At 70.0% G+C, this 57383-nt stretch carries 53 protein-coding genes and 1 tRNA gene (1 of these 54 running past the window's edge); 20 read left to right on the plus strand and 34 right to left on the minus strand.

From position 1 onward, the window contains the following. Positions 1-438: 438 nt before the first annotated feature. Positions 439-4026 (minus strand): transcription-repair coupling factor, encoded by a 3588-nt coding sequence (mfd, locus tag FHS07_RS12170; RefSeq protein WP_183420177.1) that lies wholly within the window; start codon positions 4024-4026, stop codon positions 439-441. An 82-nt stretch (positions 4027-4108) separates the two neighbouring features. On the opposite strand from mfd, the gene FHS07_RS12175 reads away from it, so the two are divergent. Beyond that, complete coding sequence (locus tag FHS07_RS12175) at positions 4109-4594, plus strand: hypothetical protein (RefSeq protein ID WP_183420178.1); 486 nt, start codon at positions 4109-4111, stop codon at positions 4592-4594. Positions 4595-4746: 152 nt separating this feature from the next. After that, the gene (locus FHS07_RS12180) at positions 4747-5244 is read left to right on the plus strand and encodes a hypothetical protein (RefSeq protein WP_183420179.1); all 498 of its coding nucleotides are present in this window, start codon (positions 4747-4749) and stop codon (positions 5242-5244) included. A gap of 237 nt (positions 5245-5481) precedes the next feature. Here FHS07_RS12180 and pth read toward each other — a convergent pair whose 3' ends face one another. Both pth and FHS07_RS12190 read right to left on the minus strand, forming a co-directional pair. After that, positions 5482-6066 (minus strand): aminoacyl-tRNA hydrolase, encoded by a 585-nt coding sequence (gene pth / locus FHS07_RS12185; protein ID WP_183420180.1) that lies wholly within the window; start codon positions 6064-6066, stop codon positions 5482-5484. Between the two features lie 129 nt (positions 6067-6195). After that, a complete protein-coding gene (locus tag FHS07_RS12190; protein WP_183420181.1) occupies positions 6196-6822 on the minus strand; it encodes a 50S ribosomal protein L25/general stress protein Ctc in 627 nt (208 codons plus the stop codon). 423 nt (positions 6823-7245) lie between these two features. Here FHS07_RS12190 and FHS07_RS16695 point away from each other — a divergent pair, with 423 nt between their 5' ends. Further along, on the plus strand, positions 7246-7371 hold the full coding sequence (locus tag FHS07_RS16695) for a hypothetical protein (protein WP_281369420.1): 126 nt from the start codon (positions 7246-7248) through the stop codon (positions 7369-7371). A gap of 132 nt (positions 7372-7503) precedes the next feature. Here FHS07_RS16695 and FHS07_RS12195 read toward each other — a convergent pair whose 3' ends face one another. The 4 genes from FHS07_RS12195 to FHS07_RS12210 form a co-directional block, all read right to left on the minus strand. Continuing rightward, positions 7504-8241: a fumarylacetoacetate hydrolase family protein gene (locus FHS07_RS12195; RefSeq protein WP_183420182.1), complete on the minus strand. Its 738-nt coding sequence runs from the start codon at positions 8239-8241 to the stop codon at positions 7504-7506. Positions 8242-8311: 70 nt separating this feature from the next. Next, the gene (locus FHS07_RS12200; RefSeq protein WP_183420183.1) at positions 8312-9727 is read right to left on the minus strand and encodes an MFS transporter; all 1416 of its coding nucleotides are present in this window, start codon (positions 9725-9727) and stop codon (positions 8312-8314) included. Between the two features lie 198 nt (positions 9728-9925). Beyond that, positions 9926-10723, minus strand: coding sequence for an IclR family transcriptional regulator (locus FHS07_RS12205; RefSeq protein WP_183420184.1), 798 nt, complete (start codon positions 10721-10723; stop codon positions 9926-9928). Between the two features lie 37 nt (positions 10724-10760). Then, positions 10761-11816 carry a D-2-hydroxyacid dehydrogenase gene (locus FHS07_RS12210; protein WP_183420185.1) on the minus strand — a complete coding sequence of 352 codons (1056 nt, stop codon included), beginning with the start codon at positions 11814-11816 and terminating at the stop codon, positions 10761-10763. Positions 11817-11928: 112 nt separating this feature from the next. Between FHS07_RS12210 and FHS07_RS12215 the strand changes: the two genes are divergently transcribed. After that, complete coding sequence (locus FHS07_RS12215) at positions 11929-12873, plus strand: NAD(P)-dependent oxidoreductase (protein ID WP_183420186.1); 945 nt, start codon at positions 11929-11931, stop codon at positions 12871-12873. A 99-nt stretch (positions 12874-12972) separates the two neighbouring features. Here FHS07_RS12215 and FHS07_RS12220 read toward each other — a convergent pair whose 3' ends face one another. The 3 genes from FHS07_RS12220 to FHS07_RS12230 are packed head-to-tail and all read right to left on the minus strand — an operon-like array spanning position 12973 to position 16156. Next, positions 12973-13974, minus strand: a complete 1002-nt coding sequence (locus FHS07_RS12220; protein ID WP_183420187.1) for a zinc-binding dehydrogenase — start codon at positions 13972-13974, stop codon at positions 12973-12975. A 17-nt stretch (positions 13975-13991) separates the two neighbouring features. Further along, a complete protein-coding gene (locus FHS07_RS12225; protein ID WP_183420188.1) occupies positions 13992-14771 on the minus strand; it encodes an SDR family oxidoreductase in 780 nt (259 codons plus the stop codon). Continuing rightward, positions 14768-16156, minus strand: a complete 1389-nt coding sequence (locus tag FHS07_RS12230; RefSeq protein WP_183420189.1) for a GntP family permease — start codon at positions 16154-16156, stop codon at positions 14768-14770. The genes FHS07_RS12225 and FHS07_RS12230 overlap by 4 nt, the downstream gene beginning before the upstream one ends. Before the next feature lie 143 nt (positions 16157-16299). On the opposite strand from FHS07_RS12230, the gene FHS07_RS12235 reads away from it, so the two are divergent. From FHS07_RS12235 to FHS07_RS12270, 8 genes are all read left to right on the plus strand, one after another. Further along, entirely contained in the window at positions 16300-16995 is a 696-nt protein-coding gene (locus FHS07_RS12235; RefSeq protein ID WP_183420190.1) for a FadR/GntR family transcriptional regulator, read from the plus strand. Positions 16996-17043: 48 nt separating this feature from the next. Beyond that, entirely contained in the window at positions 17044-17556 is a 513-nt protein-coding gene (locus FHS07_RS12240; protein WP_183420191.1) for a gluconokinase, read from the plus strand. 88 nt (positions 17557-17644) lie between these two features. Further along, positions 17645-19240, plus strand: coding sequence for an NADP-dependent phosphogluconate dehydrogenase (gndA, locus tag FHS07_RS12245; RefSeq protein WP_183420192.1), 1596 nt, complete (start codon positions 17645-17647; stop codon positions 19238-19240). A gap of 50 nt (positions 19241-19290) precedes the next feature. Then, positions 19291-19716, plus strand: a complete 426-nt coding sequence (locus FHS07_RS12250) for a VanZ family protein (protein WP_281369421.1) — start codon at positions 19291-19293, stop codon at positions 19714-19716. Between the two features lie 4 nt (positions 19717-19720). Next, the gene (locus FHS07_RS12255) at positions 19721-20455 is read left to right on the plus strand and encodes a response regulator transcription factor (protein ID WP_183420194.1); all 735 of its coding nucleotides are present in this window, start codon (positions 19721-19723) and stop codon (positions 20453-20455) included. Between the two features lie 56 nt (positions 20456-20511). Beyond that, positions 20512-21990, plus strand: coding sequence for a sensor histidine kinase (locus FHS07_RS12260; RefSeq protein ID WP_183420195.1), 1479 nt, complete (start codon positions 20512-20514; stop codon positions 21988-21990). 153 nt (positions 21991-22143) lie between these two features. Beyond that, positions 22144-22956 carry a hypothetical protein gene (locus FHS07_RS12265; RefSeq protein ID WP_183420196.1) on the plus strand — a complete coding sequence of 271 codons (813 nt, stop codon included), beginning with the start codon at positions 22144-22146 and terminating at the stop codon, positions 22954-22956. A gap of 31 nt (positions 22957-22987) precedes the next feature. Beyond that, positions 22988-23365, plus strand: coding sequence for a VOC family protein (locus FHS07_RS12270; protein ID WP_183420197.1), 378 nt, complete (start codon positions 22988-22990; stop codon positions 23363-23365). A gap of 21 nt (positions 23366-23386) precedes the next feature. On the opposite strand, the gene FHS07_RS12275 is transcribed toward FHS07_RS12270, so the two are convergent. From FHS07_RS12275 to FHS07_RS12305, 7 genes are all read right to left on the minus strand, one after another. Next, positions 23387-23986 (minus strand): hypothetical protein, encoded by a 600-nt coding sequence (locus FHS07_RS12275; RefSeq protein ID WP_183420198.1) that lies wholly within the window; start codon positions 23984-23986, stop codon positions 23387-23389. Positions 23987-24030: 44 nt separating this feature from the next. Further along, on the minus strand, positions 24031-25584 hold the full coding sequence (locus tag FHS07_RS12280; RefSeq protein ID WP_183420199.1) for an FAD-dependent oxidoreductase: 1554 nt from the start codon (positions 25582-25584) through the stop codon (positions 24031-24033). Further along, a complete protein-coding gene (locus FHS07_RS12285) occupies positions 25581-26459 on the minus strand; it encodes an FAD:protein FMN transferase (protein WP_183420200.1) in 879 nt (292 codons plus the stop codon). The genes FHS07_RS12280 and FHS07_RS12285 overlap by 4 nt, the downstream gene beginning before the upstream one ends. 5 nt (positions 26460-26464) lie before the next feature. Further along, positions 26465-26965 (minus strand): FMN-binding protein, encoded by a 501-nt coding sequence (locus FHS07_RS12290; protein WP_183420201.1) that lies wholly within the window; start codon positions 26963-26965, stop codon positions 26465-26467. Between the two features lie 298 nt (positions 26966-27263). Beyond that, complete coding sequence (locus FHS07_RS12295) at positions 27264-28298, minus strand: ribose-phosphate diphosphokinase (RefSeq protein WP_183420202.1); 1035 nt, start codon at positions 28296-28298, stop codon at positions 27264-27266. Further along, a complete protein-coding gene (gene glmU, locus FHS07_RS12300; RefSeq protein WP_183420203.1) occupies positions 28288-29736 on the minus strand; it encodes a bifunctional UDP-N-acetylglucosamine diphosphorylase/glucosamine-1-phosphate N-acetyltransferase GlmU in 1449 nt (482 codons plus the stop codon). Before glmU ends, FHS07_RS12295 begins: the two co-directional genes overlap by 11 nt. Position 29737: 1 nt before the next feature. Further along, a tRNA-Gln gene (locus FHS07_RS12305) sits at positions 29738-29809 on the minus strand. 84 nt (positions 29810-29893) lie between these two features. On the opposite strand from FHS07_RS12305, the gene FHS07_RS12310 reads away from it, so the two are divergent. Both FHS07_RS12310 and FHS07_RS12315 read left to right on the plus strand, forming a co-directional pair. Continuing rightward, positions 29894-30391 (plus strand): MarR family transcriptional regulator, encoded by a 498-nt coding sequence (locus FHS07_RS12310; protein ID WP_183420204.1) that lies wholly within the window; start codon positions 29894-29896, stop codon positions 30389-30391. Then, a complete protein-coding gene (locus FHS07_RS12315; RefSeq protein ID WP_183420205.1) occupies positions 30388-30900 on the plus strand; it encodes a hypothetical protein in 513 nt (170 codons plus the stop codon). The genes FHS07_RS12310 and FHS07_RS12315 overlap by 4 nt, the downstream gene beginning before the upstream one ends. Before the next feature lie 131 nt (positions 30901-31031). Here the strand turns inward: FHS07_RS12315 and FHS07_RS12320 are convergent, their stop codons facing one another. From FHS07_RS12320 to FHS07_RS12350, 7 genes are all read right to left on the minus strand, one after another. Continuing rightward, the gene (locus tag FHS07_RS12320; RefSeq protein WP_183420206.1) at positions 31032-32825 is read right to left on the minus strand and encodes an ABC-F family ATP-binding cassette domain-containing protein; all 1794 of its coding nucleotides are present in this window, start codon (positions 32823-32825) and stop codon (positions 31032-31034) included. A gap of 266 nt (positions 32826-33091) precedes the next feature. Continuing rightward, the gene (locus tag FHS07_RS12325) at positions 33092-34027 is read right to left on the minus strand and encodes an ABC transporter substrate-binding protein (RefSeq protein ID WP_183420207.1); all 936 of its coding nucleotides are present in this window, start codon (positions 34025-34027) and stop codon (positions 33092-33094) included. Further along, complete coding sequence (locus FHS07_RS12330) at positions 34024-34806, minus strand: ABC transporter permease subunit (RefSeq protein WP_183420208.1); 783 nt, start codon at positions 34804-34806, stop codon at positions 34024-34026. Before FHS07_RS12330 ends, FHS07_RS12325 begins: the two co-directional genes overlap by 4 nt. Beyond that, positions 34803-35546, minus strand: a complete 744-nt coding sequence (locus tag FHS07_RS12335) for an ABC transporter permease subunit (protein ID WP_183420209.1) — start codon at positions 35544-35546, stop codon at positions 34803-34805. Before FHS07_RS12335 ends, FHS07_RS12330 begins: the two co-directional genes overlap by 4 nt. Further along, positions 35543-36367: an ABC transporter ATP-binding protein gene (locus tag FHS07_RS12340; RefSeq protein ID WP_183420210.1), complete on the minus strand. Its 825-nt coding sequence runs from the start codon at positions 36365-36367 to the stop codon at positions 35543-35545. The genes FHS07_RS12335 and FHS07_RS12340 overlap by 4 nt, the downstream gene beginning before the upstream one ends. A gap of 14 nt (positions 36368-36381) precedes the next feature. Then, positions 36382-36684, minus strand: coding sequence for a DUF427 domain-containing protein (locus FHS07_RS12345; protein ID WP_183420211.1), 303 nt, complete (start codon positions 36682-36684; stop codon positions 36382-36384). Positions 36685-36950: 266 nt separating this feature from the next. Next, positions 36951-37883, minus strand: a complete 933-nt coding sequence (locus FHS07_RS12350; protein ID WP_183420212.1) for a 4-(cytidine 5'-diphospho)-2-C-methyl-D-erythritol kinase — start codon at positions 37881-37883, stop codon at positions 36951-36953. A 240-nt stretch (positions 37884-38123) separates the two neighbouring features. On the opposite strand from FHS07_RS12350, the gene FHS07_RS12355 reads away from it, so the two are divergent. Continuing rightward, positions 38124-39704: a stealth family protein gene (locus FHS07_RS12355; RefSeq protein WP_183420213.1), complete on the plus strand. Its 1581-nt coding sequence runs from the start codon at positions 38124-38126 to the stop codon at positions 39702-39704. Here the strand turns inward: FHS07_RS12355 and FHS07_RS12360 are convergent. Further along, positions 39655-40590: a phosphodiesterase gene (locus tag FHS07_RS12360; RefSeq protein ID WP_183420214.1), complete on the minus strand. Its 936-nt coding sequence runs from the start codon at positions 40588-40590 to the stop codon at positions 39655-39657. The genes FHS07_RS12355 and FHS07_RS12360 overlap by 50 nt on opposite strands. Positions 40591-40873: 283 nt before the next feature. After that, positions 40874-41713, minus strand: a complete 840-nt coding sequence (gene rsmA / locus FHS07_RS12365) for a 16S rRNA (adenine(1518)-N(6)/adenine(1519)-N(6))-dimethyltransferase RsmA (protein WP_183420215.1) — start codon at positions 41711-41713, stop codon at positions 40874-40876. A 66-nt stretch (positions 41714-41779) separates the two neighbouring features. Between rsmA and FHS07_RS12370 the strand changes: the two genes are divergently transcribed. After that, on the plus strand, positions 41780-43234 hold the full coding sequence (locus FHS07_RS12370; RefSeq protein WP_183420216.1) for a sugar porter family MFS transporter: 1455 nt from the start codon (positions 41780-41782) through the stop codon (positions 43232-43234). 232 nt (positions 43235-43466) lie between these two features. Here the strand turns inward: FHS07_RS12370 and FHS07_RS12375 are convergent, their stop codons facing one another. From FHS07_RS12375 to rsmI, 3 genes are all read right to left on the minus strand, one after another. Further along, positions 43467-44351 carry a TatD family hydrolase gene (locus FHS07_RS12375; protein WP_183420771.1) on the minus strand — a complete coding sequence of 295 codons (885 nt, stop codon included), beginning with the start codon at positions 44349-44351 and terminating at the stop codon, positions 43467-43469. Between the two features lie 173 nt (positions 44352-44524). Then, the gene (metG, locus tag FHS07_RS12380) at positions 44525-46099 is read right to left on the minus strand and encodes a methionine--tRNA ligase (RefSeq protein ID WP_183420217.1); all 1575 of its coding nucleotides are present in this window, start codon (positions 46097-46099) and stop codon (positions 44525-44527) included. Positions 46100-46268: 169 nt separating this feature from the next. After that, positions 46269-47087 (minus strand): 16S rRNA (cytidine(1402)-2'-O)-methyltransferase, encoded by an 819-nt coding sequence (rsmI, locus tag FHS07_RS12385; RefSeq protein ID WP_183420219.1) that lies wholly within the window; start codon positions 47085-47087, stop codon positions 46269-46271. A 23-nt stretch (positions 47088-47110) separates the two neighbouring features. On the opposite strand from rsmI, the gene FHS07_RS12390 reads away from it, so the two are divergent. Both FHS07_RS12390 and FHS07_RS12395 read left to right on the plus strand, forming a co-directional pair. After that, positions 47111-48682 carry a dolichyl-phosphate-mannose--protein mannosyltransferase gene (locus FHS07_RS12390; protein WP_343054713.1) on the plus strand — a complete coding sequence of 524 codons (1572 nt, stop codon included), beginning with the start codon at positions 47111-47113 and terminating at the stop codon, positions 48680-48682. A gap of 1 nt (position 48683) precedes the next feature. Then, the gene (locus tag FHS07_RS12395) at positions 48684-49445 is read left to right on the plus strand and encodes an AAA family ATPase (RefSeq protein ID WP_183420222.1); all 762 of its coding nucleotides are present in this window, start codon (positions 48684-48686) and stop codon (positions 49443-49445) included. 186 nt (positions 49446-49631) lie between these two features. On the opposite strand, the gene FHS07_RS12400 is transcribed toward FHS07_RS12395, so the two are convergent. The 5 genes from FHS07_RS12400 to FHS07_RS12420 form a co-directional block, all read right to left on the minus strand. Then, on the minus strand, positions 49632-50588 hold the full coding sequence (locus tag FHS07_RS12400; RefSeq protein ID WP_183420224.1) for an NAD-dependent epimerase/dehydratase family protein: 957 nt from the start codon (positions 50586-50588) through the stop codon (positions 49632-49634). After that, positions 50585-51607 carry a GDP-mannose 4,6-dehydratase gene (locus FHS07_RS12405; RefSeq protein WP_183420226.1) on the minus strand — a complete coding sequence of 341 codons (1023 nt, stop codon included), beginning with the start codon at positions 51605-51607 and terminating at the stop codon, positions 50585-50587. Before FHS07_RS12405 ends, FHS07_RS12400 begins: the two co-directional genes overlap by 4 nt. 244 nt (positions 51608-51851) lie before the next feature. Beyond that, complete coding sequence (locus FHS07_RS12410; RefSeq protein ID WP_183420227.1) at positions 51852-53669, minus strand: thioredoxin domain-containing protein; 1818 nt, start codon at positions 53667-53669, stop codon at positions 51852-51854. Positions 53670-53678: 9 nt separating this feature from the next. After that, the gene (locus FHS07_RS12415) at positions 53679-54515 is read right to left on the minus strand and encodes an aldo/keto reductase (RefSeq protein ID WP_183420228.1); all 837 of its coding nucleotides are present in this window, start codon (positions 54513-54515) and stop codon (positions 53679-53681) included. A gap of 51 nt (positions 54516-54566) precedes the next feature. Next, positions 54567-55952, minus strand: a complete 1386-nt coding sequence (locus FHS07_RS12420) for an aminotransferase class I/II-fold pyridoxal phosphate-dependent enzyme (RefSeq protein ID WP_183420230.1) — start codon at positions 55950-55952, stop codon at positions 54567-54569. 128 nt (positions 55953-56080) lie between these two features. Here FHS07_RS12420 and FHS07_RS12425 point away from each other — a divergent pair, with 128 nt between their 5' ends. Both FHS07_RS12425 and hydA read left to right on the plus strand, forming a co-directional pair. Then, the gene (locus FHS07_RS12425) at positions 56081-56929 is read left to right on the plus strand and encodes a nitrilase-related carbon-nitrogen hydrolase (protein ID WP_183420232.1); all 849 of its coding nucleotides are present in this window, start codon (positions 56081-56083) and stop codon (positions 56927-56929) included. Between the two features lies 1 nt (position 56930). Next, on the plus strand, positions 56931-57383 hold the start of the coding sequence (gene hydA, locus FHS07_RS12430; protein WP_183420233.1) for a dihydropyrimidinase. Its footprint extends 1011 nt past the window's final position; the window shows 453 of its 1464 coding nt (coding positions 1-453); the start codon lies at positions 56931-56933; its stop codon lies off the right edge, out of view.

Raw genomic sequence — 57383 nt, forward strand, 5'->3', positions numbered from 1 at the left:
TAAAATTGGCATTTGACAAGTGCACGCTGTTGAGTTCTCAAGGAACGGACGCACCCACGAAAACAGTCTTCCGACCTACCCGTGAGGCAGTTCACTTCAATTGACCAGCCGCCCAGCGCACGATTCCACAGTGGGACCTCACGAAGAGATCGACCTCGGGAACCGGCCGAACGACCAGAACCAAAACCATACACCATCCGGTGAGGTTTCGGGCGGTTCACCACTTGAGAGGACGCGGGGCCTTTCGGCCGCTCCGCTCTCCCCTGTGGGGCGAACAAGGAATAAGTTACGCGGGAACTGCCACTCCGTCGAATCCGGGCCCTCCCCGGGCGTGTCGCGGCGCACGCCCCCGGAAAACCGCGGAGAACGAACGCGGACCCGACCGACACGGAGGTCGATCGGGTCCACGAAGCGCCCGTCCTTTCGGAGGACACGAGCTCAGGCGTTCGCCGTCTCCGCAGACTTGTCGACGGGCAACGGCCACAGGGCGTCCAGCAGCTGACGCACCCACGCGATCAGGTTCGCATCGCCGGCGTCCGACGGAAGCGGCACCACCATGGCATCCCCGCCCGCAACGAGCTTCGCCTTCGGGTATAGGCGCTGCAGGCGTACGCGCATGGACTCGGCGAGGTGGGCCGGGGCGATGCGCAGGTTCGATCCCATCGCCACGACATCCGCGAGTCCCGCCTGCGCAGCACGTCGGCGCAGACGCGCCACCGCGATGAGCCCCTCGACCTCGGCGGGCGGTTCGCCGTATCGGTCTCGGAGTTCGTCGATCACGAGGTCGATGGCGTCGTTCTTCGCGCCGGCGGAGGCTGCAGCCGAGAGCTTCTGGTACGCCTCGAGGCGCAGGCGCTCGCTGTCGATGTAGAACTCGGGCAGGCGCGCGTCGACCGGCAGTTCCAACCGCAGTTCGCTGGGGCCGTCGACATCTTCGCCGCGGAAGGTCGACACGGCCTCGCCGATCATGCGCAGATACAGGTCGAAGCCGACACCGGCGATGTGTCCGGCCTGTTCGGCGCCGAGGAGGTTGCCGGCCCCGCGCAGTTCGAGGTCTTTCAGCGCCACCTGCATACCGCTGCCGAGGTCGTTGTTGACGGCGATCGTCTCGAGGCGGTCCGCCGCCGTTTCGGACAGAGGTTTCATCTCGTCGTACAGGAAGTACGCGTAGGCGCGGTCGCGCCCACGGCCCACGCGGCCGCGCAACTGGTGCAGCTGCGACAGGCCGTACTTGTCGGCGCGGTCGATGATGATCGTGTTGGAGTTCGAGATGTCGAGACCGGTCTCGATGATAGTCGTCGATACGAGCACGTCGGCCCGACGCTCCCAGAAATCGTCGACGACCTGCTCGAGGGCGTGCTCGCCCATCTGTCCGTGAGCGACGACGATGCGCGCCTCGGGGACCAGCTCGGCGAGGTGCGCGGCGACGCGTTGGATCGACGAGACGCGATTGTGCACGTAGAACACCTGGCCCTCGCGCAGCAGCTCGCGCCGGATCGCGGCGGCGATCTGCTTGTCGTTGCGGGGTCCCACGTACGAGAGGATCGGATGCCGGTCCTCGGGCGGAGTCGCCAGCGTCGACATCTCACGAATTCCGGTGACCGCCATCTCGAGCGTGCGCGGAATGGGCGTGGCGCTCATCGCCAGGATGTCGACATTCGTCTTGAGCTTCTTCAACGCGTCTTTGTGCTCGACGCCGAAACGCTGTTCCTCGTCGATGATCATCAGCCCGAGGTCCTTGAAGATCACCTTCTCGGTGAGGATGCGGTGAGTACCGATCACCATGTCGACGGTGCCGTCGGTGAGGCCGGCCAGGGTCGCCTTCGCCTCTTTGTCGGACTGGAAGCGCGAGAGCGGACGCACCGTGACGGGGAAACCGGCGTACCGCTCGGCGAACGTCTCGAGGTGCTGCTTGACCAAGAGGGTCGTCGGCACGAGCATGGCGACCTGCTTGCCCTCTTGGATGGCCTTGAACGCCGCGCGCACGGCCACCTCGGTCTTACCGAAACCGACGTCTCCCGAAAGGAGGCGATCCATCGGGATCGGCTTCTCCATGTCGGCCTTGATCTCGTCGATCGTCTGCAGCTGATCGAGGGTCTCTGCGAACGGGAAGGCCTCTTCGAGCTCCCGCTGCCAAGGTGTGTCGGGCCCGAAGGCGTAGCCCTTCGACGCCATGCGCGCCGAATACAGCTTCACCAGTTCCACCGCGATGTCGCGCACGGCCTTGCGCGCGCGGCCCTTGGCCGCGGCCCAGTCGCTCCCGCCCATCTTGGACAGGGTGGGAGCTTCTCCGCCGACGTACTTCGACAGCAGGTCGAGTTGGTCGGTGGGCACATAGAGCTTGTCGCCCGGGTACCCGCGTTTCGCGGGGGCGTACTCGAGGACCAAGTACTCTTTCGTGGTCTTGACGGCGTTGCGTCCACCGCTGGAGACCTCACGCTGCGTGAGCTCGAGGAATCTGCCGATGCCGTGCGTGGCGTGAACGACGACGTCGCCGGGCTTGAGCTGCATCGGATCGACGACGTTGCGCCGCCGCGACGCGAGCTTCTTGACCCCTCGGTTGTCGCCGCTGACGGACCGACCGTAGAACTCGGTCTCGGTGATGACGGCGAACTTCGCCTCGGTGAGCTGGAATCCACGCTCCAACGGTGCGCACACCACGTGCGCGACACCGGGCTCCGGTGCCGTGCGGACGTCGTCGACGCGGCGCGCCGCGATACCGCGCTCGGCGAGCACATCACGGGCACGGTCGACCATTCCGGGTCCGGATGCCGTGACCACCACCGACCAGCCGTCGGCGAGCAACTGACCGACGTGCGCCGTGGCTCCCTCGACGTTGCCCTGGAACGACGGCACCGGATCGGCCTTGACGCGGTGCGCCGATTCGTCGCCCACGACGAGACCTTCGTCTTCGGCATCTGCGGCGCCCGAGTCGAAGGCGCTGAGCTGCCACCAGACGCCGCCACGGCCCGTGGCCTTCTCGTGCAGATCGTCGAGCGTCACGAAGTCGCCGGAGTCGAGGTCGACGGGGGTGTCGGCCCCCGCAGTCGCCGCCGACCACGCGGCCTCGAGGAACTCGCGGTTCGTGTCGCCGAGCGTCGTCGCCCGCGCGAGCGAGCGCTCGGGGTCGACGAGCGCGACGGCGCTGCCCCCGGGCAGGTAGTCGACGAGAGTGATGAGGTCGTCGATCAGCACGGGGATGAGCGACTCCATGCCCTCTGCGGGGATGCCCTCCGCCATCTTCTCGAGCAATTGCCGAAGACCCGGATACGCATCGCGCAGCTCGGCGGCACGGGCGCGCACCTCGGTGCTGAGCAGCAGTTCACGGCTGGGAACCAGCGTCACGTCGGCGACTTCGCCCGGAAGCGATCGCTGATCGGCGACGGAGAACGCGCGGATCTGGTCGACCTCGTCGCCGAAGAACTCCACGCGGTACGGATGGTCGGCCACGGGCGGGAAGACATCGAGGATGCCGCCGCGCACGGCGAATTCGCCGCGCCGCGACACCATGTCGACGCGGTGGTAGGCCAGCTCGACCAGCCGCGTCGTCACGGTCTCGAGCTGGTGCCCGCGACCGCCGACGACGAGCTGCACCGGCTCGACGTCGCCGAGACCGGGGGCGAGCGGCTGCAGGGCACTGCGCACGGACGCGGTGACGACCAACGGCACCTCTCCGTCCCACGCGGCGATCCGGCGCAGGACGTCGAGGCGACGGCCGACCGTCTCGGGGCTCGGGCTGAGGCGCTCGTGCGGCAGGGTCTCCCACGCGGGGAAGTGCAGCACGTGGGCGCCGGGGAGGACGGCATCCAGTGCCGGGCCCAGGGACTCCGCACGACGCCCGGTGGGGGCGATCACGAGCACTGCGCCGGGGCCGCCCGCCGCGCGGCGACGCTCGACGAGCCCCGCGATCACGGGTGCATCGAGGCCATCGACAAGGGAGAGAGACAGGTCGGCGGATGCCGCGGAAGCGGCCTCACGGTACGACTCAGCCTGCTCGAGGGCGCGAACGATCCCGGGAACTGTCACTCGGATGAGTCTACGCGGGGGGTCCGACATCGGGCCGGGTGGGCCCGCGCCCTTGACCGACGAGGTCTCGTAGAGTGACGGCATGAGCACCCCCGGCGTCCCGAACGGTCCGGTCTTCGCCGCGCCGCACGTCGCGCCGCCGGTCGGAACACTCCTCGCTCCCCCGCCATCCAGGCGCCGCTCGCGCCCCCTGGGGATCTGGGCGCTGCTGCTGTCGATCGCAGCCACCGTCCTGGCACCCGCCGTCGGAGGCTTCGCCGCGTTCCGCACCGCCCGAGGCGCCGGGCCGGGACTCGAGACGCTCACGTCGTCGACCCTCGAGTGGCGTGTGCTGTCGCCTGTGCGCGACGTCGTGCTCGTCGGCGAGGTCTCGTTCTGGGCGGGGACCGTCGTGGGGGTCACCGCGCTCGTGCTCGGAATCGTGGCCACCGCGGTCGGATCGGGGCGCGGGGCGGGCATCACGGCGATCGTCCTCTCAGTGCTGGGGCCCCTGGTATTCGGCGGCCTCGTCGCCGTCGGCCTCGTGGCGGGGCTCGCGACCATGTCGGGCGGGCTCACCCCGGTGTGATCGGAGTCCTCGGTGCGATACCGCGCCGAGAGGGGTGCGTCCAGCCCTTCGGGCCCTCGCCGGGGGCTCGCCTACACTCGCGGCAACGGGCGTCGTGTCCGTCATCCGCCGAGCGGGCGCGTCCTGCCCGTCGACGACCAAGGGAGCAACTCGTGAGCACCACACCGCCGCCGCCGGAGCCGTACAACCCGCCCCCCACGCGCAGCGAGGCGCACGCCGCGCCGGGTGGCTATGCCGCGCCCGCCTACGCGCCCGAGCACCGGGCACCGGTGTCGAAGAAGCTCGGCATCATCGCGTTCGTCGCCTCTGTCCTCGCCGTCGTCATCGGCGCGATCCTCGCCTTCGTGGCGGGCGTGCAGACCGGGAGCCTCGGGCAGTACGTCGACTCCTCGACCGGTCAGGTCGACCCGGAATCCCTGCCGCCCGGGGCCGAGCAGTCGGCGATCGCGGTCGCCGCACTGTCGATCGCGGCATTCGTCGTGTACGGGATCCTGGGACTCTGGGGCTTCATCCAGGGCATCATCGCCGCGGTGAAGAATCGCGGCCGTGGGTGGGGAATAGCTGCGATCATCATCGCCGTGCTCGGCGGGATCGTCGTCATCACCGCCCTCGGCGTCGGTGCCGCCGCCGGTCTCGGCTCTACCATGTGACACGCACGTCGCGAACGACCCCGGCCATCGCGGCCGGGGTCGTTCGTCGTTACGGCTCGAACGATGCCGTTTCGGCCGATCGAGCGGGGGCAGCGTGGACGGTGTCGGCCGCGATGACGGATGCGGGGGGGTGAGCAGCCGGATACAGGCGTGAAGACGGATGCCGAGTGGCGGCGTCGGACGCACTCCCGGAGACGCGACGGATGCCGGGCGCGGGAGGGGAACGGCAGGCAGTGGTCAGGCGCGGGGGGCGTGGAAACGCTGCTGAGCCGAGACCAAGCCCTCATCGGCGAGTAGCTCGACGGCATCCGCGGCATCCGACACGAGGATCGGCAACGTCCGGCGCTCGGTCGCACTGAACGGATCGAGCACCCAGTCGGCGGGGTCCTGACGGCCCACGGGACGACCGATACCCACCCGCACGCGCGGGAAGTCGGCGGTGCCGAGAGCTTTGGCGATGTCGCGCACGCCATTGTGGCCGCCGTGGCCGCCACCGGTCTTGAGCTTGATCGTGTCGTAGGGGATGTCGAGCTCGTCGTGGACGACGATGACGTGATCCGCCTCGATGCCGTAGAAGCGGGCGAGCCCGGCGACCGGACCGCCGGAGACGTTCATGAAGGAATTGAGCTTGGCGAGCACGAGCTTCGCAGCACCGGGCCGGAGCCAGGTCTCGACGACGCGCGCGTTGGCCTTGTGGGCGCGGAACGCCTCGCGGCGGCGGCCGGCGAGCTCGTCCATGACCATCTGGCCGATGTTGTGCCGGGTGAGCTCGTACCGTGGGCCGGGGTTGCCGAGACCGACGATGAGCCAGGTGTCTGCCATGGCATCCATCCTTCCGCAGGCGCGAGCCCCGTCCACGCGCGTGAACCGGGCGAGGGAGAACCGGACAAAGAGAACGAGGGGGCGCGAGTCGCGCCCCCTCGTGGTCGGCGGGCCGGAGCCCGCCCGTGATTACTTGTCGTCGCCCTCGGCCTCTTCGGACTGCTCTTCGGCGACCTCGGCGTCGGCCTCGGCGATCTCCTCGTCGGCGGCGATCGTGTCGAGCGGCACCGAGACACCGATGATGAGGGTCTCGGGGTCGGTCACCAGCACGGCACCGGCGGGCAGCTTCAGGTCGGCGGCGGTGATCTGCGTGCCGTCCTCGGCACCCTCGACCGAGACCTCGACGTTCTGCGGAATGTGGGTGGCCTCGACCTCGAGCGACACGGTCGTGTTCTCGAGGTTGGCGATGGTGCCGGGGAAGGGCTCGCCGACGACCGTGACGGGAACGTCGACCTGGACCTTCTCGCCCTTGCGCACGACGATGAGGTCGATGTGCTCGATGATCTGGCGCACGGGGTCCTTCTGCACGTCCTTCACCAGGACGAGCTGGCCCTTGCCCGCGATGTCGAGGTCGAGCAGCGCGTTGGCGCGACGGATGAGCAGCGCGACCTGGTGACCGGGCAGCGCGACGTGCTGGGGCTCGGTGCCGTGACCGTAGATGACGGCGGGGATCTTGCCTGCGGCGCGCAGGCGACGGGCGAAGCCCTTACCGAAGTTCTCGCGGAGTTCCGCGACGACCTTGTTGTCTTCCGACATGATGTTCTCCTCGCGGGCGCTCGGCCCGCAGCTTGTGAGCGGACGTGGCCCGCACCTGTATGGTCTGGATTCGACTCGAACGCGAGCGCGTGAGGAAAGCCGGGGAGCCTGCTTCACTGCGTCGATCACGGATGCCACCTGCACCGTCCGGTGCGCGGCAGTCCCTCGCCGAAGTTCCCCGGAAGTCTACCAGTGCCCCGGCGTCGGCACGACCCGCATCGACGCGACCGCCCCGCCACCCGCGGGCGCGCGCTGCGCCGACGCCGGTCGCCGCGACGATCGCCACCTGCTGAGATGTCGGCGGCGTCCCCCGGCGATGCCAGCGGGACGCCGGCCCGCGTCGGCGGGGCGGGGCGGGCCGCGACGCGACGTTCACACGCGCGACGGTAGGATCGAACAGCCACACCGACCCGGAGGATCATCATGGACAGCGGCTTCTTCTCTCACGTCGTGCTCTGGGTCATCGGCGGTATCGCCACGATCGGTGCCATCGGCACGGTCGGCGCCCTCTTCACGATGGGGCGCAACGCGGGCTATAAGAAGCACTGACGCGAACCTGCGCGCGGGCGCACGGTGATCACGTGGCCCCAACGACGCCGCCGGTGGCGGTGAAGACGGCCGCAGCGGCGTCCCGGGCAGACCGCTCGCACCACCGTTCGACGACCGGGCCCTCGGCGCCCTTCAGGACGTCGGGGTCGACAGACGTAGATCGCCGATGACGACCTCCACCCTCTCGCCGGCGCGGATCGGTGACTGCGAGTGGGGCGCGCCCATCATGACGACGTCACCGGGGCCGAGGGTGGTCCATCCCGCGACGTACGCGAGGCACTCGCGCGGCGTCATCGGCAGCCGGCCGGCAGACGTCTCAGCCCGGGCGACTCCATCGGCGAGCAGTGCCATCGACAGGTCAGCGTCGAGCGAGAGGGCGGTGTCGATCCACGGCCCGAGCGGGGTGTAGCCCGCCCCCGACTTCGACTCGAAATTGCGCGGATCGACGGCTGCCCGGTCGGGACTGGACAGATCGTTCACCGCCGTCACCCCGAGGACGTACTCGTGGGCGTTCTCGGCCGTCAGCCCGGTCGTGTCGCGCCCGATCACGACGGCCACCTCGGCCTCGGCCACCGTCCGGCCGGCATCACGGCGCAGTCGCACGCAGACACCGGGGCCCGTGACGGTACGAGGACTCTTCAACCACGCCTGCACCGGCGACGCGTGGCCCGGTCCGTTCTGCGCGATCCCGACGAGCACCGTCGGTGTGCACGGCGCGACCAGTTCACCGTCGACCGGGTCAGCGGCGTCCCGAGGTTCCTCACCCACCGCGAGGGCGGCATACGGGTCGGAGATGGGGATGAATCGGCCGTCGTCGTCGACGCGCACGGTCGTGACGCCCTGCGGCACGCTCACTCGAGCGATGCGCATCAGACCACCTCGACGACGCGGCTGGAGCCGGCGTCCGGGACGAGCCGACCGGTGAGCTCGAACGCGGCGCTCATCGGATGGTCCGGACGGTGACGGTCGTGGCATCCACGCCCTCGCCGGCCTCTTCGCGCGACACCTTGATGGCGTCGTCGGTGCGGGTGAGATCGCGGCGCAGGGTCTCGGGGACGAGGAACGTCGACGCGGTGGTGATGAGCGCGAGAGTCGCCATGTAGATCGCCAGCAGCAGCCAGTTCGCATCGCTCACGGCGATGATGTACGCGCCCAGGACGCCCGCGAGGCCGCCCGCGAGCACGGCCGACAGCTCGCGCGCCATCGCGACGCCGAGGTAGCGGTGACGGTTGCCGAACAGCTCGGGGAGCATGGCGCACTGCGGTCCGAGCATGGAGTTCACGGCGATGCCGATGCCGATCGCGATGACGGTGATGGTGATGGGATAGCTGCCGAGCGACATGAGCCACCAGGCGGGGAACGTGAATACCAGCATGAACAGCGCGCCCGCGCGGTAGACGGTGCGGCGGCCCATGCGGTCCGACAGCGCACCGGTCAGCGGCACCGAGAAGATCCCGATGAGGGAGCCGAGCGTGACACCCCACGTCAGCAGACTGCGGTCGGCCTGGCCGCCCACGGTGGCGACGAAGAAGGTGAGCGCGAGGGTGTTGAACATGTAGGAGCCGCCGTTCTCGGCCATGCGCAGGCCGATGCCGACGATGACACCCGGCAGACCCCGGGTGAAGATGTCACGGATGGGACGCTCGGCGATCTGCTCGCTCTTCTCGAGCTCGATGAAGGTCGGCGTCTCGCGCAGACGCATGCGGATGAACAGCGCGAGCAGGATGAGCACGAACGAGGCGAGGAACGGCACGCGCCAGCCCCAGCTGAGCAGCTGGTCTTCGGGCAGCAGCGAAATCAGGCTGAAGACGACGGCGGCGAGCAGGGTACCGGCCTGGATGCCGATGAAGGGCAGCGCCGAGAAGAAGCCGCGGCGCTTCACGGGCGCGTACTCGGCCATGAGCACGGTGGCACCGGCCTGCTCGGCGCCGGCGCCGAAGCCCTGCAGCAGGCGCATGAACACGAGCAGGATGGGAGCCAGGATGCCGACGGCCTCGTACGTGGGCAGGAGCCCGATCGCCGTGGACGCACCGCCCATCAGCAGGATCGTGATGACGAGCACCCACTTGCGGCCGAGCTTGTCGCCGAGGACGCCGAAGAAGAGCCCTCCGAAGGGGCGGGCGAGGAACCCGACGCCGTAGGTCGCGAAGGCGGCCACCGTGGCGAGGGCGGGGTCGTCCTGCGAGAAGAACAGGACGTTGAAGATCAGCGCCGTCGAGAGGCCGTAGAGCGCGAAGTCGAAGTACTCCAGCGCGCTGCCGATGCTCGAGGCGAGGGTGGCGCGGCGGAGGTTCGCGGCGTATTCGGGGTCATCCGTCGGCTGCGGCGTCGGTGTGGATGCAGTGGTCACGGCCATCTCCTTCGATCGGCTGGGGTCTTGCGACGAGCCGACTGTACCAACCCTGTGGACACAGTTCAATATGTTGAACAGTCTCACGCGGACTCCGACGGGATGTCTCGGCGACGGGTTCGGGGCGCGATCCGCCGTTCGGGGCGAGAAGAAGGCGCCCCGAACGGCGGAATGCGCCCCGAACCCCGCCAGCGGACGCCGTGGTCAGGAGGGGCGCGAGGCGCTGAACGGATTGGTGAGGGCTCGCGCGGCCGTCCGCAGCGCGGCCCCGACGCGGGCGACGCGCTCGGACGTGGCATCCGCCACCGGAATGCCGACTCCCAGCGCCAGTTGCGGATCACCCGGCGCCCAGCCCTCCAACGGCACGGCGACGCCGACGATGCCGCGGAACGACTCCTCCTCGTCGATCGCCCACCCGCGCCCGCGGGCCGCAGCGATCTTCTCCAGCACGGCATCGACGTCGACCGTGCTGTGCGAGGTGAGCCGGGGCAGCGGACGTCCACGCGACAGCATTTCGCGCACATCGTCGTCGCTGCGGGTCATCAGCAGGGCGCGGCCCGTCGCCGACAGCGCGGCGGGCAGGCGCGAACCCAGGGGTGTTCCCAGGCGCACCGTGCGCGACCCCTCGTAGCGCGCGAGGTAGAGCGCGTCGGTGTCGTCGAGCACCGCGACCTGCACGAGCTCGGTCGCCAACACCGACGACGTCTCGCACACGGCGTAGAACTCGCGCACCTGATTGAACTGCGCGGCGAACGCCCCGCCGAGCTCGGCCGTGCGGATGCCGAGGCGGTATCCGAGGGGCACGCGTTCGATCATGCGCTCGGCCTCGAGCGACAGGCACAGGTTGGCCGTGGAGGACTTCGCCAGACCGAGACCCGCGGCGAGCTCGGTGAGTGTCAGTGCTCGCCCGGCCTCGGCGATCAACCCGAGGAGGCGGATGCTCCGACCGACCGCCGGGGCGGGATCCCGGACGATACCGCCCTCTGCGCCATCGCTCACCATAACCTCCCCGTCGTGCCGACGTCGCCGCGGCGGCGCGTCAGTAGAACTCGACCGTATCGACAACGGCGCGCAACGGCCGACCGTCGAGCAGGCGTGTGGCGTTCTCTGCGAAGCGTCGGGCGATGCGCTCCTCCTCCTTGCTGCTCAGCGCCGCGGTGTGCGGACTGACCAGCACGCGCGGATGCCGCCACAGCGGGGAGTCCTCGGGCAAGGGTTCCACCTCGAAGACATCGAGAGCGGCGAACGACACCCGCCCGTCATCGAGGGCTGCGAGCAACGCCGTCTCGTCGATCACGGTTCCCCGTCCGACGCTCGCCAGGATGACCCCCGGCTTGACCGCGGCGAGCACGCTCTCGTCGATGAGGTGGTACGTCTGGTCGGTGCCGGGGAGGGTGACCACGATGGCATCCACGTCTCCGACGACGCTGAGGAGCTCGCCGAGAGGGACGAGGCGGTCGACCCCGTCGACGGGCGCACCGGAGCGGGTGGTACCCCACACCTCGGCGCCGAGAGCGTGGAAGCGGCGGGCGCACTCGGCCCCGATACCGCCGAGACCGACCACGAGCACGGTCATCTCGTCGACCTGGCGCATCTCCCAACGATCGGTCCAGCGCCGCTCAGCCTGCTGTCGGGCGAGGCGGGGCACGTCTTTCGCACCGGCGATCACACCGAGAACAGCGAACTCCGCGAGCGGTCCGCCGTGCACGCCCGCGCTGGTGGTGAAGACGACACGCTCGAGCGCGTCGCGGTCGAGGTCGGCGGCCCTCACCTGGCCGCCCCCGCCGGCGGCCGTGGTCATCACCCATCGCAGGCGCGGATTCGCGGCGATCGTGCGGGCGAGGGCGGCGGGGTCGACATCGGGGATGCCGAAAAGCGCGTCGGCCGAATCGATCATCGCGTCGAATCGCTCCTGCTCCTGCGTCGTGCGCAGGTGGTCGGGGTCGCCCGACCAGTCGGCGGGACCACGCATCGGGTGGGTCAACCGCGCATCGCGCACCAGCTCGATGCGCGGCTCCAGACGCTCGATCAACCGGCAGTGCTCTTCTTTCAGCGGTACCGCGACCACCGCGCGTAGGCTGTCGTTCGTCGACATCGTCGTCTCTCCCTCCGCCGCGACGGACCGTGCCCGATCGCGGACTCGCCCAAATCCTCGTTCATCATACTGAACCCTGTTCAACCTGTTGTCCAGCACGTAGGATCGCCGCATGACCACGCTCGACGAAGAGACGACCTCCCCCGCGCCCGATGATGTCCGCGTGGGCGTATGGGGCCTCGGCGCGATGGGCGAGCCGATGGCGCAGCATCTGCTTGCCGCCCGCGGTGCTCTCACGGTGCACGCCCGCCGCAGACGCCCCGCCCTGATCGACGCCGGTGCGAACTGGACGCCGACCGCGCGCGAATTCGGCGCCGTCACCGACGCCGCACTGGTCATGCTCCCCGACCTTCCCCAGCTCGAGGAGCATCTCGAGGGGCCCGACGGTCTGCTCGCCGGCGTCGGGGAACGCGACTTCCTGCTCATGATCGGGTCGACGTCGTCTCCTGTCGGCGTCCGCGATCTGGCGGTCCGCCTGCCCGCCGGCATCCGCGTGGTGGACTGCCCCGTCTCGGGCGGCGAAGACGGCGCGAAGGCCGGGCGGTTGTCGATCATGCTCGGCGGCTCCCCCGCCGACACCGATCTGGCCGCGGCCCTTCTCGGCCCGTGCGGAACACCTGTGCGCCTCGGCCCGCTCGGCGCGGGAGAGGTCGCGAAGGCGTGCAATCAGCTGGTCGTGGCGGCCACCATCCTCGCGCTCGGCGAGGCCACCGAGCTCGCCGCCCGCTCCGACGTGGACCCCGCAGCCCTGTGGGCGCTGCTCGGTGGCGGCTACGCCGGGTCGAACCTGCTCCAGAGCCGCCGCGACAAGCTGGTCGCCGGGGACGACTCCCCCAGCGGCATCGCCGGCTACATGGTCAAGGATCTGCGGTTCGCGGCCGACATCGCCGCGGCGACCGGCACGCGGCCGGCGCTGCTCCCGGCTCTGCGCGACGCGTTCGACGAGATCGTCGAGCGCGGACTCGGCGAGCGCGACATCGCCGTCACTCGCCGCTTCACCGCCGAGCGCAGCGAGACGGACGCAGCGGGCGGGCTCCCGGGGACGCGAGAGGGCTGACGCCGGTCCACCCGCCACGCGGCTCACGAAGCGGTGTGCGGTTCAGCCGCCTGCTCGGTCCGGCGTTCCCCGAGCGAGGATCACCGGACCACGCCAGGATCACAACGCGAAGACGACCTTGCCAGAACGCTGGGAGTCACGCGCGGTGGCGAAGGCCTCGTCGGCATCCGTCAACGCGAACTCGTGCGTGAGGGCGTTCTCGATCCCGGGGTTCGCGGCGAGGAGGGCGACCGCCTGATCGATCTCGTCGCGGAAGCGGAAGGCGCCGAGATAGCGCACCTCCTTCGAGATGAAGGGGGCGAGGTTGACCGAACGCGGGTCATCGGGAAGCATGCCGACCTGCACGACCGTGCCGCCGGAGCGGACCGCCCGCAACGCCGTGGAGATCGACACGGGGACGCCCGAGCATTCGAGCACGACGGCATAGGCGCCCGCATCCACCTCCGCCTGCGACACATCGATCGTGGCGTGCGCGCCTAGTGCCGCGGCCCGCTCGAGCGGCCCGGCGAGCACGTCGGTCGCGGTCACGCGAGCGCCCGCCGCCACGGACGCCGCGACGGCCATGAGACCGATCGGCCCCGAGCCGGTCACGAGCACGTCGAGCCCGGCGACTTCACCCGCCTTGCCGAGCGCGTGCAGCGCCACGGCGAGCGGCTCGGCGAGGACGGCACGACGAACGGGTAGGTCGTCGGGGAGCAGACGCACCATGCCGGCGTCGACGACCAGGTATTCCGACGCCGCGCCCTGCGTGTGCGGCCAGGTGGATGCGCTGCCGAGGTAAGAGCCACCCGGCCAGAGATGGGGCGCGTTCTCGATACCCTCGCGAGAAGTCCCGAACCGCGCGGGATGCACCGTGACCGGGGTGCCCGGGGCAAGGGCGCCGGAGGGATCGAGATCGATCCGGCCCGACAGCTCGTGCCCCGGAACCAGCGGCTCGCGCACGACGAAGGCACCGTTGGCGCCCTCGAAGAAGTAGTGCAGGTCCGACCCGCAGATTCCGACGTACTCCACGCGCAGGCGCACCTGCCCCTCCCCGGGCTCGGGGAGAGGCACGTCCCGGATGACCGCGGTGTTCGCCTTTTCGATCAAGAGAGACTTCATCGTCATTCCTCTCGCGGTCAGACGACCGCCGTCATCCCGCCGTCGACGAAAATGTTCTGTCCCGAAACGAAGCTCGATGCATCGGAGGCGAGGAAGAGCAGCGCCCCGCGGAGTTCGTCGACGTCTCCCCATCGCGCGGCGGGGGTGCGCTGCGTGAGCCAGCGGGTGAACTCGGGGTCGTCCACGAGAGCACGGTTCATGTCCGTCGCGAAGTACCCCGGGCTGAGGGCGTTGACCTGGATGCCGTGGCGCGCCAGGTCGGCGGCCATGCCGGCGGTCAGCTGGGCGACGCCGCCCTTCGTGGCCGAGTAGGGCGCGATCGTCTGTCGCGCCAGGCGCGACTGCACCGAGGCGACGTTGACGACCTTGCCGGAGCCGCGGTCCACCATCGCCGGTGTGACGAACCGCGACACGTAGAAGACGCCCGAGAGGTTCGCCGCGACGATGTCGTCCCAGTCGCTCACCGCGAACTCGTGGATGGGAGCCCGGCGCTGGACGCCGGCGTTGTTGACGAGGATGTCGGGGGTGCCCACCTCGGAGAGCAGCCTTGCCACGGCGCTCTCGACGGCGGACGCGTCGGTCACGTCGAAGGTCACACCCTGCGCGGGGCGACCCGACACCTCCTCCGCCTCGGCGCGGGTCTGCTCGACGGCTGCCGCATCACGACCGTGCACGATCAGGCGCGCTCCCCCGCGGGCGAGGGTGAGCGCCAGGGCACGGCCGAGCCCCCGCGACGACCCGGTGACCAGCGCCAGACGATCGGAGACATCGAACAGGTCGGCGTTCGAGCCGGTCACAGGATCGCCCCGATGCCGAAGACGGCGAGAGCGGCGATGAAGCCCAGCACCGACTCGATGGCCTGTTGGACGGTCCAGGTCTTCAGCGTCGTCTTGACATCCATGCCCATGAGTCGACCGACCAGCCAGAAGCCGGAATCGTTCACGTGACCGGCGAAGACCGATCCCGCGGCGGTGGCGAGCGTGATCGCCACGACCTGAAGTGGCGAGAACCCGCCCGCCAGCACGGCGGGGGCGGCCAGACCTGCGGCGGTGACGAGGGCGACGGTGGCCGAACCCTGCGCGAGGCGCAGGATCACGGCGATGACGTACGCCGCGACGATGACGGGGAGGCCCAGGTCGCCGAGGCTGTCGGCGAGCGCGTCACCGATGCCCGAGGCGCGCAGCACCGCACCGAACATCCCGCCGGCGCCGGTGATCAGAATGACGGAGCACACGGGTCCGAGAGCGGAATCGACGACTTTCTCGAGGGCGGTGCCGTTCTCGCCGCGGCGGAAGCCGAAGACGACGGTGGCCACGAGCACGGTGATGAGCAGGGCGACGGGCGAGTTGCCGAGCAGGACGAGGACCTGCACGACGATGTTGTCGGTGTCGACCACGCCCGCGGAGCCGAGGGTGGTCAGGCCGGTGTTGAGGAAGATGAGCAGCATCGGCAGCAGCAGCACGGCGATGACGGTGCCGGGCTTGGGCGGGTTGTTCGGCTGGTCGGCGTCGATGTCGCCGAACAGCGCCGGCACGGGCAGCACGATGCGGCGTGCGATGAACTTGCCCCACACGTAACCCGAGAGGTACCAGATCGGGAACGCGATGATGAGGCCGACGATCAGCAGCAGACCGAGGTTGGCGCCGTACAGCTCGCTTGCGGTCACGGGACCGGGGTGCGGCGGCAGGAAGACGTGCATCACCGAGAAGGCGGCGGCGGCCGGCAGGCCGAACAGCAGCACGTTGTTGCCCGACACCCGACGTGCGATGGCGAAGATGATGGGCAGCATCATGACGAGGCCGGCGTCGAAGAACATCGGGAACCCGAGGATCAACGACACGATGCCGAGCGCGAAGGGCGCGCGCTTCTCTCCGAAGATGCGCACGAACGTCTCGGCGAGCGACTGCGCACCCCCCGAGTGCTCGATCAACCGCCCGAGCATCGCCCCGAGGGCCACGAGCAGCGCCACGGTGCCGAGCGTCGTGCCGAATCCTCCGGTGAGCGTCGACACGATGGCCGACACGGGGATGCCGGCGACGAAGGCCGTCACGAGCGAGACGATGATGAGCGCGAGGAACGCGTGCACCTTCAGCCAGATGATGAGCACCAGGATGAGCGCGATCGCGCCCGCCGCGATAGCGAGCAGTGGCGCGGTGCCGAGTGTTTGAGTCCAGTCGTCCAAGAGATCTCCGTCGATACAGGGGGTGCGCGGCGTCGGGCATACTCGGCTCGTCCGCGGCCGCCGAGAGGCGTTCGCAGGATTCTCACACAATGATCATATTTTTGACAAGATATGGTCGTACCTAATGCACCTAAGGAGGGGTCATGGCGCGAGCGTCGCACGACTCGGTGGTGGATGCCATCGGCATGCGAATCGTCGACGGCGACCTCGCCACCGGACGCGTACTGACCCTCGCCGACCTCGAATCCGAATACGCCGTGTCCCGCACGGTGGTGCGCGAGGCGGTGCGGGTGCTCGAGGCGATGGGCATGCTCGCTCAGCGCCGCCGCGTGGGCATCACGGTGCGTCCCCCCGCCGACTGGAGCGCTCTGGACACCCGCCTCATCGGGTGGCAGCTCGCCGGACGCCGCCGCGATCAGTTGATCGTGAACACGACGGAGCTGCGCGCGGCCATCGAACCGGTGGCGGCACGTCTCAGTGCTCGCCGCGCCACCGACCTGCAACGCGGTGAGATCCTCCGTCTCGCGGACGAGCTCGCGCGCCTAGGCGCGGCCGGTCTCGGCAACTCCCCCGAGTACCTCGCGGCCGACATCGCCTTCCACGACCTGATCCTGCTCTCCAGCGGCAACCTCATGCTCGCCGCCGCTCGAGCGCCCATCGCCGCCGCGATCGAGGGCCGCGCGATGCACGGGCTCACCCCCGGCGTCCCGAACCCCGATGCGCTCGACAACCACATCGAGACGGCCGCCGCCATCGGTCGTGCCGATGCCGATGCCGCCGAGGAACACACGCGCCGATACGTCGCCGCGGTGCTCACCGAGGTACGTCGCACCATCTGACCGCCCATCGGGCCGTCAGGCCCACGCCCTTCGACGAAGAGAGAGCCCATGGCCACCCCCGTACCCGTCCTCGTCTTCATGGGACCCGCCGGCACCGGCAAGTCCACCGTCGCCGGTATGCTCGCCGGCCGCCTCGGCTGGGACTTCCAGGAGGGCGACGACCTGCACCCCGAGGCGAACGTCGCCAAGATGGCATCCGGCCACGCCCTGAACGACGACGACCGCTGGCCCTGGCTCGATCGGGTCGCCGCATGGATCGATGGTCAGGCCGCCGCCGGACGCCCCGGCATCATCACGTGCTCAGCCCTGAAGCGCAGCTACCGCGACGTGCTGCGCCGAGACGACGTGACCTTCGTGCTGCTGATGGGCGACCCCTCGCTCGTGCTCGAGCGGCTCCTGCGCCGCCAGGGCCACTACATGCCGCCGTCGCTGCTCACCTCGCAGTTCGACACCCTGGAGATGCCGGATGCCGACGAGCAGGCCGTCCGCATCGACCTCGACCTGACCCCGCAGGAGCAGGTGCAGGAGGTCGTCGACCGCCTGCACCTCCTGCCCGCCTGAAACACGTCGGAGCCGAGCCGATACAGTGGCATCGGCAACCCCACGTGCGCCCGAACCCCTTCCTCGCAGTCTTTTACGGAGCAAACGAATGACGTCGACCCCCTCCCCGACCGGACCCTCGACCGACCAGGACCAGGCCCCTCACCGAGCCGCACAGGTGCACGAGGGTGCGCCCGACATCGAAGACGTCGAGCGTCCCACCGCCGAGGCCGGCTCCCGCCCCGAGGGTGAGGGCGACGGTCGTGCCAACATCGGCGTCGTGGGTCTGGCCGTGATGGGCTCGAACCTGGCGCGCAACCTCGCCAGCCGCGAGGGCAACACCGTCGCGGTGTTCAACCGCAGCGCCGACAAGACCGAGCACGTGCTCGAGGCGCACCCCGAGGCGAACTTCGTCGCCTCCTTCTCGTACGAGGACTTCGCCGCGTCGCTGGCGAAGCCGCGCACCGCGATCATCATGGTCAAGGCCGGCCGTCCCACGGACTTCGTCATCGACGAGCTCGTGAAGGTGTTCGAACCCGGCGACATCATCGTCGACGGTGGCAATGCCCTCTTCACCGACACGATCCGCCGCGAGAAGGCCGTGCGCGACACGGGCATCAACTTCGTCGGCATGGGCGTCTCGGGCGGTGAAGAGGGAGCGCTTCTCGGCCCCTCGATCATGCCCGGCGGCTCCGACGAGGCGTGGGCCACGCTCGGCCCGATCCTGAAGTCGATCGCCGCGATCGCCGAGGGCGAGCCGTGCGTGACGCACGTCGGCCACGACGGCGCCGGCCACTTCGTGAAGATGGTGCACAACGGCATCGAGTACGCCGACATGCAGCTCATCGCCGAGGCCTACGACCTGATCCGCCAGGCGACGGGAAAGACCCCCGCCGAGATCGCCGACGTTTTTGCGGAGTGGAACCGCGGCGAGCTGGAGTCGTACCTGATCGAGATCACCGCCGAGGTGCTGCGTCAGGTGGATGCCGAGACGGGCAAGCCCCTCGTCGACGTCATCCTCGACCAGGCCGGCGCGAAGGGCACCGGCGCGTGGACCGTGCAGACCGCGCTCGACCTGGGCGTTCCCGTCTCGGGCATCGCCGAGGCCACCTTCGCCCGATCACTGTCGAGCCACCCGGAGCAGCGCGAGGTGTCGCGCGAGCTCCCCGGCCCGTCCGGCACCGACGTGCTGGCCGGCAAGGACGCCGACGCGTTCATCGAGCAGGTGCGCATGGCGCTGTACGCCTCGAAGATCGTCGCCTACTCGCAGGGCTTCGACGAGATCCGTGCCGGCGCCGCACAGTACGACTGGAAGATCGACCTGGGCGCCGTGTCGAAGATCTTCCGCGGCGGGTGCATCATCCGCGCGCAGTTCCTCAACCGTATCGCCGAGGCCTACGACGCCGAGCCGAGCCTGCCCGTGCTGCTCACCGCGCCGTACTTCGTCGAGGCCCTCGGTCGCGCCCAGGACTCGTGGCGCGACATCGTCGCCCTCGCCGCCGCGGCCGGCATCCCCGCCCCCGCGTTCAGCTCGTCGCTGGCCTACTACGACGGTCTGCGCGCCGAACGTCTGCCCGCCGCCCTCATCCAGGGCCAGCGCGACTTCTTCGGCGCCCACACCTACCGTCGTGTCGACAAAGAGGGCACCTTCCACACCCTCTGGTCGGGCGACCGCACCGAGATCGAGGCTGAGGACACCCACTGACCCGGCTGGTCACGAGGCGGCGACGGGCACTGCTCGTCGCCGCTTCGGCGTTGTACGCCACGGGCGTGTGGTGGATGACACTGCGCCCCACGATCGTCGACCCGCAGGTCGAGAGTGCAATCCGCCGCCTGGTCCGGGTGCTGCAGTCGGTTCCCGGGATGCAATGGGTCACCTACAGCGGAGTGGAGTTCACCGCCAACGTCGCGATGTTCGTGCCCCTGGGGCTGCTCGTCGTCGCATGGGGCGGGCGCTGGTGGCACGGCATCCTCGGTGGGCTCGTGGTGAGCGCCGGGATCGAGACGTGGCAGCTGCTCATGCTCCCCGGCCGGGTCGCCGATGTGCGCGACCTCGTCGCGAACACGCTCGGCGCGGCCCTCGGCATCGGTGCGGCAGTGGTGTTCAGCCGATGGCTCGCGCGCTCACAGGAAGCCCATAGCCCGCGCCATAGAAAGGTCATAGATTCCCCCTCACAATGAGTGCATGACCGCGACCGCCGCCGCCCCCGCTTTCACCCGCCCTGACGGGAGCGCGCTGCGCGTGCTCGTCGTCGATGACGAGCAGATGCTCACCGACCTTCTGTCGATGGCGCTGCGCATGGAGGGCTGGGAGGTCAAGACCGCGGGATCCGGCTTCGACGCCCTGCAGTCGGCTCGCGACTTCGAACCGGATGCCATGGTGCTCGACATCATGATGCCCGACCTCGACGGCATGGCCGTGCTGCAGCGCCTGCGCCACTCGGGCAACGACGTTCCCGTGCTCTTCCTCACCGCGAAGGACGCCGTGGCCGACCGCGTCGCGGGTCTCACCGCCGGCGGCGACGACTACGTCACCAAGCCGTTCAGCCTCGAAGAGGTCGTCGCCCGGCTCCGCGGGCTCATGCGCCGCGCCGGCACCGCTCTGACGCGCGACTCCGAACCGATCCTGCGGGTGGGAGACCTGTCGCTGAACGAGGACAGCCACGAGGTGGTCCGCGGCGGCAAAGAGATCGAGCTGACGGCGACCGAGTTCGAGCTGCTGCGCTTCCTCATGCGCAACCAGCGGCGCGTGGTGTCGAAGGCGCAGATCCTCGACCGCGTGTGGAACTACGACTTCGGCGGACGCTCCAGCGTCGTCGAGCTGTACATCTCGTACCTGCGGAAGAAGATCGACGCGGGGCATGAGCCGCTCATCCACACCGTGCGCGGTGTGGGCTACATGATCAAAGCTCCTCAGTGAGCCTTCCGCCCCGGCCCGCTCCCCCGCTGCCGCATCCGGCCTCGCGAGAGGGCGTCATGACGCGGCTCCGCCATCCGTGGACGCTGCAGGCGCGTCTGATGACGGCGGTGATCGGCATGGTGGCCTTCATCCTGGTGATGATCGGCATCTCCACCAGCGCCATCCTCAGTGGGGTCCTGTACGTCAATCTCGGCGCGCAGGTGGACGAAGCCGCCTCATCGATCCAGTCCCGGGCCGCGTTCTCGTCGACGGCCGAGAGTGTGCTGGAGTCCAGCCGCTTCCCGGGCGGCACTCTGCTGGTGGTGAATTCGCGTTCCGGTTACACCGGAGCCGTCGTGGACGATGACGGCCCGCGCGCCTTGACGGACGACGACCTCGGTCAGATCGTCGAGACGCTGCAGTCCACGGAGATCACCGCCCAGACGGTCAATCTCCCCAATCTCGGCGAGTACACCGTGCGGACCTACGCCGCACCCGGAGGCGGAGCGTTCCTCGTCGGCCTCCCACTGTCGAGCGTCACCGGCACCATCGGTGCGATCCTCACCACCGTCGCCCTCGTCACCGCCGGCGGTCTGCTGCTGCTCGCCGTCATCATCGCCATCGTCATCCGCCTCGGCCTGCGGCCCCTCCGCGCCGTCGCCGAGACCGCCACGCGCGTCGCGTCGATGCGCATGGAGGAGGGCGACGTGTCGATCACCGAGCGCGTGCCCGCAGACCAGGTCGATGAGCACACCGAGATCGGCCAGGTGGGCGCCGCTCTGAACACCCTCCTGGACCGCGTGGACGCCTCACTCGGCGCGCGACAGCGAAACGAAGAGATGATGCGTCGTTTCGTGGCGGATGCCAGTCACGAGCTGCGCACGCCCCTGGCATCCATCCGCGGGTTCAGCGAACTGTCGCTGCGGGCCATGCGGCAGGCGCAGGACGACGAGAGCCGCCAGCGCATCGCCCTCGCCGTGGAGACCACGGAGCAGTCGCTCGAGCGCATTCAGGCGCAGTCGGTGCGCATGACCCGCTTGGTCGAAGACCTGCTGCTGCTGGCCCGCCTCGACGAGGGCCAGGAGCTGGTGTACGGCTCGGTCGACCTGACCCGCCTCGCGGTGGAGGCCGTGGGCGACGCCCGTCCGGCCGGCCTCGACCACACGTGGACGCTCGACGTGCCCGACGAACCCGTCGAGCTCGCCGGTGATGCCTCGCGCCTGCACCAGGTCGTCGCCAACCTTCTCGCCAACGCCCGGACCCACACCCCCGCGGGCAGTGAGATCGCCGTCTCCGTCGTGCACGAGGGCGACGAAGCGGTCCTGCGCGTGCACGACGACGGTCCCGGCATCGACCCCTCGGTCGCCTCGCAGCTCTTCGAACGGTTCGCGCGCGCGGACCGCTCGCGCGATCGCAAGACCGGCGGCACGGGCCTGGGTCTGTCCATCGCCCGCGCCATCGTCGAGGCCCACCGCGGCACGATCGCCGTGCGAAGCACCCCTGGGGACACGACTTTCGAGGTACGCCTCCCCGCCAGGCCCGCCGACCCGGCCTGAGGCGAGGCCTCCTCGCCGCAAACGGACGGAACGGACGGCGCATTGCTACCGCACCAGATTGCTCAAAGGAAATGCCCCTTTCGATAGGCTGGGCACTACCTGGGAATCCAGGCCTTTCTCGAGGGAGTCGAGGGGGAGCATTCGGAGGTTTGTGTGCTGATTCGTGCACGCGATTGCGGGGCTTTCGCGGTCGCAATGATCGCGGTGGTCATCTCGATCGGAGTTTCGGCGCACGCCGAGGTGATTTCTTCACCGGACCCGACCGCCGAGGTCATCGACCAGCCGGCATTGCCCGCGGGTCCGGAGCCTTCCATCGAACCGTCGGTACCCGAGGGGACCTTCGACCCCGCTCCGACGGAACCGGTGCCGACCGAGGTGCCGACCGTCGCTCCCCCGGCGCCCGTGGGCACCGCGACCTTCGAGTCGACCCGCCCCAGCGGCACCGTCGTCGAATACTTCCGCTCGGGGGACGCGACGACGACCTCTCGCGGGACGGACGGCCAGGTGCCCCGTGACTCCGCCCCCGCACCTCAGGGGGTCCAACCGTCGGAGGACCGCACGGAGATCCCACCCGCTTCGCCCACCCCCGCTCTCCCCACCGCATCCCCCACCCCCGTCGTCGCCACCGCATCACCCGCCCCCGGCGACGCACGGGGAGAATCGGCGGGGTCGGGCGCGGCAGTATGGTCGACTTCTGCGCAGAAGGCACCCACACCCACTCTGCCCACCCTGATCCTGGGGATGGCGGTCCTCGTCAGCGGACTGGCGCTGATGAGGTATCGCACTTCCGTGTACCACGCCATCGTGAGGGCGGAGAAGCAGCCGATCAGGACGGGCTCCGGCGAACGCGCAGCGCACCTTCAGGGCCCGTTCCGGGTCGGAATCGCGGGTGCGGTCGTTGCGCTCATCGGGGTCATGATGAACGGTTATGCGGCGTGGCAGCTCTGGATGTCCCTCCTGTCCTGACGAGCGCATCTCGGCACGGACACGGCCCCGCATGGACATGAAGCTCGAACTCATTCCCCTCCCGGTCTCCGACGTGAGCCGCAGCAAGGGGTTCTCCGTCGATGCCCTCGATTTCCCCCTCGACCACGACGTGGAGCCCGGCAACGGCATGCGGATCGTCGAGGTCACTCCACCCGGGTCCGCGTGCTCCACCGCCTTCGGCACGGGCATGACCCGGCCGGATGCCGGCCCCGTCCACGGTATCCATCTCGTCGTCGACGACATCGCGGCCGTTCGCCGAGGCCTCCGGGCGCGCGGGGTCGACATCGGCGCAATCCGCGACCTGGACGGAGTGGCCTACGCGTCGTTCAGCGACCCGGACGGCAACACCTGGGAGCTGCCGTCGCTCCGGGGGCCGCGCGTGTCCTGACCGGCTCCACGGCGGAAGAGCTCAGCCCCAGAGCGGCTCCACCGACGCGGCCAATGCCCGAAGCTGTCCGCCGTCGACGATGACCCGTGACTCACCGATGCCGAAGGCGGGCCACTGCAGGACGAGCTCGAGGGGGCCCTCGGGCGGGAGCGGCCAGAGCCACAGGCCGTCGTGCATCGTGGAGCTCTCGGCACCTCCGGACCCGCCGCCGCCCGTCACGCGCACGGTGTGCCCCTCGGGCGTCTCCGCCCCGGGGATTCCGAAGCGCCCATCGGTGAACAGGCGTTCCCCGTCGCCGAGGACGAGCCCCCACCTCAGCCGGTCTCTGCCGTTCATCGCCGAGCCCCAGTGACCGGAGAAGTCCATCTGCGCCAACTGCCACTCCCGGGGGTCGCGGCCGCCCCGCCGCAGATGCCGGTCCACCAGCAGTTCCACGCCGTCCGAGTAGACCCGCACGCCGGTCAACGCGACGACGACGTCGTCACCCCGCCCGATGACCTCGGACACGGCGAACAGCGCGGGAAGCTCGTCGCGCGGCGGCTCGAATGACGGCGTACGCTCGTCGACCTGGTCGAACGGATTCTCATCGTCACCGGGAGCGTCAGCGGGGAAGAAGTCCATTGCTCTACTCTGCCGATCGGCTCCCCCGACCGCCACGGGCGGATTCAGTACCCCGCGAACGCATCGGTCGTGAGCGACTTCGCCTTTCCCAGGGCAGGTGCGAGGGCCGCGATCAGTCGCGGCGGCCCCGAGACGTACGCCGCGCGCTGCGCGATGTCAGGCACTGCGCGCACCAGCCCCTCGGCATCCACGCGGTCGGGTCCCGCCCACACCCAACCGGCGGGCAGGTCGTGAGGCTCGTCGCGCGAATACACGACGACGGGGATGCGGCTGGCGGCGATATCGCCGCGGAAGGCGAGCTCCGCCGCCTCCGACACCACGTAGACCAGCACGACGTCACGGTCCTGGCCGGTGGCGACGAGGTGACGCAGTTGCGAGACGAAGGGTGTCACCCCGATACCGGCGGCCACCAGCAGCACGGGCGCCGTCGGGCGCGACGGTAGCACGAAGTCGCCCCACACACCGGTGACGGCGAGCGTCGACCCCGACTCGACGGCGGCCAGGGCCTTCTTGTACGACGACTGCGATCCGTCCTTGAACGCGATCCGCACCTCGGGAAGGTCCTCCGGCGCCGACGCGATCGAGAACTCCCGACGGGTGCCGCGGGCGTCGGGGCGCCGATGCGGTACGTCGAGCTCGAGGTACTGCCCCGGAGAGAACGAGAACGGCCGGGCGGCGTGGAACGTCAGCTCGCGGACGGTCGGCGTCAGCTCACGACGCCGCTCGACCCGCAGGCGCACGGCCGCCCGCAGGCACAGCAGGAACGCGAGCAGGTTGCCGATCAGCAGAGCCCGCTCCTGACCGAGCGTGATGTCTCCCACGGGCACCGGCCAGCCGGCGAGGACGCCGACGACGATCGCGACGAGGTACTGCTGCGTGCGGCGCGGGGGCAGGGTGAGGGGCTCGGACAACATGAAGGCGCCGAGGAAGAGGAAGGGCGACGAGAACGCCACCTGCACCAGCACGGCGGGCACGTCGACGGGGAAACCCGCGGCCTGGAACTGCACCGTCGTGCGCGCGAACGCCACGACCATCGCCACGGCCCAGAACACCACCACGATCGGCAGTTTGTCGGTGCGCAGCAGGAGCAGGACACCGAGCACGAGCACGGGGGCGGCGAGCCAGGGCGAGCCCACCCACCAGGCCGAGGAGCCCAGGTCGGGCGCCCAGATGCTCACGATGGTCAGCACGCTCGCGCCGGTCGCGGCGGGGTTGAAGATGTGTCGCCCGCGCCAGACGAGCAGGTACTTCGACGCGGATGCCACGACTCCCGCCAGCGCGAGACCCGCCAGCCCCAGCGGCTCGATCGACGGGCGCAGCACGAACAGCAGGATCAGAGCCGTGATGAGCGAGGACTCCAGCCGTCGCGGCATCCGGAGCACGCTCTGGGCGACGAAGTCGGTGGCGGCGCACGCGAGGGCGAGCACCACCGCGCTGACGACGAGCTCGAGCGGGGCGGGAACGACGAGACCGGCGAAGGACAGCACGAGGGCGATCAGCGCGAGCAGGCCGAGCGACGACAGCACCAGGCGGTACATCGAGACCCGGCCGATCAGGCCGAGCAGGCGGGTCGAGCCCGCGGTGAGCGTGGTGCTCATGAGAAGACCTCTCCAGGGAATCCGGGCGACCACTCCACGCGGCCGTCGGTGCGCATGCGCACCCAGTGCGCGTTCCAGGATGCCGCGAGCTCGGGCCCGCCGTCGAAGAACAGGGCCGTGGCGAGGGCGTCGGCCCGCATCGCCGTCTCGGCCAGCGCCCAGGTGGCGGCGAACGCCCGCACGGGCGCACCGGTGCGAGCGTCGAGGACGTGATGCAGACCATCGCCCCATGCGCGGCGGTTGATGGCCGATGCGCAGAGCGCACCGTCGGTCACCGTGACCACGCCGATGGCGAGGGTGGGGTCGTAGGGGTGTTCCAGCGCGACGCGCACCGGAGCGCCGCGTGCAGCGAGGTCGCCCGAGGCGTCGACCACGACGTCGCCGTCGGCGTGCGCGCCCACGACGTCGAGCACGAGGTCGACGAGGCGGCCCTTGCCCACAGCTCCGACGTCGATCGTCGACGGCGTCGAGACGCTCAGACGGCCGTCGCCCCACGCGAGCGCGTGGCGCCACGACAGGGCCGGCTGAGGAGCACCCGACGGCGTGAGTGTCAGCCGCGCGTCGTAGCCCAGGCGGGCCAGAGCGTCGCCGACCAGCGGATTCACGGCCCCCGCGGTCGCGGCGTCGAGTTCGTCGTAGAGGGCGAGCATGGCATCCGCGTCCGGCGGTGCGGGGACGGATGCCGCGCGGCCCTGCGCGAGCGCCGACACCGTCGAGTCGTCGCGGAACCGCGACCACTCCCGGTCGAAGCGCTCGACGCGTGCCGTGACCTCGTCGCGGGCGATCGACGACAGCGGCTCGGCCGTGTCGATCGCCCACGACGTGCCGATCGCGTCGAAGGCCCAGGTCGAGCCCGTCGCGGTCGGAGGGGTCATGATCGTCAGGCCTTGGCCTCGGTCTTGATGGTCTCGACGGCGTTGTTGAAGCCGCCGCTGGTCAGCGACGAACCGGCGACCTTGCTCACCGAGATCTCGTCGAGCTTCTTGCCGACGACTTCGTCGGCGATGCCGCCGATGAACTCGCTCTGGTAGCGCCGGGACTCCGCCGCCTGCGGGTCGCCCGACACCTTGACCTCGGTGATGGTGTCGCCGGCGAGGGTGAGGGTGACATCGACGGTCTCGACGCTCTCGGGGGTGGCGTACTGACCGGTCGCCTCATAGGTGCCGTCGGCGTAGGTGCCCGACGTCGCGGTGCCGCCCGTGGCGGCGCTCGCGCTGGGCGCAGAGGTGGCCGCGGGGGCGGCGGTCGTCTCGGCCGGCGCGGGGGCGGCTGCATCGCTGGTCGTGCCGCCGGCGCAGCCGGCCAGGGTGACGATGCCGGCGACTCCCAGCAGTGCGGTGCCGATGCGGACGGGACGGGGTACGGCTGTGGTGCGGATCATGAGGGTCCTCCTTCGGTCGTGCCGAGCTCGTGCGTTCGTGCTCACGGTAGGGACACGACCTTGACGCCGGCCCGGTTCACACATTTGAGCGAGCTGTGAGCCACGGGCGTCCGCCGGCGGCGTGCGAGTTCGACGGCCACCTCGCCGGAGCTCGCACGGGGCCCGAGGACGAATGCCGCTCACAACCTCCGAAACGAACACACCGTCGGCGATTCGAGCCGAATCGCACCGACCGCGAGCGGATCACCGAGGTTGTGCGCGGCGACGTCCTCGGACATGCGCAGAGCGGGCGGAACGCCTACGCGTCGCCGCCGAACATGCTCGTGACCGAGCCGTCCTCGAAGACCTCGTGGATCGCGCGGGCCAGCAGCGGGGCGATCGGCAGCACCGTCAGTCGGTCGAAGCGGCGCTCGGCGGGCAGCGGAACGGTGTCGGTGACGACGACCTCGTCGATCGCGGCATCCTGAAGCCGTTCGGTGGCCGGGTCGCTGAAGATCGCGTGGGTCGCGGCGACGATGACCTTGCGCGCGCCGCTGGCCTTCAGTGCCTGGGCGGCCTTCTGGATCGTGCCGCCGGTGTCGATCATGTCGTCGACGAGGAGGCAGGTGCGCCCCTTCACGTCACCGACGATCTCGTGCACCGAGACCTGGTTCGCGACCTTCGGATCGCGTCGCTTGTGGATGATCGCCAGCGGCGCCCCCAGGCTGTCGGACCAGGTGTCGGCGACGCGCACGCGACCCATGTCGGGCGAGACGACCGTCAGGGTCTCGCGGTCTTCGCCGGTGAGCATCTGCTCGAAGTGCTCGAGCAGCACGGGCTTGGCGAACAGGTGGTCGACGGGGCCGTCGAAGAAGCCCTGGATCTGAGCGGCGTGCAGGTCGACGCTCATGATGCGGTCGGCGCCGGCGGTCTTGAGCAGGTCGGCGACGAGGCGGGCGCTGATGGGCTCGCGACCGCGGCCCTTCTTGTCCTGCCGTGAGTACGGGTAGTACGGGGCGACGACGGTGATGCGCTTGGCCGAGGCGCGCTTGAGAGCGTCGAGCATGATCAGCAGTTCCATCAGCCACTCGTTGACCGGCGGGCCGAACGACTGGATGACGAACACGTCGCAGCCGCGGATGGACACCTCGAAACGGGTGTAGATCTCACCCGAGGCGAAGGTGCGGTGCTCGGTGGGCGCCAGCTCGGTACCGAGGTGATGCGCGACCTGGGCCGCGACCTCGGGGTGCGAACGCCCCGAAGCGACGACGAGACGCTTCTTGGTCTTGGCGACGAGCCCGGGGGCGATGCCGTTGTCGCGGTCGAGATCTACACGATTCTTCTTACGAGCCATCGGCCGCTTCCTGTTCAGCCCGAGCCCGCGCGGCCACGTCGGCTGCAGCAGTGCCCGGTCGGTTCTTCTCGACCCACCCCTCGATGTTGCGCTGGGGTGCCACGCTCAGCGCCAGAGCACCGGCCGGAACGTCCTTTCGGATGACCGCACCGGCACCCGTCTTGGCGCCGTCCCCAATCGTAACCGGCGCGACGAAGACGTTGTGCGAACCGCTGTGCACCTCGTCGCCGATGACCGTGCGGTGCTTGGCGATGTCGTCGTAGTTGGCCGTGATGGCGCCGGCGCCCAGGTTGACGCCGCGCCCGATGTCGGTGTCGCCGATGTACGACAGGTGGGGCACCTTGCTGCCTTCGCCGATCGAGGAGTTCTTGATCTCGACGAAGGTGCCGACCTTGCCCCGGACGCCCACGCGGGCGTTGGCCCGGAGGTAAGCGAAGGGTCCGACGGTGGCGCCGGAGTCGACGACCGCGAGCGTGGCGTCGGAGCGGGTGATCGTGGCATCCTCGCCCACCTCGCAGTCGACGAGGCTCGTGTCGGGTCCGATCGTGGAGCCCGAACCGATCACGGTCGCGCCGCGTACGTGGGTGTTGGGCAGGATCGTCACATCGGGCGCGAGCGTCGCGGTCGTGTCGATCCAGGTGGTGGCCGGGTCGACCACGGTGACGCCCTCGAGCTGCCACCGGCGGACCGTGCGCGCGTTGAGCGTGCGGCCGGCCTCGGAGAGCTGCACACGGTCGTTCACGCCCAGGGCGGCGGACGCATCGGAGGTGACGGATGCCGCCACCCCGAGCTGCGCGTCACGCAGCAGGCCGATCACGTCGGTGAGGTACTTCTCGCCCTGCGCGTTGTCCGTGCCCACGAGCGCGAGCTGTGCGCGCAGCGGCGCCGATCGGAAGACGTAGACGCCGACGTTGATCTCGGTGACGGCGGCCTCGTCGGCCGTCGCGTCTTTCTGCTCGACGATGCGGCGGACGCCGTCGGCGTCGTCGCGCAGGATGCGGCCGTACCCGAACGGCTCATCGACCCGCGCGCTCAGCAGCGTCACGGCCGTTCCGCCCGTGCGGTGCGTCGCCAGCAGTTCGGTGAGCGTGCCGGTCTCGAGCAGCGGCACGTCGGCGCTGAGCACGAGCACGTCGCCCTCGAAACCCTCGAGCGCACCGAGGGCGGCCTCGACCGCTCTGCCCGTTCCGGGAACCTCGTCCTGGTCGACGACGATGACTCCGGGGGCGAGCTCGGCCACGGTCTCGGCGACGAGCTCGCGCTCGTGCCGCACGACCACGACGATGCGTGCCGGATCGAGGGATGCCGCGGTGTCGAGCACGTGGCCGACCAAGGGCCTTCCGCCCACCGGGTGCAGCACTTTGGGGACGCGCGACCGCATGCGGGTGCCTTGACCCGCAGCGAGGACGACGACGGCGAGCTCGGTCGTGGAAGTCATGCTCCGCCGCCAGGATTCGAACCTGGACCTAACAGCTCCAAAGGCTGTCGTGCTGCCGTTACACCACGGCGGACCGTGCCCGCGGGCACCGGTCAAGTCTGCCAGACGGCGCGCCTCCGCATCCGCGTCGCGACACCCGGGCCGCCATAATGAGACCGTGAACCGGGACAGCGACGAGGTCGACCGCATCGTCGATGCGTGGGTGCGCCAGCGCCCCGACCTCGATTTCTCCCCGCTCGAGGTGCTCTCGCGTGTCGCGCGGCTGTCACGGCACCTCGACATCGCCCGCAAAGAAGCGTTCCGCCGCAGCGACATCGAGTCGTGGGAGTGGGATGTGCTGTCGGCGCTCCGGCGGGCCGGAGAGCCCTACCAGCTGAGCCCGAAGCAGCTGCTGCAGCAGACCCTCGTCTCCAGCGGCACCATGACCAACCGCATCGACCGGCTCGTCGCCCGCCGGTTCGTGCGCCGCGAAGCCGACCCGGGTGACGGACGGAGCATCCTGGTGACTTTGACCGACGACGGCCGCGTGCGCGTGGATGCCGCCATCACCCGCCTCGTCGATGCCGAGGCCCTGCTGCTCGAGACCCTCTCGCGCGGTGACCGCGAACGGCTGGCGACGCTGCTGCGCAAGCTCAGTCTGGGGTTCGACGCGTGAGCGCCGCGGTGGAGTCGCCGTCGGGCTGGGCGCGCGTGCGGGCGTGGTTCGATGTGCGCTTCCGCTCCCCCGCCGCGATCTACGGATTGATCGTCTTCGCGGCGTTCGTCACGATCGCCGACGACCATGCCGAGTCGGTCGGCGAGGTGCTCCTGAGCGCGTCGAGTTCGCTCGTGGTGTTCTTCATCGCCCACGTGTTCGCCCACACCCTCACCCAGCATGCGGAGCACGGACTACGACACGCGACCGCCGACGCCATCCGTCACGGCGCCGGCATGCTGTACGCGTCGGTGCCCTCCGTGCTCGTGCTGGTGTTCGCCGACGCGGCGGGCATGTCGGTCGAGGACGCGTCCGAACTGTGCGGGTGGTCGACGTTCGTGGTGCTCGGCATCCTCGGTTACTTCGCGTACGCGCGGCGCAAGGCGAACCTGGTGATGCGTCTCCTCGGCGCCTTCGCGACCGCGTGCCTCGGGCTGTTCATCGTCATCCTGGAGTACGCCGTCCACTGAGCCCCGGTCGCACGCCCCCGTCTGGGGAGACCGCTACGGCACTGTGGAGCGGCGACCGAGGACGCGCCGGGGGACGTGCCGGCAGCGGAGGACGGATGCCGTGCGCCCGGTCCTCCGCTCCCGGAATCTCCTCAGCCGATCGCCTCGGTGAGCTCGAACCACTGCATCTCGAGCCCGTCGCGCTCGGCTTCGAGCGCCGCGATCCGCTGCATCTCTTTGCCGAGGCCCACGTAGTCGCCCTGGTCGTGCTCGACGAGCGCGGCCTTGGCCCTGTCGATCTGCTGCTGCAGCTTCTCGATGCGCCGCTCGGTCGCCGACGCCTCCTTCTGCGCCGCGCGCAGTTCCGCGCCCTGCAGGCCGGGACTCGCGGGAGAGCCTCCGGATGCCGCGGGCCGGGAGGGCTCGGCATCCTGGAGCGCCCGCAGGCGCAGGTATTCGTCGACGCCCCCCGGAAGGTGGCGGAGCCGCGCATCGAGGATCGCGTACTGCTGGTCGGTGACGCGCTCGAGGAAGTAGCGGTCGTGCGAGACGACGATGAGCGTGCCGGACCACGAGTCCAGCAGGTCTTCCATCGCGGCGAGCATGTCGGTGTCGAGGTCGTTGGTCGGCTCGTCGAGGATGAGCACGTTCGGCTGGTCGAGGATGACGAGCAGGAGCTGCAGGCGCCGCTTCTGACCTCCCGAGAGATCTTTCACGGGCGTCGAGAGCTGGGCGCTCGAGAAGCCGAGACGCTCCAGCAGCTGACCGGGGGTGAGCTCCTGCGACTTCGATCCGGCACCGAAGGCGTAGGTGGTGCGAAGGCTCGCGATCACCACGCGCACGGGGTCGTCCATGTGCTGCTCGAGCTCGTCGAGGCGCTGGGTGAGCGTGGCGACCTTGACGGTCTTGCCGCGCTTCACGCGTCCGCTCGTGGGCTCGAGCGAGCCGGTGACCAGGTTCAGCAGCGTCGACTTGCCCGCGCCGTTGACGCCCAGGATGCCGGTGCGCTCGCCTGGCGCGATGCGCCATTCGATGTCCTTGAGCACAGTGTGGTCGCCGTACGTCACGCCGGCATCGAGCAGATCGACGACGTCCTTGCCCAGGCGCGCGACGGCGAGGGACTGCAGGGCGACCTTGTCGCGGATCTCGGGCACGTCGGCGATGAGCTCGTTCGCCGCGTCGATGCGGAACTTCGGCTTCGACGTCCGTGCCGGAGCGCCCCGGCGCAGCCACGCCAGCTCTTTGCGCGCGAGGTTCTGACGACGCTGCTCGATGGATGCCGCCTGACGGTCGCGCTCGACGCGCTGGAGGATGTACGCGGCGTAGCCCCCCTCGAAGGGGTCGACGGTACGGTCGTGCACCTCCCAGGTGGCGGTGCAGATCTCGTCGAGGAACCACCGGTCGTGGGTCACGACGAGCAGACCGCCGGCGCTGGGCGCCCATCTCTTCTTGAGATGCGCGGCGAGCCACGTGATGGCCTCGACGTCGAGGTGGTTGGTGGGCTCGTCGAGGAACAGCACGTCCTCGTCGCCCGAGAGCAGCTTCGCCAGCGCGACCCGGCGGCGCTGGCCCCCGGAGAGGTCGCCGAGGCGCGCGTCCCAGGGCAGATCGCCGAGAAGGCCCGAGATCACGTCGCGCGTGCGCGCGTCGCCGGCCCACTCGTGCTCGGGCCGGTCACCGACGACCGCGTGGCCGATGGTGTCGTCGTCGTCGAGGGTGTCCTGCTGGTCGAGGACGCCCACCGTCACCCCGCCGCGCACCGTGACGCGACCGCCGTCGGGGTCGCGGATACCGGCGAGCATGCCGAGCAGACTCGACTTGCCGTCGCCGTTGCGACCGACGATGCCGATGCGGTCGCCCTCGTTGACGCCGAGCGAGACGGAATCGAAGACGACCTTGGTCGGGTATTCCAGGTGCAGGGCTTCGCCCCCGAGCAGATGTGCCATATCCGTCCCAGGCTACGCGGTGCCCGGGACGACGTCGCGCGGCATCCCGCCGTGGCATCCGTGATCTCTGCGTCGAACGACACCACGCCGATCGAACGGCTCGACGCCGGACACGCTCGGCCATCGGGAACAGCGTCACGGATGCCGTGGACCCGGCGCCCGGCCGATGACACGGCGGGGCTGTCCGGCGCGCGGGACGACCCGCCCGGCGAAAACGACGCGGGGCCGCCCGGTGAACCGGACGACCCCGCGTAGGGACGGGCTGGTCAGACCAGGCCCGCCTCCTTCAGCCAGTCGGCGGCGGCGGTGGACGCCGATGCCTGCTCGCTGCCCTCGACGCGGTCGCGCAGGGCGATCAGGTCGTCGGTGGTCAGCTTGGCCGAGACGGCGTCGAGCGCCTCCTTCAGCTCCGGCGTGTCGATGGACGCGCTGAGCAGCGGGAGCACGTTCTGGGCCGCGATGAGGTTCTCGGGGTCTTCGAGCACGAGAAGGTTCTCGGCCACGAGCGCGGGCGAGGTCGTGTAGATGTCGGCCACCTGCACCGTGTTGTCGACGAGCGCGCGCACGGTGTCGGGACCGCCGAAGTCCTCGTAGGGAACGAAGGTCACGTCGCTGACGCCGTACACCGACGCCAGACCCGGGATGCCGTAACCCAGCTCCGCGAACTGCGGGTTGGCGCCGAGGCTGAACGGCTGCACCTTCGCCAGGTCGGCGATGGAGGTCAGGCCGTTCGCCTCCGCGTACGCCTGGGTGACGACGTAGGCGTCCTTGTCTTCGGCCTCGGCCGACGAGTACACGACGAGGTCGTCCGCCGCCACCGCGTCGGTGAGCGCCGCGTCGACGTCTTCGGTCGTGCGCTGGGTGAACTCGGTGTCGTAGTACGCCAGCAGGTTGCCGTTGTACTCCGGGATCAGGTTGATCGAGCCGTCCTGCAGGGCCGGGATCGTCTGCTGACGGGGGCCGATGTTGAACTTGGTCTGGACGTCGAAGCCCCTGGCCTCGAGTGCCTGGGCGTAGATCTCGCCGAGGATCTCGCTCTCGGGGAACGCGAACGACCCGACGGTGATCTGGCTGGAGTCTCCGCCACCGGCATTACCGGTGTCGGGAGCGGTGGGATCCGCCTGCGAACACCCTGCCAGGGCCACGACGGCCCCGACCGCGATGACGCCCGCGGCGACCCGGCCTTTACTGAAAATGCTCATGCTGTGACATTCCTCTCGTGGGTTGGTGTTTCCACCACCGACTCGGGACGGGACGCCCCTCGCCGGACTTTGTTACCTGCGCGGCCGGTGCCGGCTCCGGGGACGCGGGTGAAGCGTTGGACGAGCGCGAACAGCGCGTCGACGACGAGGGCGAAGACCGTCACGAGGATGGCGCCGCCCAGGATGCGGTCGTAGTCGTTGAGACCGATTCCGCTGCTGATGATGCGGCCGAAACCGCCGAGTCCGGCATAGGAGGCGATCACCGCGGTGGCGATCACCTGCAGGGTGCCGGCGCGGAGCCCGCCGATGATCAGCGGGAGGGCGAGGGGGATCTCGACCCGCGTCAGGATCTGCATCTCGGTCATGCCGACCGCCCGCGCGGCGTCGATGACGGGCCGCGAGACAGACTCGAGACCCGCGTACGCCCCCGCGAGGATCGAGGGGATCGCGAGGATGACGAGGGCGACGATCGTGCCCCAGAAGATGCCGGACGACCCCGTCACGACCGAACCGAGCACCATGGTGAGGAAGAACAGCACGCCGAGGGTGGGCAGGGCGCGCATGGCGCCGGTGAACCCGATGACGAACTGACGGCCCTTTCCGGTGTGCCCGATGTAGAACCCCAACGGCAGCGCGATGAGCGCGGCGATCACGACCGCGAGGGCCGTGTACAGCAGGTGCTCGAAGATGCGGTCCTGAATGGGCAGCGGCGAGACTCCCCCCGGCTGCCAGTTCTGAGGCGAGAGGATCCACGCGATCGCGTCGAGGAAGAGGTTCACCCGCGGCCCCCCGGGAAGACGTTGCTGCCCGCTTCGATGGGCGCGGTGCCCCCCGATGCGAGGTGGGTGAGGGCGACGTCGCGCTTGGCGCGTCGGCGCGCGCCCCGGTCGACCCGGACCCACGGCATGAGGATACGTCCGAGGGCGACCAGGATGAGATCGAACAGGAGGGCGATGAGGAGCGTGGCGATGATGCCCACGCCCACTTCTTCGAGGTTGTTGCGCTGCTTGCCGTTGGTGAAGAGGTAGCCGAGGTTCTCGGATCCGATGAGCACGCCGACCGAGACCAGGGCGATCGTCGACACCGACACCACGCGGAGTCCCGCGAGCATGACGGGTCCCGCGAGCGGGAACTCCACGCGCCAGAACCGGCGCCAAGCGGAGAAGCCCATCGCCGTGGCAGCCTGTTTGGTGTCGGCCGAGACCGAGAAGAACGCGTCGGAGGTCGCGCGCACCATGATGGCGACGGCGTAGATCGTGAGGGCGACGATGAGGTTCGTATCGCTCAGGACGCGCGTGCCGATGATGGCGGGCAGGATCACGAACAGTGGCAGCGAAGGAATCGTGTACAGCAGGCTCATCGAAGTGATGATCGTGCCGCGAGCGAAGCGGCTGGTCAGGGTCAGACGTCCCAGCGGCACGGCGATCACGAACCCGAGCACGATGGGGATGATGCTCAACCGGATGTGGTTGAGCGTGAGATCCAGCACGAGGGGGAAGTTTCCCCACAGCCAGGTCACGACAGCGGCTCGTCTCTCAGGGCACCCTGCGTGCGCCCTTCGGCATCCACCACGACCGTCCCGGTCGGCGTCTGCTTGAGGTGCAGCGCGCGCTTGCCCTTCACTGCGCCGATGAAGCTCGCCACGAAGTCGGATGCCGGGTTCTCGACGATCTCGCTCGGGGTGCCGACCTGGGCGATCTTGGCACCCTTTTCGAGGATGACGACCTGGTCGCCCAGCAGGAAAGCTTCGTCGATGTCGTGCGTGACGAAGACGATGGTCTTGCCGATGTCGCTCTGCAGGCGGATGAGCTCTTGCTGGAGTTCATCGCGGACGATCGGGTCGACGGCGCCGAACGGCTCGTCCATCAACAGGATGTTGGGATCGGCGGCCAGGCCGCGCGCGACGCCCACGCGCTGCTGCTGCCCGCCCGAGAGTTGGCTGGGGTAGCGGTCGGCCATCGCGGCGTCGAGCCCGACGGTCTTCATCAGCTCGAGGGCGCGCGTCCGCGCGGCCTTGCGGTTCTGGCCCTGCAGCACCGGCACGGTGGCGATGTTGTCGGCGACGGTGAAGTGGGGAAGCAGTCCCGAATTCTGCATGACGTAGCCGACGCTCCGTCGCAGCTGCACCGCGGGCTTGCTGCCGATGTCGTCGCCGTCGATCTCGATCGAGCCCGACGACGGCTCAACCATGCGGTTGATCATCCGCAGCAGAGTGGTCTTCCCGCATCCGGAGGACCCGACGAACACCGTCGTCTTGCGCGAGGGGATCACCAGGTGGAAATCGTCGACGGCGCGGGTGCCGTCGGGGAAGACCTTTGAGACGGCCGAGAATTCGATCATGGGTTCGACCGACCTCAGTCGGAGACCACGACCTTGCGGTCGAAGGCGACGTAGCCGGCGAAGTCCTTGCCGACGCGATCGACCGCGCCCGGGCGGAGGTCGGGGTATGACCACGCGCCGTCGGTGAGCTCGGCACCGTCGAGCGAGATGTTCCAGTACTGCGCGGCACCCTTCCAGGGGCAGGTGTACGGCGTGGGGCTCTGCTGCAGTGCACCGTCGCGGACGGCCTGCGGCGGGAAGTACCAATTGCCCTCGATCGAGGCCAGGTCGTCACGGTCGGCTTCGGCGATCACGACGCCGTCGAGCACTGCCTTCATGGGATACCCCCTTCGTGGCGCCCCGCGGGCACGGCACCCAGCGGCGGCGGACCACCTCGGACGAGGGTAGCGAGCTACCGATCGCACCATCTGAACATTGCCCCGTATGTCCACCTGGGTTATGGTGCGGCGGTTTCCCCCGCCCGGAGGCTCAGCCACCCCCGCGTCGGCGGGGTGCGTCGTCGCTCCCGGGGGCATCGGCCGACTCAGCCACCTCCGCATCGAGAGAGATCTCCGAGACCGTCGAAGGTGCCAGACCGTCGGCGTCAGACGACGCGGGCCCCGGGGACGGGACCGTGCACGTGCAGCGCGACGAGGCCGGCGGCGCTGAGCGTCACCTGCAGGTCGATCGCGGACGCCTCGTCCGTGGCGAGGAAGGCGAGTGTGGGACCCGAACCCGAGACGAGGCCGGCGAGGGCCCCCGAGCTCTCACCGCGTTCGAGCACGCGCGCCAGATCCGGACGCAGGTGCAGCGCCGCGGCCTGCAGGTCGTTGCGCAGAGTCGCCGCGAGCATCTTCGCGTCGCCCTGCCGGAGCGCGTGCAGCACGTCGGGGTCGACGGCGGGCACACGCGGGGCGGGGCCGATGTCGACCGCGTGGCGCTCACGGTGCGCGTCGAGCTCGCCGTAGACGACCGGCGTCGACATGCCGACGTCGTTGGGCACGAGTACCCAGTCGAACCGGCCGCGAGCCAGGGCCGGACTCAGCTCGTCGCCGCGACCGGTGCCCACCGCCGTGCCCCCCATCAACGCGAACGGCACGTCGGCGCCGAGGCGCGCGGCCATTCGGGAGAGCTCGCTCATCGGCATCCCCAGCCCCCACAGCGCGTCGCACGCGACCAGCGCGGCGGCCGCGTCCGCGGACCCACCGCCCATTCCGCCGGCCACCGGCACGGCCTTGCGGATCAACAGGTGAGCGCCGCGGTCCACTCCCGCGGTCTGCGCCAGCAACCGGGCCGCACGGATGGCGAGGTTGCGGTCGTCGGTGGGGACACCGTCGATGTCGACGGGGCCGCGCGACGACACCTCGAGCGAGATGTCGTCGGCGGGCGTCGCGGTCATCTCTTCGTAGAGGGACACCGCCTGGAACGCGGTCGCCAGCTCGTGATAGCCGTCGTCCTGCACGTCGCCGACCTCGAGGAAGACGTTGATCTTGCCGGGCGCGCGTACGCGCACGGATGCGGGGGTGTGCGTCGTCATCGCCGTTCTCCTGCCCCCGCTCGCCCGCCGCTGCCCGCGTGTGCGAGACTGATGCTTCGGTCCGACGCCTCCCGCCGCTCCCCAGTCGGTACGGGCAGGTCCGGTCCGGAGCGAGCGATCTGAGTCACTCTTCGACAGTAGCGCTCCGCTCCCCGACGTTCGCCGCCGCTGCCGAAACGTCTCCGAAACCCCGGAACCGTACGGTGACCGGATACCGTCCCCTACCCCCGAGGAGGCAGCATGCGCCCGATGGTCCCCCTGTCGATCGACGCCGATCCCTGGCGCGCGCTGCTGTCCCGCTCGGACATCCGGATGCACGACGGCATCCTGCATATGGTCGACGACACCGCGACCCCGGCGATCGCCGAACGGGAAGACCTGCTGATCGCCGCCGCCGCGATCGAGGGCGCGGGCGTCCGCGTCCTGCTGGTGCGCGACGCGAACCGTCGCCCCAAGCTCGTCGTCGACACCGCCGACGCCGAGGCCGCGATCGAGGCACTGCGCGACCCCGAACTCGGCCCGGTCTACATGAAGGCCCGCGGCGAGGACCCCGTGCCCGCGCACAGCGTGCACCCCTCCGCCGGATCCGTACAGGCGTACGCCGTCTTCCGCCCGCGTACCTCGACGGAGGGCTCGTACCGCTACGGCGCGTCGCTCGCCCCCCGCCTCGAGCTCTGGCGCTTCGGCGAGAAGACCATCGAAGCGCCCCGTCCGAGCGCCTTGAGCCGCCGCCGCTTCGCGGCGGCCGATCTCGACCTCGTCGAGGTGGAGCGCTACGGGCGCCGGTGGGCGACGATCTCGGGCATGTTCGATCCGCACCCGAACGAGTTCACCGCCGATGTCGACATGGTCTTCTCGTGGGTCGACGGGTCGTCCAGCGAGTTCCAGCGGCAGCGCGCCGCCCGGATGAAGGGGTACGTCGTCGGCGACGGCGACGACAACGCCGCCCGATACCGCCAGGTCGACGAGCTGCGTTATGCGCTCCGCAGCGTGCACATGTACGCCCCCTGGGTGCGGCGCATCTTCATCGCCACCGACTCCCCCACGCCGGAATGGCTCGCCGATCACCCCAAGGTGACGATCGTGCGCAGCGAGGAGTTCTTCGCCGATCCCTCGGTGCTCCCCACGCACAACTCCCACGCGGTCGAGGCCCAGCTGCACCGCATCCCGGGCCTGGCCGAGCACTTCCTGTACAGCAACGACGACATGTTCTTCGGGCGCCCCGTGACCCCCGAGCTGTTCTTCAGCGGCGGGGGCGTGAGCCGGTTCGTCGAGAGCGGGGTGCGCATCGGCAGCGGTCCCTCTCACGTCGACCGGTCGGGACACGACAACGGCCTGCGCGTGAACCGCGCACTGCTCAAAGAACGCTTCGGACGGGTCATCACGCTCGACCTCGAACACTGCGCGACCCCGTTGCGCCGCTCGGTCGCGGCCGAGCTGGAGCAGGAGTTCGCCGACGACTACGCCCGCACCGCCGCGAGCCGCTTCCGTTCGGCGACCGACATCTCGGTCACGAACAGCCTGTACCACTACTACGCGTTGGCGACCGGCCGCGCGATCGTGACGACCGAGCCCCGGACCCGCTACGTGCAGACCACCCAGCTCGACTCACTGCGCACGATGGAGCGACTCGTCACACGGCGCGACACCGACATGTTCTGCCTCAACGACGGCAGCGTGCCGGAGATCCCGGAAGAAGTCCGCGTTCCGGCGCTTCGAGCGTGCCTCGAACGGTACTTCCCGGTCGCGGCCCCCTGGGAGAAGCCGGCGGTCAGCGCAGGATCGGCAGCGGCGTCGTCGGCGGCGACACCGGTCCACTGAGCTCGCGCGTGGCCGGGACCATGAGCCCGGCTTCGCGCAGGCGCCGCTGCGACTCGGCGGCATCCACGTACTGCAACGCCTCGGCTGCTCCGAGGGGGACGACCGAGTGCACGACGGTCTCGTCGTAGACGTGGACGATGTTGAAGCCCTGAGCCGCGTCCTGCGGGCGTGTTCCACCCACCGGGACCATGAGGTCCTGCGTGTAGCAGGTGGCGGATGCCACCGACACGGGAATGCCGGCGAACGTCGCGAACGTCGAGTAGTGCAGGTGACCGGCGAGGATCGCGCGGACGTCGCTGCCGCGCAGAACGGCGGCGAGACTGCGCTGGTCGCGCAGTTCGACAGAGGCGGCCAGATCGAGGACGCTCGGCACCGGCGGGTGGTGCATCGCGAGGATCGTACCGAGAGGAGCGGGGGTGGCGAGCACGTCGGCGAGCCAGGTCAGCTGCTCGGCGCTGACCTCGCCGTGGTGAGCGCCCGGCACCGAGGTGTCGAGGGTGACGATGCGAAGGCCGTCGAACTCGTCGACGCGGTCGACCGGCGCGGTCGGCTCGGCGCCGTCGCCGGGAAGCAGGCTCGCGCGGAAGGCGGTGCGGTCGTCGTGGTTGCCCATGACCCAGACGACGCGGGTCCCGAGCCGCTCGGCGAGCGGCTCGACCAGCGCGCGCACGCGATCGTACGCGTCGGCCTCTCCGAAATCGGCCAGGTCGCCCGTGAACACCAGGGCGTGCGGTCGGATGCCCGACTCGTCGATGGCCGCCACCGCGCGGGCGAGGTAGGCCTCGGAGTCGACGCTGTCGTACAGCGGTGTGCCGCCGGCACGCAGGTGGGTGTCGCTCAGGTGCAGCAGCACGCGTTCGGCACGGGGGTATTCGGAGTAGCGCATCTCGAGTTCCTCTCGGGCCGTCGGGTGCGGCCTCGTCACCGGCGTGATGCTCCCGGTGCCTCGAAATGTTACAGACATGTTTCGCGAACGCGTGATGAACACGTCGGGAATTCACTTTGACGCGGCTGTGCCCGTCGCCCTTTCCGCCCCGCGCGCGGCATCCGGGATACGACGGTGGATGCCAGACCCCGCACGCCGCGAAAGACTCGGTGCCGCACGGCATGTCGCCCGACGCCCCGCCGGTGCGAGGAGAACGAATCGAGCCTTGGCGCCGGGCGGCGCGTCAGAGGGCGGCGATGCGGGCGTAGTCGTCGACCGTCAACTGCTCACCGCGCAGCGTCGGGTCGACGCCCGCCTGCTCAAGCGTCGCCGACGCCTGGGCCGACGTGCCGCCCAGCACGCCCGCGAGGGCCTGCCGCAGCATCTTGCGGCGCTGCTGGAACGCGGCATCCACGATCTGGAACGTGCGGCGACGGTGCTCCTCGGTGCCGCGGGGCTCGGCATCCCGATCGAAGCCGACCAGCACGCTGTCGACGTTCGGGACCGGCCAGAACACCTGCCGCGATACCGTGCCCGCCAGACGCCACGAGCCGTACCACGCGGCTTTGACGCTCGGGGCCCCGTAGATCTTCGAGCCGGGCGGGGCGGCGAGCCGCTCCCCCACCTCTGCCTGCACCATGACGACACCGCGCTGCAGGTAGGGGAAGGTCTCGAGGAAGTGCAGCAGCACGGGCACCGAGACGTTGTACGGCAGGTTGGCCACCAGCACGCTCGGCTCGCCCGGCAGATCGTCGACGCGCAGGGCGTCGGCGTCGATCACCGTGAGGCGCTCGGCGGGCACGTCATGCGCCGCCGCGGTCACGGGCAGACGCTCCGCCAGGCGGTGGTCGATCTCGACGGCGACGACCGAGGCGCCGGTCTCGAGGATGGCCAGGGTGAGCGAGCCGAGTCCCGGCCCGATCTCGACGACACGATCGGATGCCGTGACGCGCGCGGCGTGCACGATCTTGCGCACCGTGTTGGCGTCGACGACGAAATTCTGCCCGAGCTTCTTGGTCGGGGTGACGTCGAGGTCGGCGGCGAGCCGACGGATCTCGGCGGCACCGAGCAGGGAAACGGGCATTGTTCCACTGTAGTCAGGGCGCCGCCAGAACCCCTCCGGCGCGAGAGCCGGGAGTAGCGTAGGCGGGTGAGTCAGACGCAGTCGATCCCCTCCAACGCCTTCACTCTCCGAAGCCCGTACGGGCGACGAGCCGTCGGGCTCTCCCTGGCCGCCGCCGTGGGAGGGTTCCTCTTCGGGTTCGACTCCTCCGTCATCAACGGTGCGGTGGACGCCGTCGAGAGCAACTTCGAGCTCAGCCAGGTGCTCACCGGCTTCGTCGTCGCCGTCGCGCTCCTCGGCTGCGCCGTCGGCGCCGTGGTCGCCGGGGCGCTGTCGGATCGCTGGGGCCGTCTCAAGGTCATGCTGCTGGGCGCCGTGCTGTTCTTCGTCTCGTCGATCGGCGCAGCCCTCACCTTCAGCGTCCCCGACCTCATCCTCTGGCGCGTCATGAGCGGTCTCGGCATCGGCATCGCCTCGGTCGTCGCCCCCGCCTACATCGCCGAGGTCGCGCCCCGTCAGATCCGCGGTTCGCTCGCATCGCTGCAGCAGCTCGCGATCACGCTCGGCATCTTCGGAGCTCTGCTCTCCGACGCGGTGCTCGCGAACAGTGCGGGTGGCGCGGCCAACGAGCTGTGGCTCGGGATGGAGGCGTGGCGGTGGATGTTCCTCGTCGGCGTCGTGCCGGCGGCGGTCTACGGCATCCTGTCGTTCACCGTTCCCGAGTCCCCGCGGTTCCTGCTGGCCAAGGGCCGGGTCGACGAGGCCCGCTCGATCTTCGCCCGGCTCGTCCCGCCCGCGGATCTCGAGAAGACGATGAAGGACCTCACGCAGGCGATCGAGACCGACCGCAAGAACGCGAACGTCTCACTGCGCGGACCGGTGCTGGGCCTCCAGCGCATCGTCTGGATCGGCATCATCCTGTCGGCGTTCCAGCAGTTCGTCGGCATCAACGTGATCTTCTACTACTCCACGACCCTCTGGAAAGCGGTCGGGTTCCAGGAGAGCGACTCGCTGCTCATCTCGGTGATCACCTCGGTCACCAACGTGCTGGTGACCCTGGTGGCGATCTTCCTCGTCGACCGGGTGGGTCGCAAACCCATCCTCCTGACCGGTTCGGTGCTCATGACCGTGTCGCTGGGCGCGATGGCCCTGGCGTTCACCTTCGCCCAGGGCAGCGGCGACGACGTGTCGCTCCCGGCCCCGTGGGGCACGGTGGCGCTCGTCGCCGCGAACCTGTTCGTCGTCGGCTTCGGCGCTTCGTGGGGACCCCTGGTGTGGGTGCTTCTCGGCGAGATCTTCCCGAGCCGCATCCGCGGTCGCGCCCTCGGCGTCGCCGCCGGGGCGCAGTGGATCGCCAACTTCGCCATCACGGTGTCGTTCCCCGCGATGTCGAGCTGGTCGCTCCCGCTCACCTACGGCATGTACGCGCTCTTCGCGGCGCTGTCGTTCTTCTACGTCGCCTTCCGCATCCCCGAGACCAAGGGCATGGAGCTCGAGCAGGCCGAGACGCTGTTCGTCGACAAGCGCAAAACGAAGGCCTGAGTCGCGGCGAAGGCCGGCATCGCGGGATGCCGGCCACCTGCACCGGTGCGGCGCGGTGCCTGCCGCGCGCACAAGCTCCCCGATTCGCACGACCTCGGTCGCATCCGGAGCAGATCGACGGAGGATGCGCACATCACGCGAGCAGAGCACGGGCGTGCTGGGCGTCGAAACCCGCCCGACGGCTCTCACGGCCACGAAGATGGACCCGCCGCACACGTGCGCGAACCGAGGGTCAGAACTCCCCGTACACCTCGACGGTGTTCGCGGCGACCTGGGCGCTGAGTTCGTCGGCGTCGATGCCCCGCTCCGCCGCGAGGAAGCGCAGCGTGACCGGGATCAGGTACGGCGCGTTCGGGCGGCCTCGGTACGGTGCCGGCGTCAGAAACGGTGCGTCGGTCTCGACGAGGATCCGATCGAGCGGCGTCACGGCGAGGGCGTCGCGCAGATTCTGCGCGTTCTTGAACGTGACGTTGCCGGCGAAGGACAGGTAGTAGCCCCGGTCGGCGGCGATGCGGGCCATGTCGGCGTCGCCCGAGAAGCAGTGGAACACGGTCTTGTCGGGGGCGCCGACGCGCTCGAGGGTCTCGAGCACCGCGTCGTGCGCGTCGCGGTCGTGGATCTGCATGGCGATCCCGTGCTTCTTCGCCAGCGCGATGTGCGCCTCGAAGGAGCGGATCTGCGCCGGGATGCCATCGGCCTCCGTGCGGAAGAAGTCCAGGCCCGTCTCGCCGATCGCCCGCACGCGCGGCTCGGCGGCGAGTTCGTCGATCACGGCGATCGCGGCGTCCAGCTCGCCCGCCCGCTCGTATTCGGGAGCTTCGTTGGGGTGGATCGCGACGGCGGCGAGCACGCGCGGGTGCGAGCGCGCGGCCCACGCCGACCAGCGCGAGGAGTCGACGTCGCCGCCGGCCTGCACGACACCGTGCACGCCGACGGCCAGAGCACGTTCGAGCTGCTCGTCGAGGGAGAGGCCGGTGTCGCCGTCTTCGATCTCGAGGTGGGTGTGGTTGTCGTAGACGGGGATGCCGAGGGGATCCGGCGCGGGCGGATAGCTGACGTCGCGCCGGCCGTCGGCGCTGCGCTCCCGCAAGTATTGGCTGGGATCGCCCGCCTCGATCGTGCCGCGGGGGCGCTCGACGGGGGTGGAACCGGCGGCGGGCCCCGTGGTCGGGTCGGGCTCGGCGGCGGACCCTCCGGCGGGCTCCGCAGGCGCCTGCGCCGCCGCGCCGGGAGCCGGCTTCTCAGAGGCGGCCGCGCCGGACGGCGTCGCCGGCTCCGGTGTCACGGTCGTCACGCCTGCTCGACGCGCGGGAACAGCGGCGTGAGCACCGTGACCTTCGCCCCGGGACGCAGCACGCCCCACGCCCCGGCCTCGCGGAGAGGCTGGTCGACGAGACGCCCGAGGCCTTCCGCCGCGCCGAGGGCGCTCCACAGCTTCTCGGTCGAGCTCGGCATGACCGGCGACAGCAGCACGGCGAGGGCGCGCAGGCCCTCGGCCGCGGTGTAGAGCACGGTGCCGAGGCGCTCGCGCTTCGCCTCGTCTTTCGCGAGGGCCCACGGCTCGTTCTCGGTGATGTAGCCGTTGAGGGCGTCGACGATGGTCCAGATGGCGGCGATGGCCTCGTCGATACGGAAGCGCTCCACGGCGGCGTCGGCGGCCGCCGCGGCATCCGCCACGATCCCCTGGATCGCCAGGTCGCCCTCGGCGTAGGCGCCGGCGGACGGCACGACCCCCTCGAAGTACTTCTCGATCATCGCGACGCTGCGCGACGCCAGGTTGCCGAACCCGTTGGCGAGCTCGGCCTGATAGCGGGCCGACAGGTCCTCCCACGAGAAGGACCCGTCCTGCCCGAAGGCGATGGCGGAGAGGAAGTAGAAACGGTACGCGTCGGAACCGAAGACGTCGGTGATCTCGGTGGGCGCGATGCCGGTGAGCTTCGACTTCGACATCTTCTCGCCGCCGACGAGCAGCCACCCGTGCGCGAAGACGCCGCGGGGCACGTCGAGGCCGGCCGCCATGAGCATGGCCGGCCAGATGACGGCGTGGAAGCGCAGGATGTCTTTGCCGACCACGTGGAACGCCGGCCAGCGGCGGGCGAACTGCTCGGGATCGTTGCCGTAGCCGACGGCGGTGGCGTAGTTGAGCAGCGCGTCGACCCACACGTAGATGACGTGCGAGGAGTCCCACGGCACCGTGATGCCCCAGTCGAACGCCGACCGCGAGATCGAGAGGTCTTTCAGACCGCTCCGCACGAACGAGACGACCTCGTTGCGCGCCGACTCGGGACGCACGAAATCGGGCTCGGTCTTATAGAGCTCGAGCAGACGGTCTTGGAACTCGCTGAGCTTGAAGAAGTAGTTCTTCTCCTGCAGGAGTTCGAGGGGTTTCGAGTGGATCGCGCAGACCTTGAGGCCCTCGAAGGGGCCGGTGCCGTCGACGATCTCGGCCTCGGGCTTGAACTCCTCGCAGCCGACGCAGTACAGCGCCTCGTACTCGCCCGCGTAGATGTAGCCGCGGTCGAACAGCGCCTGCACGAACTGCTGCACGCGCTCCTCGTGACGCGGCTGCGTCGTGCGGATGAAGTCGTCGTTGGCGACATCGAGCGTCTCGAGCAGCGGGAACCACGACTCGGTGACGAGCTTGTCGACCCATTCCTGCGGCGTGACGTTGTTGGCGGCGGCGGCGCGCAGCATCTTCTGGCCGTGCTCGTCGGTGCCGGTGAGCATCCACGTGTCGTCTCCCGCCTGGCGGTGCCAGCGGGCGAGCGTGTCGACGGCGACGGTCGTGTACCCGTGCCCGATGTGGGGCAGATCGCTGGGGTAGTAGATCGGCGTCGTGATGTAGAAGGATCGGCCGGAAGTCACTTGGAGATTCTACGCAGGGGGCACCGACACGGCCGACCGTGTGACGCCCTGACCGTGCCGTCGTCCGGTTCGCGCGAGTCAGCTCGTGAGGGGTCATCTCTTGGCGCCCCGCCCGATACTCGGCGACACTCTCTGACCCCTCACGCGCGGCGCGCGTGGACGCCGGACCTCAGCGCTTGACGGCGAGCCCCGCCTGATACAGCTCACGCGAAGAATGACCGGTCTGCGACGCCACCTCGGCGGCCGCCTCTTTGAGTCGCGTCCCGCCGCGCACGAGCTCGAGCACCTGGGTGACGGCATCCGGGAACGCCACCTCTCGGGCCTCGGCTCCGCCCACGACGATCGCGATCTCCCCCCGCACGCCGTCGGCGGCCCACGCGGCGAGCTCCGCGAGGGTGCCCCGCTTGACCTCCTCGTAGAGCTTGGTCAGCTCTCGGCAGACGGCCGCGGGGCGATCGGCGCCGAACGCCGTGGCGAGATCGTCGAGGGTGGATGCCAACCGCGACGGCGACTCGAAGAAGACCAGGGTGCGCTCCTCGGACGCCAACTGCGCGAACGCCCGGCGACGCTCTCCGGGCTTGCGCCGCGGGAAACCCTCGAAGGCGAAGCGGTCGGTGGGAAGACCCGCGACGGCGAGCGCGGTGACCACGGCGCTGGGCCCGGGGAGGACCGTGACGGTGACACCCGCCGCGGCGGCCGCGGCGACGAGGCCGAAACCGGGGTCGCTGACGGTGGGCATGCCCGCGTCGCTGAGCACGAGCAGGTCGTCGTGGCGCGCCAGCTCGACGAGTTCGGCGGCGCGCTCCTTCTCGTTGTGATCGTGCAGGGCGATCAGCCGCGGGCGGTTCTCGACGCCGAGGCCCGCCAACAGGCGCTGGGTGGTGCGGGTGTCTTCGGCGGCGACCACACGGGCGTTCTCGAGCGCCTCGACCAGACGCTTCGAGGCGTCACCGAGGTTGCCGATCGGCGTCGCCGCGAGGATGATCACCGCCCCACCTTATGCTGGGGCGCGTGAGCACCGCTGTCCCCTCTCTGCGTCCCGAGGTGGAGCGCACGCGCCTCGATCGATGGCGCGACGTGCTGCTGGGCGACCCCCGGGGTCTCCGAGTGTGGCGCTGGCTGGCGCCCGCGCTCGTCACGATCGTCGCCGGGGTGCTGCGCCTGTTCGATGTCGGCACGCCGCACGCGCTCGTGTTCGACGAGACGTACTACGTGAAGGACTCGTGGAGCCAGTGGGTGCTCGGCTACCCGTCGGCGTGGCCCGAGAACGCCGATCCGAGCTTCGTCGCCGGCGACACCGACATCTTCACCGGCGTGGGCAGTTACGTGGTGCATCCCCCGCTCGGACGCATCCTCATCGGCGCCGGCATGGCGCTGCTCGGTCCCGACTCGGCGACGGGCTGGCGACTGTCGGCCGTGGTCTTCGGCACGGCGACCGTGCTGCTGGTCTACCTGCTCGCGCACAACCTCACCCGCTCGATCCCGTTCGCCACCGTGGCATCCGGTCTCATCGCGGTCGACGGCCTGAGCATCGTGCTCAGCCGCACCTCGCTGCTCGACGTGTTCCTGACGTTCTTCATCGTGCTCGCGTTCTGGTTCGTCGCGCTCGATCACAGACGCACCGGCGACCGCCTCGATGCCGCCATGGACGAACTCCCCGGGACCACCCACAATTGGGGCCCCTTGCTGTGGGACCGCCCGTGGCTGCTCGCGGCGGGCGCCGCCGCCGGTGCCGCCACCGCCGTGAAGTGGTCGGGGCTTTACCTGATCGCCGCGATCGGCATCTACGTCGTCGTCACCGATGCGCTCGCGCGCCGCCGCGTCGGGATCGTGCAGTGGCCGATGGATGCCGTGCGCCAGGGCCTGATCTCGTTCGTGCTCATCGTGCCGGTGTCGTTCGTGGTGTATCTGACGAGCTGGTCGGGTTGGCTGTTCACCACCGGCGGCTACATGCGCAGCAGCGAGCCGTTGGGCACGGGGCTCCTGACCTTCCTGCCCGTGCCGCTGCAGAACCTGTGGGCGTACCACCAGTCGATGTACGGCTTCCACGTCGGGCTCGTGACCCCGCACAGCTACGCCAGCCCCGCGTGGCAATGGCCGTTCCTGATCCGTCCCACCTCGATGTACTGGCATCAGGACGACTTCGGCGTCAACGGCTGCGGTCTGGCGAACGGCTGCACCGAGGCGATCTCGAGCAACGCGAACCCGCTGATCTGGTGGGCGGGCATCGCGGCATCCGTGTATCTGCTCGTGCGCTTCGTGATGGTTCGAGACTGGCGCCACGCGCTCGTGCTGACGGGCCTGGGCGCCACCTATCTTCCGTGGCTGCTGTACCCCGAGCGCACGATCTTCCAGTTCTACACGGTGGCGATGGTGCCCTTCCTCGTCCTCGCCCTCGCCTTCGCCCTGCAGGACGCCACCCGGGGCGTGTGGCGGCTCTCCCGTGCCCACGCACAGGTGATCGCGGTGGTGTTCTTGATCGTCTGCGTCGGGATATCGGCGTTCTGGTACCCGGTGTGGGCGGGCCTCGACGTCTCATACGAGTTCTGGCGGCTGCACAACTGGCTGCCCAGCTGGATCTGACGTGTCACGCGGCGACGGCTGGCTGCACGACCCGCGGCCGATCCAGCGCGTCAGGGTGTTCGGCGACGCCGCGATCGACCCCCGCGCGTGGCCTGCCGACATCCCCGCCGTCGCACAGTTCCTCGAGGTCGCGCAGGCCGACGGCTGGGAGTTCGGCGCGGGCGTGACCTTTCTCGTCGGCGAGAACGGCTCGGGCAAGTCGACGCTCATCGAGGGCATAGCCGAGGCGTACGGTCTGCCCGCCGAGGGCGGGTCGACCAATGGCGGAGGCGAGACCCGCCGCACGGAGAGTCCGCTGAGCGAGTGGCTCCGCGTCGAGCGCAGCCCCCGCGCCCCGCGGTGGGGATTCTTCCTGCGCGCCGAGACCATGCACGGCTACTACTCGTGGCGGGACGACCTGCCCGACGCGCCGCCGAGCCTTCATCCGATGAGCCACGGCGAGTCGTTCAACGCCCTGCTCGACGAAGCGCTCGATCACCCGCGCTACGTCGCGGGACTCGCCTGCCTCGACGAGCCCGAGGCAGCGCTGTCGTTCTCATCGACCCTGCGCTGGTTGGCATCCCTCGACCGCATGCGCTCACGCGGCACGCAGGTGATCTGCGCCACCCACTCCCCCGTGCTGGCGGCGCTGCCCGGGGCGACGATCCTCGAGCTGGGCGAATGGGGCATTCGCGAGAGCGCGTGGGGAGACCTCGAGGTGGTGCGATTGCACCGGAACTTCCTGGATGCGCCGGAGCGGTTCTTGCGGCATCTGCTGGATTGACGGGTGCGCGGGGCTGGTCTCATGTGATGCGCGGGAGCGGCGTGGCTTGCTGAGAAACGCGATGCGCGGGGAGAGCGGCGCGAGGCTTGCGAGAAACGCGATCCGCGGGAAGAAACGCCTCGTCATGACGTTTCTTCGCGCGGATGCCGTTTCTCGGTGAAACCACCGTCGGGCGGAGACGAACCGTCACTGCAGGACGAAGCCCACCCGGCGCCGCGCAGTCGTCGCCGGCTCCGCCACGACGGCATCCGCGATGCTCTGCTCGAAGGAGACGGCGGGATGCCAGCCGGTCTCGGCGCGAAGTCGCGTGGCATCGCCGCGGATCGAGATCGGATCGGTGGGACGGATGCGGCTGGGGTCGACGTGCAGCGGCGGCTCGTCGATGTCGAGCGCCGCACAGATCGCCGCGAGCACCTCGCGCCCGGACCGAGCGACACCGGATGCGACGTTGTACGTGTCGTACGACAGGGAGGGCGCAGCCGCCAGCGAGAGGTACGCTCGCGCCACATCGCGCACATCGGAGTAGTCGCGCCGGGTGTCGAGATTGCCGACGATGAGCGGCGTGCCGTCGTGCACGTCCGCGAGCTGTCGCGCGAGGTCCGGCACGAGGAACCCCGCTCCCTGCCCGGGCCCGAAGTGGTTGAACGGCCGCGCCACCACGGCATCCGCTCCCCGCGCCCGGTAGTAGGCGACCTGGTTCTCGACGAGAACCTTGCTGACCGCGTACGGCGAGGACATGCCGAGGGATGCCGATTCGTCGAGATCGGCTTCACCGGCCGAGGCGTCGTACACCGCGCCGGAACTGACGACGACGATGCGACCGCCGCCGCCCGGGCGCAGCGCCGCCTCGCACAGCACCGTCACCATCGCGCTGTTGCCGGAGAGATACTCCTGCGGCCGGGTGAATGACGGGCCGACGGCGGACAGCCCCGCAAGGTGCACCACGGCGGCGTCGCGCGGGGCGGTGTCGGGCCACCGCTCACGCAGATCGACCCCTGCGTAGCCGTCGAGCACGGCGTCGAGACCGGTCGGCGCGGTGTCGGACCGCCCGATGCCGAAGACCGACCACCCCGCCGCGGCCGCCTCGCGAGCGAGATGCGCGCCGACGAAACCGCCGACGCCGGTGACGACGAGCCGTCTCACGCGACCGCGACCGCGAGCGGCGCCGCAGCGAGGGTCAGGTCGTGAGCCACCATGCGACGCGCCATCTCGGCGAGGTCGACATGACGCCTCCACCCGAGTACAGCCTCGGCCTTGGCCGGGTCGCCGAGTAGCACGTCGACCTCGGCCGGGCGGAAGAAGGCGGGGTTCTGAACGACGTACGGACGCCAGTCGTCGATTCCCGCGGCGGTGAACGCCAGGTGCAGGAAGTCTTCGATCGAGGAGGTCCGACCGGTCGCCAGCACGAAGTCATCGGGCGTGTCGTGCTGCAGCATGCGCCACATTCCCTCGACGAAGTCGCCCGCGTAACCCCAGTCGCGGCGGGGCGTGAGGTCGCCCAGCTCGAGGTGGGACTGCTGGCCGGTTGCGATGCGCGCCACGGCGTCGGTGATCTTGCGCGTGACGAACTCGACGCCGCGGCGCTCACCCTCGTGGTTGAAGAGGATGCCGCACGAGACGAACATGTCGTAGCTCTCGCGGTAGTTCTTGGCTGCCCAGTGACCGAAGAGCTTGGCGACACCGTACGGACTGCGCGGGTGGAAGACCGACTCTTCGGTGTACCCGGTCTCGGGCCGGTTGTAGGCCAGACCGCCGTACATCTCGGAGGTCGATGCCTGGTAGACGCGGGCCGATCCGGCGAGACCCGCCAGACGCACGGCCTCGAGGAGGTTCAGCACGCCCTTGCCCGTGACCTCGGCGGTGATGGCGGGGTTGGAGAACGAGTACCCGACGTGACTGATGGCCCCGAGGTTGTAGATCTCGTGCGGCTGTGCGCGGTCGACGGCGCGGATGAGGGAGGGCAGATCGGTCAGATCGGCCTCGATGACGGTGGCACGGGGGAACTCCCGCGCGTAGGCCTCGCGGCGCGGGTTTCGCTGGCCACGCACCAGGCCGAAGACCTCGTAGCCTTTGGCCAGCAACAACTCGGTCAGATGGCCGCCGTCCTGACCGGTCGCACCGGTGATCAGGGCTCGCGGGGGAGAAGTGGTGCTCGGGGTCATCAACGGGTCCTCTTTCGCCGGAACGCGGGGACGCGTCGACATGGCGCGCCGCCACGATGGTCGGCGAGGGAGGGACCTGGTTCCCGAGGTGCCTTACCTTCCCGACCGGGGTGAAGGCGGTTCGGCGCCGCCGTTCCCCGCGCGCGACGCAGGGCGACGGGGGCGCGAGGCGGAACACGAAATCACGTCGCACTTCACCCCGGGGCGAGGCCGCGTCAGTCCCCCGACCGACGCGGGAGCTGTTTCATACGAGCGCGGAGGGATCCGTCGTCGGCAGCGCGCACGTGAACGCGCGGCAGTCGTACGCCGTCGCCTCGCCGGCCAGCGCGCTCTTGCCGGTGAACAACTCGAAGCCCGCGGCGGCGAACGCCTGAGCCTGCGCGGGCGACACGACCGCGACCACATCGGCGACGACGCGACGCGCGGCATCGGCGATCTCGGCATCCCGCTCACCCACCACGACCACCTGGCGCGGCGCGGACGCCAGACCCACCGCGACCTCGAGGATCGCGCCGTGCGCGAGGGGCGTCGACAGCGCGGCCTCGGCGGCGGCGCGCACGAGCATCTCGGCGGCGGCGCGGTACCGCTCGCCCGCCCCCAGACGCCAGAGGTCGAGTGCCGCCGCGGAGAACACCGACTGTCCCGAAGGCGACGCGCCGTCGCTGGGCGTACCGTGCGGCTGCATGCCCTGCGCGACGAGCACCGGATCGCCGCCGCCGGGCGGATGGATGCCGTCATCGCCGAGACACTGCTCGACGAGGGCACGCGCGCGCTCGGCGTAGGCGACCTCGCCCGTCGCCCGGGCGAGGGCGAGGAGGCCCCGCGCGAGTCCGCCGTAATCCTCCAGCGTCGCGGGGGCGGCGGAGCGGATCTCGTCGAGCGACGCGCGACGGAGCGTGCCGTCGTCGGCGACGTTGCTCTCGAGCACGGCGTCGGCGGCCCAGCGTGCGGCCTCCAGGAACCGCGGATCGGTGCGGGCACCGACGGCGGCGAGCGCGGCGATGGCGTGACCGTTCCAGCCGGTGACGACCTTGGCATCCAGGGCCGGGGGCGTCAGCGCGGACCGGTCGGCCGTGCGGTAGTAGCCGCCCTCGGTGCGCGCTCCGTCGATGATCGACTCGGAGTCCTGCGCGGCGGCGATCCCGCCCGACGGCAGCTGCAACACATCGACCAGGAACCGCGCGGCATCGGTCGCGGCGGCGTCGTCGCCCGCGGCGAGCGCGACCTCGACGAGACCGGCGTTGTCGGTGAGCATGCGCTCGTAGTGCGGCACGCTCCAGTCCCGGCGGGTGGCGTAGCGGAAGAAACCGCCCTCGACCACGTCGTGCAGGTCGGATGCCACCATGGCGGCCAAGGCGTGGGATGCCACGGCGGCGGCATCCGGGGCCGTCGCAGCGAGCGCGGGGTGTTGCAGGAAGCGCAGCACGGGGGTGTTGGGGAACTTCGGCGTCTCGAACGCGGGGCCCGCGGCGAAGCCGGCGTACTCCCGGTCCTCGCGGGCGGCCACCGCGCGGGCGGCGGCGGCGAGTTGATCGATGGTCGGCGGCGCGTTGGCGGGGGCGGTCGCCGCAACCGCGAGCGCGTCACGGAGCGATGATCCCGTGGCATCCACCTCGCTGCGGCGCGCGGTCCACGCCTCGCGGACCGCGGCCAGCACCTGCCGGAACGAGGGCTGCGGCGGGCGCGGTGTGGGCGGGAAGTAGGTGCCGGCGTAGAAGACGCGGCCCGCGGGGCTGGCGAACACCGTGAGCGGCCAGCCCAGGTGGGGCGTGAACGCGGACGCGGCGTCGAGGTAGGCGGCGTCCACGTCGGGGTGCTCTTCGCGGTCGACCTTGACCGACACGAAGCCGTCGTCGAGGATCGCTGCGATCTCGGGGTCTTGGAAGGACTCCCGCGCCATCACGTGGCACCAGTGGCAGGTGCTGTAGCCGATCGAGACCATCACGGGAACGTCTCTCTCGGCCGCGAGCGCGAACGCCTCGGCCCCCCAGGGGAACCACGCGACGGGGTTGTCGGCGTGGGCCCGCAGGTAGGGACTCGAGGCGTTCGCGAGGCGGTTCATGCGCTCCGGTTACTCGACGTCGTCGGGGTGCGAGCCGACGCGGCCGGAACCGTCGCCCGGGTCGACGGCGTCGATGGCCGCCATCTCGTCGGCGGTGAGCTCGAAGTCGAACAGGTCGAAGTTCTCTTCGAGGCGCTCGCGGCGCACCGACTTCGGGAACACGATGAAGCCGTGCTGGATGTGCCAACGCAGCACCGCCTGAGCCGGGGACTTGCCGTGCGCTTCAGCTGCATCTTTCACCGCGGGCAGCTCGAACAGATCGTACTTGCCCTGGCCGAGGGGGCCCCACGACTCGATGTGCATGTCGTGCTCCTGGCCCCAGGCCGCGATCTCGCGCTGGCTGAGGGCGGGGTGCAGTTCGATCTGGTTGACCACGGGGGTCACACCCGTCTCGGCGACGATGCGCTCGAGGTGCGGCACGAGGAAGTTCGAGACACCGATCGAGCGGGTCTTGCCCGCCTCGCGGATCTCGACGAGCTTCTGCCACGCGTTGAGGTAGTTGTCGGCCTTGGGCGTCGGCCAGTGCACGAGGTACAGGTCGACGGCGTCGAGCCCGAGCTTCTCGAGGCTTTCGTCGATCGCGGCGTGCGGGTCGTCGCCGTCGTGGCGCGCGTTCCACAGCTTCGTGGTGACGAAGAGGTCGTCGCGAGCGATGCCGCTGGCGGCGATCGCACGGCCCACGCCCTCTTCGTTCTTGTAGATCGCGGCGGTGTCGATGTGGCGGTAGCCGACCTCAAGGGCCTCGGACACGGCACGCTCGGCATCGTCGGCGGGCACGAGGAACACGCCGTAGCCGAGCTGGGGGATGGAGTTTCCGTCGTTGAGCTGAACAGAAGGAACGGTCATGGCATCCACCCTAGGAGCCGCCTCCGACATCGAATCCGGGGGTTGACGACCCTAGGACAGCGGAGGAGCGGATGCCGCCCGAGCGAGTGCGTCGGCGACGAGCCGCACGTTCTCGGTGACGGATCCCGCCGTCACCCGTACCCGCTGCTGCGCGAGGGCGTCGGCGATGAACGGCCCGCCCGCGGCCACCGCGATACCTTCCGCCGCGAGGTGGACGACGGCGGCGCGCTCGTCGCGGACGGGCAGCCACAGATTGATGCCGTCGGGTGCGCCCACGTCGATGCCGAGGCGGCGCAGGGCTGCCGCCATGCGGTCGAGCCGGTCGCGGTACAGGAGCCGGGCGGTTCGGACGGGGGCGATGGAGCGGGGGTCGGTGAGCAGTTCGAGCAGCACCGCCTGCAGCAGACGCGAGGTCCACCCCGGTCCCAGCATGCGACGGCGCACGATCCGCTCGACGATGCGGGCGGGTCCGCCGAGGGCGGCGATGCGCAGATCCGGACCGTGCGACTTCGAGAACCCGCGCACATGCACGACCTGCGCGGGGATCCACCGGGCGAGGGTGACGGCGGGGGCGGTGGCGATGAGGGCGGAATGGTCGTCTTCGATGACCGTCACCGCCCGGCCGCCGGGGACGGTGAGCAGCACGTCGGCGAGGCGCCTCGCCCGCTCGACCGACATCGACACCCCGGTGGGGTTCTGCGCCCGGGTCTGCAGCACCAGCGTCGAGGGACGCTGTGCCAGGGCGCGCGCCAGGGAGACGGGCAGGATGCCGTCGGCATCGCTCTCGAGCGGCATCGCGATGCCCCCGGTGGCCTCCACCAGGTCGAAGATGTAGGGGAATCCGGGGGACTCCACCGCGACCCGGTCGCCGAACCGCACGACCTGCTCGACCGTGCGGGAGATGCCGTCGAGCGCCCCGTCGACGACGGTGAGCGCCTCGACCGTCCGCACCGGCCAGTCCTCCACGAGCGCGTCATGCAGCTCCGGCAGGACCGGGAGGTCGTGGTACCGACCGGTGTCGGCACGCGGACGCGCACGCGAGAGAGCCCGCTCGAGCGAGGGCAGCATCGCGGGGTCCGGCGTGCCGAGCGAGAGGTCGAGACGGATGCCCTGGGCTCCCCGCCCGCCCAGTCCGCTGGGAGCCGCGACGGGCGGTCCCTCGCCCGTGGACATCCCGCGCACCCGCGGACTCAGCCACTCACGCCGCTCCGAGCGCACGAAGGTGCCGGAACGGCCGCGGGAGGTGACGACTCCCGCCTGGGCGAGGGCACGCCAGGCCGCGGCGATCGTCCCGGTGGACAGGCCGAGGTCGGCTGCCATCTGCCGCACGGTCGGCAGGCGCTCCCCCGGCATGAGCGTGCCATCGGTGACCAGGCGGGCGATCTCCGCCGCCAGCCCCGCGGCGGAGCGGGATCCGAGGGCGCGGGGCGAGAGCATGCGGCTCCAATTAACGGCGAAGTCACCCGACGAAATCGTCGAGAAATGTTCAGGCGCGACAGTAACAGAACGCCCCGCCAGAATGCGACCACCCGCATTCCCCGCGGGGCAGAGATCGAGGAGGACCCATGACGACGGTGCGAGCGGCCATCACGCAGACCACGTGGACCGGTGACAAAGAATCGATGCTCGACAAGCACGAGCAGTTCGCCCGTGACGCGGCAGCGCGGGGAGCGGAGATCGTGTGCTTCCAGGAGCTGTTCTACGGTCCGTACTTCGGTATCACGCAGGACCAGAAGTACTACCGCTTCGCAGAGCCCGTCGACGGGCCGATCGTCCAGCGTTTCGCCGCCCTGGCGAAGGAGCTGGGCCTGGTCAGCGTGCTCCCCATCTACGAGGAGGCGCAGACCGGGGTGTACTACAACACCTCCGTGCTCGTCGACGCCGACGGCACCGTGCTCGGCAGCTACCGCAAGAACCACATCCCGCACCTCGACAAGTTCTGGGAGAAGTTCTACTTCCGCCCGGGCAACCTCGGCTACCCCGTCTTCGACACCGCCGTCGGCAAGGTGGGAATGTACATCTGCTACGACCGCCACTTCCCCGAGGGGTGGCGCGAGCTGGGCCTGAACGGCGCCCACATGGTGTTCAACCCCAACGCGACCAAGCCCGGACTGTCGAACCGCCTGTGGGAGGTCGAGGGCCCGTGCGCCGCCGTCGCGAACGGCTACTTCGTGCTGCAGCCCAACCGTGTCGGCCGTGAAGACAACGAATACGGCGAGGATGCCGTCACCTTCTACGGCACGAGCCAGGTCATCGATCCGCGGGGCAACCACGTCGGTGCGGTGGGCTCGGCCGAGCACGAGGAGATCCTCATCCGCGACCTCGACATGGACCTCGTGCAACAGATGCGCGACGACTGGCAGTTCTACCGCGACCGCCGCCCCGACACCTACGGCGAGATCGTGGAGGCCTGACATGGCCACCACCCTCCTCACCGGCGGCACCGTCGTCTCGGCGACGGGTCGTACCGCCGCCGACGTGCTCCTCGACGGCGAGAGCATCGCCGCCGTGCTGGCGCCCGGGTCGACCCTGCTCGGCCACGACCTCGCGGCATCCGTCGACACCGTCATCGACGCCACCGGCAAGTACGTCATCCCCGGCGGGATCGACGCGCACACCCACATGCAGCTGCCCTTCGGCGGCACGAGCGCCTCCGACACGTTCGAGACCGGTACCCGCGCCGCCGCGTGGGGAGGCACCACGACCATCGTCGATTTCGCCGTGCAGCGCACCGGCGAGCGCGTGCAGGACGGCCTCGCCCACTGGCACGAACTCGCCGCGGGCAACTGCGCCATCGACTACGGCTTCCACCAGATCGTCGGAGGGGTGGATGCCGATTCGCTCGCCGCCCTGCCCGGGCTCATCGAC

Source organism: Microbacterium proteolyticum (assembly GCF_014192415.1).
Lineage (GTDB): Bacteria > Actinomycetota > Actinomycetes > Actinomycetales > Microbacteriaceae > Microbacterium > Microbacterium proteolyticum.

Coding starts and splice junctions, on each gene's coding strand:
- FHS07_RS12405 (WP_183420226.1), bottom strand. CDS start 51,607: ATGACCCCGAGCACCACTTCTCCCCCGCGAGCCCTGATCACCGGTGCG.
- FHS07_RS12355 (WP_183420213.1), top strand. CDS start 38,124: ATGCGCCCGATGGTCCCCCTGTCGATCGACGCCGATCCCTGGCGCGCG.
- FHS07_RS12260 (WP_183420195.1), top strand. CDS start 20,512: ATGACGCGGCTCCGCCATCCGTGGACGCTGCAGGCGCGTCTGATGACG.
- FHS07_RS12275 (WP_183420198.1), bottom strand. CDS start 23,986: ATGGACTTCTTCCCCGCTGACGCTCCCGGTGACGATGAGAATCCGTTC.
- FHS07_RS12175 (WP_183420178.1), top strand. CDS start 4,109: ATGAGCACCCCCGGCGTCCCGAACGGTCCGGTCTTCGCCGCGCCGCAC.
- FHS07_RS12415 (WP_183420228.1), bottom strand. CDS start 54,515: ATGACCGTTCCTTCTGTTCAGCTCAACGACGGAAACTCCATCCCCCAG.
- FHS07_RS12345 (WP_183420211.1), bottom strand. CDS start 36,684: ATGAAGGCAGTGCTCGACGGCGTCGTGATCGCCGAAGCCGACCGTGAC.
- FHS07_RS12255 (WP_183420194.1), top strand. CDS start 19,721: ATGACCGCGACCGCCGCCGCCCCCGCTTTCACCCGCCCTGACGGGAGC.
- FHS07_RS12205 (WP_183420184.1), bottom strand. CDS start 10,723: ATGGTGAGCGATGGCGCAGAGGGCGGTATCGTCCGGGATCCCGCCCCG.
- glmU (WP_183420203.1), bottom strand. CDS start 29,736: ATGACTTCCACGACCGAGCTCGCCGTCGTCGTCCTCGCTGCGGGTCAA.
- FHS07_RS12295 (WP_183420202.1), bottom strand. CDS start 28,298: ATGGCTCGTAAGAAGAATCGTGTAGATCTCGACCGCGACAACGGCATC.
- FHS07_RS12325 (WP_183420207.1), bottom strand. CDS start 34,027: ATGAGCATTTTCAGTAAAGGCCGGGTCGCCGCGGGCGTCATCGCGGTC.
- FHS07_RS12195 (WP_183420182.1), bottom strand. CDS start 8,241: ATGCGCATCGCTCGAGTGAGCGTGCCGCAGGGCGTCACGACCGTGCGC.
- FHS07_RS12290 (WP_183420201.1), bottom strand. CDS start 26,965: ATGATCCGCACCACAGCCGTACCCCGTCCCGTCCGCATCGGCACCGCA.
- FHS07_RS12220 (WP_183420187.1), bottom strand. CDS start 13,974: ATGAAGTCTCTCTTGATCGAAAAGGCGAACACCGCGGTCATCCGGGAC.
- FHS07_RS12340 (WP_183420210.1), bottom strand. CDS start 36,367: ATGATCGAATTCTCGGCCGTCTCAAAGGTCTTCCCCGACGGCACCCGC.
- FHS07_RS12210 (WP_183420185.1), bottom strand. CDS start 11,816: ATGTCGACGAACGACAGCCTACGCGCGGTGGTCGCGGTACCGCTGAAA.
- FHS07_RS12270 (WP_183420197.1), top strand. CDS start 22,988: ATGGACATGAAGCTCGAACTCATTCCCCTCCCGGTCTCCGACGTGAGC.
- FHS07_RS12320 (WP_183420206.1), bottom strand. CDS start 32,825: ATGGCACATCTGCTCGGGGGCGAAGCCCTGCACCTGGAATACCCGACC.
- FHS07_RS12420 (WP_183420230.1), bottom strand. CDS start 55,952: ATGCTCTCGCCCCGCGCCCTCGGATCCCGCTCCGCCGCGGGGCTGGCG.
- FHS07_RS12240 (WP_183420191.1), top strand. CDS start 17,044: ATGGCCACCCCCGTACCCGTCCTCGTCTTCATGGGACCCGCCGGCACC.
- FHS07_RS12285 (WP_183420200.1), bottom strand. CDS start 26,459: ATGACCCCTCCGACCGCGACGGGCTCGACCTGGGCCTTCGACGCGATC.
- FHS07_RS12280 (WP_183420199.1), bottom strand. CDS start 25,584: ATGAGCACCACGCTCACCGCGGGCTCGACCCGCCTGCTCGGCCTGATC.
- FHS07_RS12410 (WP_183420227.1), bottom strand. CDS start 53,669: ATGAACCGCCTCGCGAACGCCTCGAGTCCCTACCTGCGGGCCCACGCC.
- rsmA (WP_183420215.1), bottom strand. CDS start 41,713: ATGCCCGTTTCCCTGCTCGGTGCCGCCGAGATCCGTCGGCTCGCCGCC.
- FHS07_RS12360 (WP_183420214.1), bottom strand. CDS start 40,590: ATGCGCTACTCCGAATACCCCCGTGCCGAACGCGTGCTGCTGCACCTG.
- pth (WP_183420180.1), bottom strand. CDS start 6,066: ATGGCAGACACCTGGCTCATCGTCGGTCTCGGCAACCCCGGCCCACGG.
- FHS07_RS12425 (WP_183420232.1), top strand. CDS start 56,081: ATGACGACGGTGCGAGCGGCCATCACGCAGACCACGTGGACCGGTGAC.
- gndA (WP_183420192.1), top strand. CDS start 17,645: ATGACGTCGACCCCCTCCCCGACCGGACCCTCGACCGACCAGGACCAG.
- FHS07_RS12190 (WP_183420181.1), bottom strand. CDS start 6,822: ATGTCGGAAGACAACAAGGTCGTCGCGGAACTCCGCGAGAACTTCGGT.
- FHS07_RS12350 (WP_183420212.1), bottom strand. CDS start 37,883: ATGACGACGCACACCCCCGCATCCGTGCGCGTACGCGCGCCCGGCAAG.
- FHS07_RS12215 (WP_183420186.1), top strand. CDS start 11,929: ATGACCACGCTCGACGAAGAGACGACCTCCCCCGCGCCCGATGATGTC.
- FHS07_RS16695 (WP_281369420.1), top strand. CDS start 7,246: ATGGACAGCGGCTTCTTCTCTCACGTCGTGCTCTGGGTCATCGGCGGT.
- FHS07_RS12235 (WP_183420190.1), top strand. CDS start 16,300: ATGGCGCGAGCGTCGCACGACTCGGTGGTGGATGCCATCGGCATGCGA.
- FHS07_RS12200 (WP_183420183.1), bottom strand. CDS start 9,727: ATGGCCGTGACCACTGCATCCACACCGACGCCGCAGCCGACGGATGAC.